This window comes from Ruegeria aquimaris (assembly GCF_025751555.1).
In the GTDB taxonomy this organism is placed as follows: domain Bacteria; phylum Pseudomonadota; class Alphaproteobacteria; order Rhodobacterales; family Rhodobacteraceae; genus Ruegeria_B; species Ruegeria_B aquimaris.
In genome coordinates this window covers 394,218-449,163 of record NZ_JAOWLB010000002.1, presented here as the reverse complement: position 1 = coordinate 449,163, position 54,946 = coordinate 394,218, and the positions used below count along the sequence as shown (strand labels likewise).

General features: G+C 64.2%; 58 protein-coding genes (2 of these 58 only partly in view). 33 read left to right on the top strand and 25 right to left on the bottom strand.

All coding sequences use genetic code 11. The features are described 5' to 3' along the window. Together OE747_RS04980 and OE747_RS04975 are read left to right on the top strand one after the other, a co-directional pair. A protein-coding gene (locus tag OE747_RS04980; RefSeq protein ID WP_263827498.1) for an ABC transporter permease crosses the window boundary here: on the top strand, positions 1 to 698 show its 3' portion. The gene continues 121 nt to the left of window position 1, outside the view; the window shows 698 of its 819 coding nt (coding positions 122-819); its start codon lies beyond the left edge, outside the window; the stop codon is at positions 696 to 698. Continuing rightward, positions 695 to 2,002 (top strand): NAD(P)/FAD-dependent oxidoreductase, encoded by a 1,308-nt coding sequence (locus OE747_RS04975; protein WP_263827497.1) that lies wholly within the window; start codon positions 695 to 697, stop codon positions 2,000 to 2,002. Before OE747_RS04980 ends, OE747_RS04975 begins: the two co-directional genes overlap by 4 nt. 7 nt (positions 2,003 to 2,009) lie before the next feature. Here the strand turns inward: OE747_RS04975 and OE747_RS04970 are convergent, their stop codons facing one another. From OE747_RS04970 to OE747_RS04960, 3 genes are all read right to left on the bottom strand, one after another. Beyond that, positions 2,010 to 2,831 (bottom strand): aminoglycoside phosphotransferase family protein, encoded by an 822-nt coding sequence (locus OE747_RS04970; RefSeq protein ID WP_263827496.1) that lies wholly within the window; start codon positions 2,829 to 2,831, stop codon positions 2,010 to 2,012. A 104-nt stretch (positions 2,832 to 2,935) separates the two neighbouring features. Then, positions 2,936 to 3,601, bottom strand: a complete 666-nt coding sequence (locus OE747_RS04965; protein ID WP_263827495.1) for a flagellar hook assembly protein FlgD — start codon at positions 3,599 to 3,601, stop codon at positions 2,936 to 2,938. Positions 3,602 to 3,603: 2 nt separating this feature from the next. Next, on the bottom strand, positions 3,604 to 5,598 hold the full coding sequence (locus OE747_RS04960; RefSeq protein ID WP_263827494.1) for a flagellar hook-length control protein FliK: 1,995 nt from the start codon (positions 5,596 to 5,598) through the stop codon (positions 3,604 to 3,606). 107 nt (positions 5,599 to 5,705) lie between these two features. Between OE747_RS04960 and OE747_RS04955 the strand changes: the two genes are divergently transcribed. The 6 genes from OE747_RS04955 (at position 5,706) to OE747_RS04930 (ending at position 9,418) form a co-directional block, all read left to right on the top strand. After that, the gene (locus tag OE747_RS04955) at positions 5,706 to 5,990 is read left to right on the top strand and encodes a rod-binding protein (protein ID WP_263827493.1); all 285 of its coding nucleotides are present in this window, start codon (positions 5,706 to 5,708) and stop codon (positions 5,988 to 5,990) included. Further along, a complete protein-coding gene (locus OE747_RS04950) occupies positions 5,980 to 6,339 on the top strand; it encodes a flagellar biosynthesis protein FlgN (protein ID WP_263827492.1) in 360 nt (119 codons plus the stop codon). The genes OE747_RS04955 and OE747_RS04950 overlap by 11 nt, the downstream gene beginning before the upstream one ends. 209 nt (positions 6,340 to 6,548) lie before the next feature. Beyond that, positions 6,549 to 7,775: a flagellin N-terminal helical domain-containing protein gene (locus OE747_RS04945; RefSeq protein WP_263827491.1), complete on the top strand. Its 1,227-nt coding sequence runs from the start codon at positions 6,549 to 6,551 to the stop codon at positions 7,773 to 7,775. A gap of 67 nt (positions 7,776 to 7,842) precedes the next feature. Further along, positions 7,843 to 8,220: a flagellar biosynthesis regulator FlaF gene (gene flaF, locus OE747_RS04940; protein WP_263827490.1), complete on the top strand. Its 378-nt coding sequence runs from the start codon at positions 7,843 to 7,845 to the stop codon at positions 8,218 to 8,220. Next, positions 8,217 to 8,621: a flagellar biosynthesis repressor FlbT gene (flbT, locus tag OE747_RS04935; RefSeq protein ID WP_263386446.1), complete on the top strand. Its 405-nt coding sequence runs from the start codon at positions 8,217 to 8,219 to the stop codon at positions 8,619 to 8,621. Before flaF ends, flbT begins: the two co-directional genes overlap by 4 nt. Beyond that, complete coding sequence (locus OE747_RS04930; protein WP_263827489.1) at positions 8,618 to 9,418, top strand: DUF1217 domain-containing protein; 801 nt, start codon at positions 8,618 to 8,620, stop codon at positions 9,416 to 9,418. The genes flbT and OE747_RS04930 overlap by 4 nt, the downstream gene beginning before the upstream one ends. A 48-nt stretch (positions 9,419 to 9,466) precedes the next feature. Here OE747_RS04930 and OE747_RS04925 read toward each other — a convergent pair whose 3' ends face one another. Further along, positions 9,467 to 11,008: a DUF427 domain-containing protein gene (locus OE747_RS04925; RefSeq protein WP_263827488.1), complete on the bottom strand. Its 1,542-nt coding sequence runs from the start codon at positions 11,006 to 11,008 to the stop codon at positions 9,467 to 9,469. Positions 11,009 to 11,101: 93 nt separating this feature from the next. Here OE747_RS04925 and OE747_RS04920 point away from each other — a divergent pair, with 93 nt between their 5' ends. Beyond that, complete coding sequence (locus tag OE747_RS04920; RefSeq protein ID WP_263827487.1) at positions 11,102 to 11,380, top strand: hypothetical protein; 279 nt, start codon at positions 11,102 to 11,104, stop codon at positions 11,378 to 11,380. Between the two features lie 3 nt (positions 11,381 to 11,383). Here the strand turns inward: OE747_RS04920 and OE747_RS04915 are convergent, their stop codons facing one another. After that, positions 11,384 to 12,085: a winged helix-turn-helix domain-containing protein gene (locus tag OE747_RS04915; protein ID WP_263386450.1), complete on the bottom strand. Its 702-nt coding sequence runs from the start codon at positions 12,083 to 12,085 to the stop codon at positions 11,384 to 11,386. Next, the gene (locus tag OE747_RS04910) at positions 12,057 to 12,344 is read right to left on the bottom strand and encodes a hypothetical protein (RefSeq protein ID WP_263827486.1); all 288 of its coding nucleotides are present in this window, start codon (positions 12,342 to 12,344) and stop codon (positions 12,057 to 12,059) included. The genes OE747_RS04915 and OE747_RS04910 overlap by 29 nt, the downstream gene beginning before the upstream one ends. Positions 12,345 to 12,523: 179 nt before the next feature. Here OE747_RS04910 and OE747_RS04905 point away from each other — a divergent pair, with 179 nt between their 5' ends. From OE747_RS04905 to OE747_RS04890, 4 genes are all read left to right on the top strand, one after another. After that, a complete protein-coding gene (locus tag OE747_RS04905) occupies positions 12,524 to 13,021 on the top strand; it encodes a hypothetical protein (protein WP_263827485.1) in 498 nt (165 codons plus the stop codon). Positions 13,022 to 13,118: 97 nt separating this feature from the next. Then, a complete protein-coding gene (locus OE747_RS04900) occupies positions 13,119 to 13,736 on the top strand; it encodes a ribonuclease HII (RefSeq protein WP_263827484.1) in 618 nt (205 codons plus the stop codon). Positions 13,737 to 13,841: 105 nt separating this feature from the next. Beyond that, positions 13,842 to 14,945, top strand: a complete 1,104-nt coding sequence (locus OE747_RS04895; protein WP_263827483.1) for a site-specific DNA-methyltransferase — start codon at positions 13,842 to 13,844, stop codon at positions 14,943 to 14,945. A gap of 160 nt (positions 14,946 to 15,105) precedes the next feature. Further along, entirely contained in the window at positions 15,106 to 16,488 is a 1,383-nt protein-coding gene (locus OE747_RS04890; RefSeq protein WP_263827482.1) for an adenylate/guanylate cyclase domain-containing protein, read from the top strand. An 88-nt stretch (positions 16,489 to 16,576) separates the two neighbouring features. Here the strand turns inward: OE747_RS04890 and OE747_RS04885 are convergent, their stop codons facing one another. Further along, positions 16,577 to 17,710: an alkane 1-monooxygenase gene (locus OE747_RS04885; RefSeq protein ID WP_263827481.1), complete on the bottom strand. Its 1,134-nt coding sequence runs from the start codon at positions 17,708 to 17,710 to the stop codon at positions 16,577 to 16,579. 60 nt (positions 17,711 to 17,770) lie between these two features. Next, positions 17,771 to 18,826, bottom strand: coding sequence for an A/G-specific adenine glycosylase (gene mutY / locus OE747_RS04880; protein WP_263827480.1), 1,056 nt, complete (start codon positions 18,824 to 18,826; stop codon positions 17,771 to 17,773). Positions 18,827 to 18,908: 82 nt separating this feature from the next. Between mutY and OE747_RS04875 the strand changes: the two genes are divergently transcribed. From OE747_RS04875 to OE747_RS04865, 3 genes are read left to right on the top strand one after another with little or no spacing between them, the layout of a single operon-like run. Beyond that, on the top strand, positions 18,909 to 19,415 hold the full coding sequence (locus OE747_RS04875; RefSeq protein WP_263827479.1) for a DUF721 domain-containing protein: 507 nt from the start codon (positions 18,909 to 18,911) through the stop codon (positions 19,413 to 19,415). A 13-nt stretch (positions 19,416 to 19,428) separates the two neighbouring features. Then, positions 19,429 to 20,100 carry a DsbA family protein gene (locus OE747_RS04870; RefSeq protein WP_263827478.1) on the top strand — a complete coding sequence of 224 codons (672 nt, stop codon included), beginning with the start codon at positions 19,429 to 19,431 and terminating at the stop codon, positions 20,098 to 20,100. Further along, positions 20,100 to 21,218, top strand: a complete 1,119-nt coding sequence (locus tag OE747_RS04865) for a CaiB/BaiF CoA transferase family protein (protein ID WP_263827477.1) — start codon at positions 20,100 to 20,102, stop codon at positions 21,216 to 21,218. Before OE747_RS04870 ends, OE747_RS04865 begins: the two co-directional genes overlap by 1 nt. Positions 21,219 to 21,221: 3 nt before the next feature. Here OE747_RS04865 and lpxK read toward each other — a convergent pair whose 3' ends face one another. The 5 genes from lpxK to OE747_RS04840 all read right to left on the bottom strand — a co-directional run bounded on the left by lpxK (position 21,222) and on the right by OE747_RS04840 (position 27,370). Then, a complete protein-coding gene (gene lpxK, locus OE747_RS04860; RefSeq protein WP_263827476.1) occupies positions 21,222 to 22,220 on the bottom strand; it encodes a tetraacyldisaccharide 4'-kinase in 999 nt (332 codons plus the stop codon). Continuing rightward, positions 22,207 to 23,436 carry a 3-deoxy-D-manno-octulosonic acid transferase gene (locus OE747_RS04855; protein ID WP_263827475.1) on the bottom strand — a complete coding sequence of 410 codons (1,230 nt, stop codon included), beginning with the start codon at positions 23,434 to 23,436 and terminating at the stop codon, positions 22,207 to 22,209. Before OE747_RS04855 ends, lpxK begins: the two co-directional genes overlap by 14 nt. A 158-nt stretch (positions 23,437 to 23,594) precedes the next feature. Continuing rightward, positions 23,595 to 24,398: a 3'(2'),5'-bisphosphate nucleotidase CysQ gene (locus OE747_RS04850; RefSeq protein ID WP_263827474.1), complete on the bottom strand. Its 804-nt coding sequence runs from the start codon at positions 24,396 to 24,398 to the stop codon at positions 23,595 to 23,597. After that, entirely contained in the window at positions 24,385 to 25,731 is a 1,347-nt protein-coding gene (locus OE747_RS04845; protein ID WP_263827473.1) for a TldD/PmbA family protein, read from the bottom strand. The genes OE747_RS04850 and OE747_RS04845 overlap by 14 nt, the downstream gene beginning before the upstream one ends. 112 nt (positions 25,732 to 25,843) lie before the next feature. After that, entirely contained in the window at positions 25,844 to 27,370 is a 1,527-nt protein-coding gene (locus OE747_RS04840) for a DUF2125 domain-containing protein (protein WP_263827472.1), read from the bottom strand. A gap of 126 nt (positions 27,371 to 27,496) precedes the next feature. Between OE747_RS04840 and OE747_RS04835 the strand changes: the two genes are divergently transcribed. From OE747_RS04835 to OE747_RS04825, 3 genes are read left to right on the top strand one after another with little or no spacing between them, the layout of a single operon-like run. Beyond that, positions 27,497 to 28,249: an SDR family oxidoreductase gene (locus OE747_RS04835; protein WP_263827471.1), complete on the top strand. Its 753-nt coding sequence runs from the start codon at positions 27,497 to 27,499 to the stop codon at positions 28,247 to 28,249. After that, positions 28,246 to 28,854: an enoyl-CoA hydratase/isomerase family protein gene (locus tag OE747_RS04830; RefSeq protein ID WP_263827470.1), complete on the top strand. Its 609-nt coding sequence runs from the start codon at positions 28,246 to 28,248 to the stop codon at positions 28,852 to 28,854. Before OE747_RS04835 ends, OE747_RS04830 begins: the two co-directional genes overlap by 4 nt. Continuing rightward, positions 28,851 to 29,588, top strand: coding sequence for a VOC family protein (locus tag OE747_RS04825; RefSeq protein ID WP_263827469.1), 738 nt, complete (start codon positions 28,851 to 28,853; stop codon positions 29,586 to 29,588). Before OE747_RS04830 ends, OE747_RS04825 begins: the two co-directional genes overlap by 4 nt. Here OE747_RS04825 and OE747_RS04820 read toward each other — a convergent pair whose 3' ends face one another. Then, complete coding sequence (locus OE747_RS04820) at positions 29,589 to 29,897, bottom strand: HNH endonuclease (RefSeq protein WP_263827468.1); 309 nt, start codon at positions 29,895 to 29,897, stop codon at positions 29,589 to 29,591. Between the two features lie 58 nt (positions 29,898 to 29,955). Between OE747_RS04820 and OE747_RS04815 the strand changes: the two genes are divergently transcribed. Beyond that, on the top strand, positions 29,956 to 31,188 hold the full coding sequence (locus OE747_RS04815) for a TIGR03862 family flavoprotein (protein ID WP_263827467.1): 1,233 nt from the start codon (positions 29,956 to 29,958) through the stop codon (positions 31,186 to 31,188). Here OE747_RS04815 and OE747_RS04810 read toward each other — a convergent pair. The 5 genes from OE747_RS04810 to OE747_RS04790 all read right to left on the bottom strand — a co-directional run bounded on the left by OE747_RS04810 (position 31,158) and on the right by OE747_RS04790 (position 36,476). Continuing rightward, on the bottom strand, positions 31,158 to 31,751 hold the full coding sequence (locus OE747_RS04810; RefSeq protein ID WP_263827466.1) for a glutathione S-transferase family protein: 594 nt from the start codon (positions 31,749 to 31,751) through the stop codon (positions 31,158 to 31,160). The two genes, OE747_RS04815 and OE747_RS04810, sit on opposite strands and share 31 nt — an antisense overlap. Before the next feature lie 79 nt (positions 31,752 to 31,830). After that, entirely contained in the window at positions 31,831 to 32,859 is a 1,029-nt protein-coding gene (gene holA / locus OE747_RS04805) for a DNA polymerase III subunit delta (protein WP_263827465.1), read from the bottom strand. Further along, positions 32,856 to 33,347: an LPS assembly lipoprotein LptE gene (gene lptE, locus OE747_RS04800; RefSeq protein WP_263827464.1), complete on the bottom strand. Its 492-nt coding sequence runs from the start codon at positions 33,345 to 33,347 to the stop codon at positions 32,856 to 32,858. The genes holA and lptE overlap by 4 nt, the downstream gene beginning before the upstream one ends. Continuing rightward, positions 33,334 to 35,892 (bottom strand): leucine--tRNA ligase, encoded by a 2,559-nt coding sequence (gene leuS, locus OE747_RS04795; protein WP_263827463.1) that lies wholly within the window; start codon positions 35,890 to 35,892, stop codon positions 33,334 to 33,336. The genes lptE and leuS overlap by 14 nt, the downstream gene beginning before the upstream one ends. A gap of 77 nt (positions 35,893 to 35,969) precedes the next feature. Further along, the gene (locus OE747_RS04790) at positions 35,970 to 36,476 is read right to left on the bottom strand and encodes a DUF3576 domain-containing protein (RefSeq protein WP_263827462.1); all 507 of its coding nucleotides are present in this window, start codon (positions 36,474 to 36,476) and stop codon (positions 35,970 to 35,972) included. A 297-nt stretch (positions 36,477 to 36,773) separates the two neighbouring features. On the opposite strand from OE747_RS04790, the gene OE747_RS04785 reads away from it, so the two are divergent. Both OE747_RS04785 and OE747_RS04780 read left to right on the top strand, forming a co-directional pair. Further along, on the top strand, positions 36,774 to 37,766 hold the full coding sequence (locus OE747_RS04785; protein ID WP_263827461.1) for a porin: 993 nt from the start codon (positions 36,774 to 36,776) through the stop codon (positions 37,764 to 37,766). 106 nt (positions 37,767 to 37,872) lie between these two features. Then, positions 37,873 to 38,532 carry a YggS family pyridoxal phosphate-dependent enzyme gene (locus OE747_RS04780; protein ID WP_263827460.1) on the top strand — a complete coding sequence of 220 codons (660 nt, stop codon included), beginning with the start codon at positions 37,873 to 37,875 and terminating at the stop codon, positions 38,530 to 38,532. On the opposite strand, the gene OE747_RS04775 is transcribed toward OE747_RS04780, so the two are convergent. Together OE747_RS04775 and ribA are read right to left on the bottom strand one after the other, a co-directional pair. Continuing rightward, positions 38,516 to 39,016, bottom strand: coding sequence for a L,D-transpeptidase family protein (locus OE747_RS04775; protein ID WP_263827459.1), 501 nt, complete (start codon positions 39,014 to 39,016; stop codon positions 38,516 to 38,518). The two genes, OE747_RS04780 and OE747_RS04775, sit on opposite strands and share 17 nt — an antisense overlap. After that, positions 39,013 to 40,104 (bottom strand): GTP cyclohydrolase II, encoded by a 1,092-nt coding sequence (ribA, locus tag OE747_RS04770; protein WP_263827458.1) that lies wholly within the window; start codon positions 40,102 to 40,104, stop codon positions 39,013 to 39,015. The genes OE747_RS04775 and ribA overlap by 4 nt, the downstream gene beginning before the upstream one ends. A gap of 165 nt (positions 40,105 to 40,269) precedes the next feature. Here ribA and OE747_RS04765 point away from each other — a divergent pair, with 165 nt between their 5' ends. From OE747_RS04765 to OE747_RS04740, 6 genes are all read left to right on the top strand, one after another. After that, positions 40,270 to 40,956 (top strand): response regulator transcription factor, encoded by a 687-nt coding sequence (locus tag OE747_RS04765; RefSeq protein ID WP_263827457.1) that lies wholly within the window; start codon positions 40,270 to 40,272, stop codon positions 40,954 to 40,956. A 198-nt stretch (positions 40,957 to 41,154) separates the two neighbouring features. Next, positions 41,155 to 41,943 (top strand): exodeoxyribonuclease III, encoded by a 789-nt coding sequence (locus OE747_RS04760; RefSeq protein ID WP_263827542.1) that lies wholly within the window; start codon positions 41,155 to 41,157, stop codon positions 41,941 to 41,943. A 96-nt stretch (positions 41,944 to 42,039) separates the two neighbouring features. Next, positions 42,040 to 42,957: a thioredoxin gene (trxA, locus tag OE747_RS04755; protein WP_263827456.1), complete on the top strand. Its 918-nt coding sequence runs from the start codon at positions 42,040 to 42,042 to the stop codon at positions 42,955 to 42,957. Positions 42,958 to 42,984: 27 nt separating this feature from the next. Then, the gene (locus OE747_RS04750; RefSeq protein ID WP_263827455.1) at positions 42,985 to 43,629 is read left to right on the top strand and encodes an LON peptidase substrate-binding domain-containing protein; all 645 of its coding nucleotides are present in this window, start codon (positions 42,985 to 42,987) and stop codon (positions 43,627 to 43,629) included. Between the two features lie 29 nt (positions 43,630 to 43,658). After that, positions 43,659 to 43,814, top strand: coding sequence for a Trm112 family protein (locus OE747_RS04745; RefSeq protein WP_404818295.1), 156 nt, complete (start codon positions 43,659 to 43,661; stop codon positions 43,812 to 43,814). Then, positions 43,807 to 44,565, top strand: coding sequence for a Stf0 sulfotransferase family protein (locus OE747_RS04740; RefSeq protein WP_263827453.1), 759 nt, complete (start codon positions 43,807 to 43,809; stop codon positions 44,563 to 44,565). Before OE747_RS04745 ends, OE747_RS04740 begins: the two co-directional genes overlap by 8 nt. 7 nt (positions 44,566 to 44,572) lie before the next feature. On the opposite strand, the gene OE747_RS04735 is transcribed toward OE747_RS04740, so the two are convergent. Beyond that, the gene (locus tag OE747_RS04735) at positions 44,573 to 45,799 is read right to left on the bottom strand and encodes an FAD-dependent monooxygenase (protein WP_263827452.1); all 1,227 of its coding nucleotides are present in this window, start codon (positions 45,797 to 45,799) and stop codon (positions 44,573 to 44,575) included. Positions 45,800 to 45,883: 84 nt separating this feature from the next. On the opposite strand from OE747_RS04735, the gene OE747_RS04730 reads away from it, so the two are divergent. The 4 genes from OE747_RS04730 (at position 45,884) to OE747_RS04715 (ending at position 52,272) form a co-directional block, all read left to right on the top strand. Then, positions 45,884 to 47,212: an amidase gene (locus tag OE747_RS04730; RefSeq protein ID WP_263827451.1), complete on the top strand. Its 1,329-nt coding sequence runs from the start codon at positions 45,884 to 45,886 to the stop codon at positions 47,210 to 47,212. Positions 47,213 to 47,318: 106 nt separating this feature from the next. After that, positions 47,319 to 48,500 (top strand): aminotransferase class I/II-fold pyridoxal phosphate-dependent enzyme, encoded by a 1,182-nt coding sequence (locus tag OE747_RS04725; protein WP_263827450.1) that lies wholly within the window; start codon positions 47,319 to 47,321, stop codon positions 48,498 to 48,500. A 14-nt stretch (positions 48,501 to 48,514) separates the two neighbouring features. Continuing rightward, positions 48,515 to 51,637 carry a DNA translocase FtsK gene (locus OE747_RS04720; protein ID WP_263827449.1) on the top strand — a complete coding sequence of 1,041 codons (3,123 nt, stop codon included), beginning with the start codon at positions 48,515 to 48,517 and terminating at the stop codon, positions 51,635 to 51,637. A 38-nt stretch (positions 51,638 to 51,675) separates the two neighbouring features. Further along, positions 51,676 to 52,272, top strand: a complete 597-nt coding sequence (locus OE747_RS04715; RefSeq protein ID WP_263827448.1) for a LolA family protein — start codon at positions 51,676 to 51,678, stop codon at positions 52,270 to 52,272. A 9-nt stretch (positions 52,273 to 52,281) separates the two neighbouring features. Here the strand turns inward: OE747_RS04715 and OE747_RS04710 are convergent, their stop codons facing one another. Beyond that, a complete protein-coding gene (locus OE747_RS04710; RefSeq protein WP_263827447.1) occupies positions 52,282 to 52,872 on the bottom strand; it encodes a transglycosylase SLT domain-containing protein in 591 nt (196 codons plus the stop codon). A gap of 61 nt (positions 52,873 to 52,933) precedes the next feature. Then, positions 52,934 to 53,815, bottom strand: coding sequence for an AEC family transporter (locus OE747_RS04705; RefSeq protein WP_263827446.1), 882 nt, complete (start codon positions 53,813 to 53,815; stop codon positions 52,934 to 52,936). 84 nt (positions 53,816 to 53,899) lie between these two features. On the opposite strand from OE747_RS04705, the gene hspQ reads away from it, so the two are divergent. Further along, the gene (gene hspQ / locus OE747_RS04700) at positions 53,900 to 54,226 is read left to right on the top strand and encodes a heat shock protein HspQ (RefSeq protein ID WP_263827445.1); all 327 of its coding nucleotides are present in this window, start codon (positions 53,900 to 53,902) and stop codon (positions 54,224 to 54,226) included. A 28-nt stretch (positions 54,227 to 54,254) separates the two neighbouring features. Here hspQ and OE747_RS04695 read toward each other — a convergent pair whose 3' ends face one another. Next, on the bottom strand, positions 54,255 to 54,946 hold the 3' portion of the coding sequence (locus OE747_RS04695) for a gamma-glutamyltransferase family protein (RefSeq protein ID WP_263827444.1). 886 nt of this gene lie beyond the right edge of the window; 692 of the gene's 1,578 nt are visible here — the last part of the coding sequence; its start codon lies off the right edge, out of view; the stop codon is at positions 54,255 to 54,257.

Genomic DNA, 54,946 nt, shown 5'->3' with positions numbered 1-54,946 from the left:
CGGGGTTCTCGACCAAGTGGTATGGCGAACTGATGCGCAACGACGCGTTCCTGAGTGCGGCCTGGGTGACGGTAAAGGTGGCGGTGCTGTCGTCGACCTTTGCCACCATCCTGGGCACCATGGGCGCCTATGTACTGGTGCGCGGCGGGCGTTTCAGGGGGCGGACCCTGTTTTCCGGCATGATCTATGCGCCGCTCGTCATGCCCGAGGTGATCACCGGTCTGTCACTGTTGCTGCTGTTCATCGGAATCGGGATCGAGCGCGGCGTGATGACCATCGTTCTGGCGCATACGACGTTTGCCATGTGCTATGTCTCGGTGGTGGTGTCGTCGCGACTGGTGACCTTCGACCGTTCGCTGGAAGAGGCGGCGCTGGACCTCGGCTGTTCCCCGGCCGAGGCGTTCCGTCTGGTGACCCTGCCCATCATCGCCCCTGCGGTGATCTCGGGCTGGCTGTTGGCCTTTACCCTGTCGCTTGACGATCTGGTCATCGCTTCGTTCACCTCCGGCCCCTCGGCAACGACCCTGCCGATCAAGATCTTCTCGGCGGTGCGTCTGGGCGTCAGTCCGGAAATCAACGCGCTGAGTACCATCATGATCGGAATCGTCACGGTTGGGGTCATCTCGGCATCGCTTATCTCGAAACAGGCGCTGGTTCGCCAGAAACGGGATGAGCAGGCAGCAGCCCGCGTGCAATGAAACGGATATTTTCCGACTTTGCCTATGGCGCCGGGCCGCGCCAGGGCTGCTGGTGGGACGAGACCATCGACGCGCCGGACTGGCCGGTTGCCTCTGGCGATATCCGGGCGGATGTTGCCATTGTCGGCGGCGGTTTTACCGGCATGTCGGCGGCGCTGCACCTGGCCGAACGCGGGGTGGCGGTGACTCTGCTCGAAGCAGAGGCGCCCGGCTGGGGCGCCTCGGGGCGCAATGGCGGGTTCTGCTGTCTGGGCGGCTCCAAGCTGAGCGATACGCGAAAACGCAGACGTTACGGTGACGACGGTGCGCGGGCGTTTGACCAGGCCGAGGTGGACGCGGTCGATCTGGTCGCGGACCTGATCGCGCGGCACGGGATCAATGCAGATACCCATTCCAAAGGCGAGACACGGCTGGCCCATTCCACGCGCGCCATGGAGGCCCTGCGGCGCGAGGCGGACGCGGGTCATGGCAGGCTGCACGAAAAGCATGATCTGGAGGCCGATGGGCTGAACGGCCAGTTCTTCGGCGGGCTGACCACCGATGTCGGCTTTGCGCTGAATCCGCGCAAGTACCTGTTCGGGTTGGCTAAGGTGGCTGCGGCAAAGGGCACCCGCCTTTTTTGCAACAGCCCCGTGACCCGGATAGCGCCGGGCGGACGGGGCCATATCCTGCATACGCCTGCGGCCCGGATCGAGGCGGAAGCCGTGTTGATCTGCACCAATGGGTATTCCAGCGAGGACATGCCACCCTGGCTGGCGGGCCGCTATATGCCCGCGCAATCCAGCGTGATGGTGACCCGCCCGATGACTGATGCGGAACTGCGGGCGCAGGGCTGGACGTCGGATCAGATGGCCTATGACACGCGCAACCTCTTGCACTACTTCCGACTGATGCCGGACCGACGGTTTCTGTTCGGAATGCGGGGCGGCTTGTTTTCCTCACCCGGGGTTGAGGCGAGGATTCATGCCCGGATGCGTCGTCATTTCGATGCGATGTTCCCGGCCTGGACGGGGATCGAGGCGACAAACATGTGGTCCGGAATGGTCTGTCTTGCGCGGGATCTGATGCCCTATGTCGGGCCAGTGCCGGGCTCGCCCGGCCTGTTCGCTGGGCTTGCCTATCATGGCAACGGGGTTGCGATGGGCACCTATTCAGGCCGTGCCCTGGCGCGGTTGGCGCTGGGCGAACAGGCAGGTTTACCGCTGGCAATGCAAGGTCCATTCAGGCGCTTTCCGCTTGGCCGTCTGCGCCGCGCCGTGATGCCGCCTGCTTATCTGGCCTATGGGCTGGCCGACCACCTGTGAGCCTTGCTTATTCGGTCAGCGCTGCGACCTCCAACCGGTAGGCGGGCGCATAATCAGGCGCGCCATTCTGCGCCCGCCAAAGGCAATAGGCCGCCATGCGCCAGTGGAAAAAGGGTTTCAGCGCCTGATACCGGTCGGTGACCGCAGGATCGGAATATGTGGCAAGAAAGGATCGTTCTTCTGCGCCGGTCAGCGGCTTGCCGCGATAGACATGCTGCATCGCAGGGGACAGGAAGATCGCAATATCCTCGACCGGGTCACCAATCGCGGGGCATTGCCAGTCGATCAACACCACCCCGTTTGCGTCCAGCAGAATGTTACCCGGAACCGGATCGCCATGGATCAGACAGCTGCGCCCTGGTGGAATCACCTCCCCGGCGGGGCGCAAACGTTCGAGTTCGACGCGCGGCTCAGCGCCGCATAATGCCAAGATGCGTTCCGCATGAGCAAGCAGGTCGCGGCTGCCGTTGCAGCCGCGCGGCAAGTCCAGGTCCGTGTTCAGGGCATGCAGCCGGGCCATTGCCTGTGCGGCGCGTTGCGTATCGTTTCGCCAGGGCGTGCCCGGGGCATGGTCATAAAGCGCCCAGGCCTGCTCCGCGAACTCACCGCTTGCGCGCAATCTTGGCGTAAGGCCGGTTTCGGCAAGCCGCTCGAGGCAGGCTCTCTCGGAGACAGGATCGTTCCGGAACAGGGGATTGAGGAAATCCGTCCGGTAGAGTTTCAGGACAAGATCGCCGTCACGGCCATGCAGGCGCCAGACCCGGTTGGTACGGCCACCGTACAGGGTTTCAAAACTGTCGCTGGCACCGGAAAGACCCCGCGCGCGCAAGTCCGCGACAAGGTCCGCTGGCGGGTTTTGGTCTTTCTGGTGCAGGGCGGGCCTCGGTCGTTTGGTCGGGCCGGATTGCCCTGGGCGACGGTACCGCGCCCAGTTTACCCATTGGCACGTACCGCCGTCACCGTCGAGGCCAAGATTGCCTGACCGCCATCAAGGATCAAGATCACTTCGCCATCTTCGATCTGTGCTTCGGTCACAGGATGATAAACGGCGCTTGCTTCCTCCAGCAACAACTCATCACCCTGATAGCTCTGGATCGCAAAGCTGTAGAGGCCTTCGGGCCGGGCTGCGCCGTTGTCGTCCAAGCCGGTCCATTCGACGGGCTCGGCCGAGATCGGAACCTGGAACCGGTCGACAACCTCGCCGTCATCGTCACGCACAACGATGAATGCCTTGTCCGCTGCCGCCAGCGGCGCGGGTGAAATCGTTACCGGCTGACCCGAGAAATGCGCCGGGGCAATGGCGCGCGCCTCTTTGCCGATCCAGCTGGACAGGCGGGCCATGTCCGTTGCGCCCAGTTGCTGAACCAGCGCGGTAAGCGTGTCATTGGTCTTTGTCTGCTGCTCGACCATCGAGAACTGGGCAAGCTGCGATGCGTATTCCGACGAATCCAATGGCTCCAGCGGGTCCTGGTATCGGGCTTGGGTCGTCAGCATGCGGATGAACGTGTCGAAATCCGACACGCCGCTCTTTGCATCGGCTTGCGGCGAACGCTGTGTCGGGGCGGCGCTCTGGTTTGCGGAGTGTACCGGTGCGGTCATTGTCAAAGCCTTATGTCCAAACCGTTTGCGATGATGCGCGGTGGGCTCGTTTCCTGTGCCCCGGGCACGGTTTCAGGTGGTTGGGAATCTACTTGGGGCCGATTCCCGGTTTGTTGCCGGTCGGTGCCAAACCCGTTCTGTGATCCGCCAAAACTGAAGGTCACGTCGCTGTACCCCATTGCGCGAAACTCGGTGGCAAGCTGGTCGATATGGCGCCGCAACAGATCCAGGGTTTCAGGCCGGTCTGCGACAATCGCCATCATCAAACCGCCGTCACGCATCTTGAGCGACATCTGGACCGATCCGAGTTCTTGCGGGTCCAGTCTGATGTCGACCTTCCCGGCCTCGGCCGAGCCTGCAACAGCGCTTGCCATCTGGTTGGCGATATGTCGGGCGGTTTCCGTTGGGGCCGTTGCCATCGCTGGGATTGCCGATATTCCGGTCACATGGGGCGACTGGGCGCTTTCCCTGGCGCCAGTAACGGACGCGATGACATGGTCATGATCCCGCTCCCACCGCCAGCCATCCAGCGCGCGTGTCGCTGCGTTCCCGGCATCGTCTGCCGACAACGGCGGGGCGGCGACGTTTGTACGAGCGGCCGAAACCGGTTCGGAGAGCGGTTGCCGGACCGTGTCCCTAATGGTTGGTGCGGACCCGGGATCGGGCGTAATGGCTTGGCTCGCCCCGGTTTCGAGTCTGCTGATATGGGGCGCGGGCTGTAACGGCAGGCGGGCCGAGCGTTGCTGGCCGGAAATCGGCCAATGAGGGACCTCAGACGCGTCGTCAGCTTCGGCGGAAATCGAGTTCGCCGGGCGAGGTTCTGCCTGATCCGGTCTCGCTGGCGGCGGTTGCCCTGGGCCGGTTTGGCGTGAGTTGCCGGAAACAGACAGGGGTTCGCCCTCCGGAGATATCGCCAAAGTCGTCGAATCGATCGAGCTTTGTTGACTGCCGGTCGGCTGTTGCCCGGCTGCGGGTCCGGGCGCCACGGTGCCGGGCTCGAAGCGTTCCGGCTTGCCCTCGGGCGAGGGCGGGTACACGGCGTGTTGCGGGCGCGGGCGCGCGGGGATCTCGGCGCGGGCGCTTGGGTGACCGCCGTCATCTTCGGCCTCGGCGGAGACCGGGTTCGCCGGGCGAAGCTCTGCCTGATCTCGCCTGGCTGGCGGCAGTTGCGCTGGGTCGGCTTGGCGTGCGCGATCGGGAAATGCGAGGGGGTCACCCTCCGGGGAGATTGCCGACGCGGCGGATTTGATTGGGCTTTGTTGCGCGTCAGCAGGCTGTTGCTCGGGTGCAGGCCCGAGCGCCATGGTGCTGCGCTCGACGCGTTCCGGCCTCCTCTCCGGCAGGGGCTTGTCCAAGGCATGTAGCGCTCGCGCACGCACGGGGATCTCGGTCGGAGCGCGCGGATGGCCCCGTTCATCGGAAACCCTGGCGGCGTCAGGCGTTCCCGACATCAGGGGCCGATCAGTGGATTGACCCGGTGGCAGAGGGACGGCGGATGGTTTTTCAGCCAGTTCCGTGGTGGGGTGGAGTACTTTTCCTTGCCCGGTTTCCGGTGTCGCGCCAGACCAGGTAACGCGTTGGTCTTCGGGGTGGCCCGTGTGGCCCCTGACAACAGGGTCCTGTGCGGACGGCTGGCGCGTCACATCAGCCATTGCCTTTGTCGCGGCCCGGACATGGGTGTGGATTTCTCCGACACCAAGCTCGGAATGATCGCCACCTGCCGATTCGGGAGATGTGGCATGCACCGGTACTGATCCGCTCTCGTTGTCTCCGTCGTGGCTATCCGGTTCGGGGTCATCCCCCAATGGTCGCGGTGCCTGTGCTTCGGTTCCGTTTGCCTTGTCCTGCTTGGTCGGGATCGTGCCCTGCCGTGCAAATACGCTCAGAAAGTCTGCGGACGGAGCGTCGGCGCGGGGCTGACCCAGCCCCGTGCTCGTGCCGGTTGTGCGACCGACACCGGTCGACGAAGAAAGTTGGGGAAAGGTCGAAAATTCCATGCGAAACCCGTTTGCTGACTTGGCGATCATTGCGGCAATCCGGTTACGTTTTTTTTAACCGCTTTTCAGTCTGATCGGGAAAGTTCGAAACAATTTCGAGGTTCTCCATGGAGATTTCCCACATATCCCGGTCGCGGATTCCAGTCGCTCCGGATCCCGCGGCATCCCCCCTGCGCGAGGCCGCGGTCCGGCTGGAGGCGACCTTTCTTGCCGAAATGCTCAAGGCCGCTGGTCTGGGGCAGGCGCGCGGCGAATTCGGTGGCGGCGCGGGCGAGGACCAGTTCGCCACCTTTCTGGTCCAGCGACAGGCAGAACACATAGCCCAGACCGGAGGAATCGGTCTGGCAGAAACCTTTTTCAATGCTCTGAAGGAAACCCAAAATGGCACATGACGCCCTGAACGACCTGCTCACGTCGCTCGATTCGCTGCTTGAGCAGGAGCGATCCGCGCTTGTCAGCGGCGAACTCGATCAGCTTGGCCCGATGACGGACGAGAAGGAAAGGCTGGTCGCGCGGATTAATGCTTCCGTCGATCTCACGCCCGAGCAACTGGCGCCGCTGCACCGAAAGGTGACCCGCAACCAGGCGCTGCTGAACAGCGCTCTGGAGGGAATCCGGTCGGTTGCGCAGCGTATGGCCGAGCTGCGCCGGGTGCGTCAGGGGCTCGAGACCTATGACAGCGCCGGGCAAAAGCACCGGTTCAGCGCCACGCGAAGCGCACAGCTGGAAAAACGGGCCTGAGGTGGAATTGAGTCAAATTCGCCGAATGGGGCAGAGGCGTCTTAGCGATCCATTAGGAGATCGGGGACAATGGTGGCCTCGCACCTCGGAATGAGTGTGGCGCGAGACCGGTTCCCGGACTTTCGCACTCGTCAGAAAGACGTTTCCGAACGCCTGAACGGGCGGATGCAAACCCGGGCCAAAGGCCCACAAGATCAAAGGATGATGCTATGTCCAGCATTCTGACGAACAATGGCGCCATGGTTGCGCTGCAAACCCTCAAATCTGTCAACATGAACCTGGGTCAGACCCAGAACGCCATCTCGACCGGCAAGAACGTGGCCACCGCCAAGGACAACTCGGCCGTCTGGGCCATCTCGAAAGTGATGGAATCCGACGTCAAGGGGTTCAAGGCGATCAAGGACAGCCTGAGCCTGGGTGAATCGACCGTCGCCGTTGCCCGCAACGCGGCTGAAACCGTGACCGATCTGCTGACCCAGATGAAGGGCAAGATCGTTGCCGCACAAGAGGACAACGTTGACCGCACCAAGATCAACGCCGACGTCACCGCGTTGAAGGATCAGATCGCGGCCGTGGTCGGCGCGGCCCAGTTCAACGGGCTTAACCTGGTTGACGGAACCGCGGCTTCGGCTTCGGTTCTGGCCTCGCTCGACCGTGACAACTCGGGGAATGTGACGGCCTCGTCGATCACGGTTACCGGTCAGAACCTGTCCACCGGTGGCTATACCGCCAAGGCCGTGTTCGATGCGACGAACACCGATGGTGTATCAGCGGACGGTCAGGACAGCTTTGGCTTCTCGCTGGATGCCAATGGCGGCACCGACGACAACGGTCAGATCGAGTTCGAACCGCAGGGCACAGCCGCATATGCGGCAGGTGACAGCTTCACCATTCGTCTTGGCGATACCGAGGTGAGCTATACCGTCACCGCCGAAGACATCGCGTCGACTTCCCAAGCGGATGTGATCGCAGTTGGCATGAAGGCGGCGATCGAGGCCTCCGGCGCGAATGTTACGGTGGACTACAACGCCGCGAACTCGGGTCGGCTGGTGATTACCAACGATGGTACCGACAGCCTGCACGTTTCGGGCCAGTTCTCCAACGCCAACTCTGGTGGTCTGGGTGCGCTGGCGGCAATTGACGTGTCGAACTCCGCTGGTGCGGCAGCCGCTCTGGGCTCGATCGAAACCCTGATCGATACCTCGATCGACGCAGCCGCAGCCTTTGGTTCGGTTCAAGGGCGGATCGAGACGCAAAAGACCTTCATCTCGAACCTGACCGACTCGCTCAAATCGGGCATCGGTTCGATGGTGGATGCGGATATGGAAGAGACCTCGGCGCGGTTGCAGGCGCTGCAGGTGCAGCAGCAGCTGGCGGTTCAGTCGCTGTCCATCGCCAACCAGGCGCCGCAGTCGATCCTGTCGCTGTTCCGCTAAGCGGCCCGGCCGGGGCAGTCATGCCCCGGTCCCCCCCTGCCGACATTCCCAAGAGTAAGGACATCACGTGAACGCGCTTCTTCAGGCACGCCAGGCTTATTCGGCCGCTTCCGCCCCGATCCGGACACCGCGGAACATGGAATACGAGGTTCTGTCCAGAATCACCCATCGCATGCACAGCGCGGCCAAGCGAGGCAACGCCGGGTTTGGGGCCCTGGTCGAGGCCCTGCATGAAAACAACCGTCTGTGGGGCGTCCTGGCCGCCGACGTGGCCGACAGCGCCAACAGCCTGCCGACCGATCTGCGGGGGCGGCTGTTCTATCTGGCCGAATTCACCCAGGTCCACACCAGCAGGGTTCTTCGCCGCGAGGCATCCGTTCGGCCGCTTCTGGAAATCAACACGGCCGTATTGCGCGGCCTTCGCAACGGAGGGTCGGCGGCATGAGTGGTCTTGTCCTGAAACTCGCGCCCAAGGAACGGGTGCTGATCAATGGAGCGGTGATCGAAAACGGGGATCGCCGTGGCCGGTTGTCGATCATGACGCCCGACGCAAACATCCTGCGCCTGCGCGATGCGATCCACCCCGAAGAAGCCACGACCCCGGTGCGCCGCGTGTGTTATGCCGCCCAGCTTATCCTGTCGGGCGACAGCGATCCATCCGCCGCCAAACTGTCGCTGTTGCGGCGCATAGAAGAGTTGAGTCAGGTTTTTACAGATCGGGACAGCCGCAAGATCCTGTCTGAGGCGACCGAAGCCCTGGTGGCGGAACACTACTACAAGTGCCTCAAGGCGCTGCGCGGCCTGTTGCCGCGAGAGGAGCGTATCCTGGCGCTGCGCCCGCAATGAGTTTTCAGCCGGTCCTGATTTCAAGCGGGATCGCGGGCTGGCGGTTCTTGCAGCGAACATATGACAGCCAGCTCGAGAGTTTCTCGAAATCCGCCGCGCGCAACCGTGAAGCCGATTATTTCGCGGAAAAGATCGGTAGTGTCAAAAGCGCCGAAGATCTCGTATCGGACAGGCGTCTTCTGCAAGTGGCACTCGGGGCGTTCGGCCTCCAGGATGATATCAACAATACCTATTTCATCCGCAAGATTCTTGAGGATGGAACCACATCATCGGATGCGCTGGCCAACAAATTGTCGGACAAGAGGTACCGTGAATTCTCCAAGGCGTTCGGCCTTGGCCCAGGCGAGATCCGGACCACCGGGTTGGTGACCTTCATGGAGGACATTGTCGCTCGCCACGAAGCGGCCGGTTTCGAAACGGCCATTGGCACCCAGGATGAAAGCATGCGCATCGCGCTTTATGCACAGCATGAACTAAAGACCCTGGCCGAGGATCGCTCGGGCGAGAACGCGAAATGGTTCACCCTGATGGGCGTGCCGCCGCTCAGGCAGATGATGGAAACCGCGCTGGGCCTGCCTTCGGGACTGGGGCGGATCGACATCGACCAGCAGCTGGAGATCTTCAAGGATAAGCTACAGGCACTGACCGGATCGGATTCGGTGTCGCAGTTCACCGATCCGGACGTGGTGGAAAAGGTTACCATCGCCTATCTGGCACGCGCCCAGATCAGCAGCCAGGCAATTGGAACCTCGGCCGCGCAAAACGCGCTGACCCTGCTGGGCGGCGCGTTTGGCTGAGGTTTTCCGGTCGTGTCGGGCAGCAGCCGGTTCCCTGCCTGAACATGTTCAGGCGGCAATCGCGTAACAGCTGACCGGCTGGGTCACATTGTGCAGGGTGACAGCGCCCAGCGAGAGGCAATCGCCGCAAACCGGGCGAATGTCCTCTGACACCACGATCCGGTGCCGTGTCGATTTACCATAGTCGCCCAGACGGGCGGCCAGATTGGCCGCCTGGCCGATCACCGTGAAATCCAGCCGTTCGCGCGATCCGACATTGCCATAGGTCACCTGGCCATAGGCAATCCCGATGGCACAATCGAGCTTTGGTGTGCCCTCGGTGCCCTGGCCCAGGGTTGACACGATGCGGGTCGCCGCATTCAGCGCGTTTCGCTGCGCGGTCTCGGCGGTGTCCGCATTCGGAAACACCGCCAGGACCGCGTCGCCGATGAACTTCAGTACCTCACCGTCATGCGCGTGTACGATATCCGACACGGTTTCGAAGAACCGGTTCAGCAGGGCGATGTATCGGGCGCGGCCCATCTGCTCTTCCAGCCGTGTCGAGCCACGCAAGTCACAGAACATGATGGCGGCGTCGATATCGTCGCCGTCGCCGCGCCGGATGTCACCGCCCAGCACGCGCGCGCCGGTGCGCTTGCCGACATAGGTTTCCAGCAGCGCGCGCGCATTCTCGGCCTGCGTGAACACCTCGTAGTAGCGTCCGATCACCGCCGCGCATTCGAACACCAGACCCAGATTTGCGGTGGTGAACCCGTCGGGGTGATCGCAGGTCAGGGTGAGTACATTTGTCCGACCGTCCGAAAACGGCATCGGCATCGCGACATAGTCGGTCGCCCCGCGCGCTCTCAGGTCTCCGATGATGGGAAAGCTGTCCTGGGTCGTGTCGCCATTCAACCGTTGCCGCACGCCGCCCAAGCCGTTCGAGACATGCCGCAGCGGGCTGTTCTGATAGGCGGGATTGTCGTACACCTCGTAGGTGGGGGCATAGGTCGAAATCTCGGTCTTGCCCTTTTCCCAGATGTAGTGCTTGCCCGCGATCTGCGGATGCAAGGACCAGACCATCACGCCCAGGCGGGACACGGCGATACCGTGTTCCAGCATCTTTTCGGCCAGCGCCAGGGTGAATGCCTCGGGGCTGCGGATTTGCGACGCCCGGCGCATCAGCCAATCGACCAGCGGCCCGCTGATATGGCCGGGATCGTCCTCGCGCAGCTCATTCTCGCCCAGATCCATATGCGTGTAGGCGCCGGGCATGAAACCGACATGACCCCGAATGCCCTCGCTTTCCGGCAGGGGGTTTTCATAGGTCCAGGCCGCGTTTTCCACGCGCTCGTCCTCCAGCAACAGGTCACAATAGCTGGCTGTGCCTTTGAACGGGCAAAAGGTCTGCAACTCGGATCGCTCACCAAGGCGCACCAGGACGTCCTCTCGCGGAACATAGACGGTTGGCGGCAACCGGGTTTCGTACATTACCCTTGCACGGGATGTCACGGCCAGCAGCGTATTGCCCCGGTAAACCTCGACACGGCCCTTGAGTGGTTCGGTCCGGATGCCATAACCTTGACTCAGCGACGTGGCATGGACGTTCATGAGCGGCCTCCTTCTTACCAATCCTGCCAAAGGATGGGCGGTCAGGCTCCGGAATCCAAGAGCACGCGCGGGGATTTTACCGGTGGATAGCGGATGCGACTTCTTCTGATGACAGTTCTTGGCATGACCCTGGCTGGGCCGGTTGCCGCGCAATACAAGAAACCGTGGCAGCCGACACGCGACCAGTGCATCTGCATCGCGGTATGCCAGGCGCGTGAAAACCCGGGCCGGATGATCAGCCAGCCGGGCTATGGCTGTCCGCATATCCGCGACGAGCTGATCATGGACAACATGGCGCGCTGCAAATGCCCGGCCTGGACACCGAAGACCCCGGCCAAGCCCGAGCCGGGGCGACCATCGCCCAATCACTGAGCCTCAGACCATCTGGATGACGGATTTCTCGATTGCCAGCATGTAACCGCGCTTGGCGATGTTCTTGACCAAAAGCGCACTGATCATCTGGTTACCCAGCGTGTCGCGCAATCGCTTGATCCGGGTCGCGCCCGCCGCCTCTTCGCAATCGGCGGCCTCGCGGCCGGAAATCACCGCTTCGATCTGGGCACCTGACAGCACCTCGTCATCCATCCGGGCCTCGGCCAGGACGGCAAGGGTTTCGATGGCGGCCGGGGTCAGCTGGAACTCCATGTTGTTCAGGTACACGGTGTTCTCTTCGCGGCTGATCAGCAGCGAGGTGACCTGAATGCCCGTGCGCTCGATCTGGGCCATACGGCGGTTGATCAGCACCAGCATTGCCAGAAACACCAGCGCCGCGATCATCATCGCGCTGGCAAAGACCAGCAGGACAAAGATTACCATGCGATAGCTTGACAGGGTATCGGCAAAGGCGGTGCCGGACTGGGCGAGAATTTCCAAGAGCCGGATCTCGGCCTGGGTGGTCAGATCGTTTTCGATAAACACCCGCTCGACCCGCGCGTTGAACGCGTTGGCGTCGGGAAGGGTAAGGAACAGGAAGGTGGCGGTCGTGGCCAGGATGACCACGATCGCCGCGATCCCCATCCCGATCAGCCGCGTGCCCGAGCGGCGCGCCTCAGAAACGGAGAAAATAGGGTCCGGCATCGGCCTTCCTCTTGTCCAGGCCTTCGGGACCGAAGACAGAGATCACGTTCAGAAGGGTCCAGCCGGCGGCCTGAAGGCGCGCGGCGACTTCCGGAGCGGCCTGACCGGCGGAACAGGTGGCGACCTGCATGACCCCGTAGTGCAGACGCAGGGGTTGCTCTTGCTTGGCCTTGTAATCGGCATAGCAATCGTCGGCGCGGGCCGGAACCGGAAGTAGGGTAAGGGCCAGAATGGCCAGTATCGGGACGATGTGTTTCATGCCGCTCATCCTGCGCCCGAAGCCGGGGATATTCAATAACAACAGGGCGATGCGGGCTTTGATATCGGATAACACGGGGGCGATATTGCTTGTCGGACGGGGCCGGTCCCAGGTTGGCGGCATCACAAACACGCCCTTTGATGCGGGGCGCCCCAATCACCGCTGCACAGGAGTTCGCCATGCACCGCAAGTTCATCGCCCTCGTCGTATCCACTGCCATTGCCGTTACCGGTGTCTCGGTCAGCCAGGCCCGGGCCGCAGATGCAAAGGACATTCTGGGTGGGCTTGCCGCCGTTGCCATTCTGGGCGCCGCGATCTACCACTATGACAAGAAGAAGGAGCGCCGGAGGCAGCAGCAAGAGCATGTCTCGCGCAATCCAATCCATCCTTATCCGATCCCGCAACCCAAACCCAACACGCATGGCTATCCCAAGCCGCGCCCCTTGCCCCAGGACATCGCCCGCTACAATCTGCCATCGCACTGTTTGCGCGAGGCGGAAGGGTATCGCGGCGCCGGGCCGGTTCTTGGGGCGCGCTGTCTGTCGCGCAACTACAAGTATTCCGAAAGCCTGCCGGAGCAGTGCAAGGTCGCCTATTGGAATGGCGAGCGGACCCGCACGGCCTATGAGCCCAACTGCCTGCGCAAGTATGGCTACAAGGTCGCCTACAACTATTGAATCGAGCAGCATGACGCGAAACGCGTCCACGGGCAGGGGGTACGCCTCCTGCCCATTTTTGCTTGTCTTGTTGGCGGAATTACGGTTTTCCAAAGAGATGATCTATCCGGATTTCGAACTTGAAAAGGCGCTTGCCGCGCGTGGCTTCCTCCGCATCGCGGGGGTTGACGAGGTGGGGCGCGGCCCGCTGGCGGGTCCGGTGGTGGCCGCCGCCGTGGTCCTGAATGCCGAGGCCATTCCCGAAGGGCTGAACGATTCCAAGAAGCTGACAGGCAAGCGGCGGGGCTTGCTGAACGATCTTCTGAGGCAAGCCGCCGAGGTCGCTGTTGGAGAAGCAAGCGTCGAAGAGATCGAAGAGTTCAACATCCTGCGCGCCTCGCACATGGCGATGCGGCGCGCAGTCGAGGCACTGGGCCCGCCGCCCGACTTTCTGCTGATTGATGGAAACATGATCCCACAAGGGGTCGACATTCCGGCGCAGCCGGTGGTCAAGGGCGACACAAGGTCGGTGTCGATTGCGGCGGCCTCAATTGTGGCAAAAACATGGCGCGACAAGCTGATGGTGGATTTGGCGCAACAGCATCCCGGCTACGGTTGGGAGCGGAACGCCGGATATCCGACGCCCGAGCATCGTGCTGCCCTGCAACATCTTGGCCCAACCCCACACCATAGGCGTTCGTTCAAGCCGGTGCACAAGATATTGTATCAAGAGTAAATTGTAACCTGCTGATTCAAAAAAGAATTTGACCGCGAATCCGGTTTGACTCATCCTGTCATCAACCAAATGAGCGCAAAAGCGCCGTGGAACTTGAGGCAGTATATGACGACCATAAAGACTCAGGGCGCAACCGCGCTCCCGTTAAACACGATTCTATCCGGCGATTGCGTCGAGGTGATGAACTCATTGCCTGCGGCCTCTGTCGATCTGATCTTTGCGGACCCGCCGTATAACCTGCAACTCAAAGGCCAGTTGCATCGCCCGGACAACAGCCAGGTCGACGCGGTCGACGACCATTGGGATCAGTTTTCCAGCTTTGCCGCCTATGACCGGTTTACCAAAGACTGGCTGAAAGCCGCGCGACGGCTGCTGAAACCGAATGGCGCGATCTGGGTGATCGGATCTTATCACAACATCTTCCGTGTCGGCTCGGCGCTTCAGGATGCGGGCTATTGGATCCTGAACGATGTGGTCTGGCGCAAGTCGAACCCGATGCCGAATTTCCGCGGCAAGCGGTTTACCAACGCGCATGAGACGATGATCTGGGCCTCGAAATCCGAAGGTGGCAAGTACACGTTCAACTACGAGGCGCTGAAGGCGCTGAACGAAGGGGTGCAGATGCGCAGCGATTGGGTCATGCCGATCTGCACCGGCCATGAACGGCTGAAGGATGAAAACGGCGACAAGGCGCACCCGACGCAAAAGCCCGAGGCCCTGCTGCACCGGATTCTGGTCGGCTCGACCAATCCCGGTGACGTGGTGCTTGACCCGTTCTTTGGTACCGGCACCACCGGGGCGGTCGCCAAGATGCTGGGACGCGAGTTCATCGGCATCGAGCGTGAGGAAGCCTATCGCAAGGTTGCCGAAAAACGCATCGCCAAGGTGCGCAAGTTCGATCGCGAAGCCTTGCAGGTCTCGGCAAGCAAGCGCGCCGAGCCGCGCATTCCCTTTGGCCAGCTGGTCGAACGCGGCATGCTGCGCCCGGGCGAAGAGCTCTACAGCATGAACCAGCGGCATAAGGCCAAGGTCCGCGCTGACGGCACCCTGATCGGCCAGAACATCAAGGGCTCGATCCATCAGGTCGGCGCGTTTCTGGAAAACGCGCCCTCGTGCAACGGCTGGACCTATTGGTGTTTCAAGCGCGACGGCAAGGTGGTGCCGATCGACGTGCTGCGCCAGCAGATCCGTTCGGAACTGGCAAACTAACCTCGCAAGATCCCAAGCATACCGCCGGTGCCTGTGGCCTGACACATGGCACTACACCTTGCCCCGCCGTATCCCGGCGGGGTTTTTTTCAGTGTCGCACCCGGTTTGCGGTTGCGGTTATCATGCCTATCTCGACCGCAGGAACGAGGAGCCGACCGAAATGGCCGATATCACTGCCCCGGCGCGCCGACGCGAGCGTTTTTTCTTTACCCAGCCGGACGAGTTCGATCTGGACAACCGCTTCACCGAGGCCGCGCTGGAACGGCACAAGCGCGAGGGGCTGGAACTGGCCGTGCGCGCCCGCTGGGTGGCGATGCTGGTTATCGCGGTGCTGCTGATCTTCGTCAATCCGCAGTGGGAGGTTCTGTATTATCACGGCATTCTCGGGCTGATCGCGCTGAACGGCTGGTTCATCCGCCGCGCCGGACGGGTGGGCCAGTCGCGTACCGAGCTGTTCCTGATCTTTGTCGACCTGTTGATCATGACCCTTGGCATGGTCCTGCCCAATCCGTTTTCCCAGGACATCAGGCCGTTGGCCGGGCAGTACTGGTTCGACAATTTCCAGTATTTCTTTGTGATCCTGGCAGCGGGCACGCTGGCCTATTCCTGGCGCACGGTGATTGCGATCGGGACATGGACCACGGTGATGTGGACGACCGGCTGGCTCCTTGCCTGGTGGCTGTCCACGCCCATCCCCGAGTTGTCCGAGCGCGCCGCAGCGGCCTTTGCCAATTTCCCGGACGTCGCCGAGCACATGGACCCCAACAGCTTCATGCCGGAACTTCGGGTGCAGGAAGTGGTGGTCTTTCTTATCGTTGCGGTCACGTTGGGTATCTCGGCCCGGCGCTTTAACCGGCTATTGATGAACAACGCGGGGCTGGAACGCGAACGCGCCAACCTGTCGCGCTATTTCTCGCCCAATGTGGTCGATGCGCTCAGCCAGAATGACGAGCCGCTGAAACAGGTGCGGCAAGAGGATATCGCGGTCCTGTTCATCGACATCGTGGGCTTCACCCGCTTTGCCGCCGGTCGCGATCCCTACGAAGTGATCGAGGTGCTGCGCGGGTTTCATGCCCGGATGGAAACGCAGGTGTTCCGTCACCACGGCACGCTCGACAAATACCTGGGCGACGGGCTGATGGCGACCTTTGGCACGCCGGTGGCAGGCGAGCGCGATGCCACCAATGCGCTGGCCTGCGCCCGTGAGATGGTGGTCGAGATCGAAAAGTGGAATCGTGACCGGCGACGGGCGGGTGAGCCAGAAATTCATGCCGGGATCGGATTGCACTTCGGACCCGCGGTTCTGGGCGATATCGGTGCCAACCGGCTGGAGTTTGCGGTGATCGGCAACACGGTCAACGTCGCCGCCAAGCTGGAGGCGCAGACCCGCCTGTGCGGCGCGGGCATCGTGATCAGCGACGAGCTGCGCGATCGGATACTGCAGGAGAACCAGGGCGGCGACAAGTTGCTCGACGGTTTCGGCAAACACGAGAATGAATGCCTGCCCGGCATCGGCGATCCGATGACGGTCTGGACGCTCTGAAAGGGCGGGCCGCTCCCGCCCGTCGGCCGGCGCATCGCAGATGCGCCACCTCCCGTTGGGCCGGGCGGCGCGCGCTGCGCGCCGCGGTTCAGCGCGGGGCCGGGTTCAGCGCCTTGTTGTAGGGTTTCCAGTCGGAAATCTCGGGGTAGTATTGCCGCCGCCAGGCGCGCACGCGCGGGTTCATCACCCGCCGCCACAGCGGCGGGATCATCGCCGCAACGGTCATGACCGGATAACCATAGGGCAGTTGCGGCGCGTCCGCCTCGGTATGGTTCTGCAACAGCGGAAACCGGCGGTCGGGCTTGTAGTGATGGTCGGAATGGCGTTGCAGGTTGATCAGCAGCCAGTTCGACGCCCGTTTTGCCGAGTTCCAGGAATGGCGCGGTTTGACATGTTCGTACTTGCCCTCGCCCAGGTGTTTCCGGGTCAGCCCGTAATGTTCCACGTAGTTGACCACCTCAAGCTGCCAGATCGCGGTACCGGCCTGCACCAGGAACAGGCCCAGACCAGCCCAACCGCCGATCAGCCCCGCAAACGCCAGCATCCCCCCCTGCAAGGCCCAATAGCGCCAGAACGGGTTGGCCGGATCGGTCCAGTTCCTGTCCTTGCGCGCCAGCATCTCGCGCTCGGCACGGAAGGCCGAGCGCAGGCATTGCACCAGCACCCGGGGATAGAACCGGTGAAACCCTTCGTTATAACGCGCGGTCACCGGGTCACGCGGGGTGCCGACATAGCGGTGATGCACCAGCAGGTGTTCGGACCGGAAATGTGAGTAGAGCACCATGGCCAGCAGGATATCGCCCAGCCAGCGCTCGAACCGGTCCTTCTGGTGCATCAGCTCGTGGGAATAGTTGATCCCGATGGTCCCGGTGATCACCCCGACGCCGAAGAACAGCGCGATCCGTTCGCCGGTGGAAAGGTGGTCGGCGCGGGTGGCGTACCAGATCAGGCCGTAGAGCGTGACGAACTGCACCGGCACCCAAAGCTTGGTCAGCAGGATGTACCAGCCCAGCGCCTCTTCACCAGTCTCCGGATCAGCGTTTTCCAGGTTCTCGCCCGCCGCCTGGTCAAGGGCCGCAAAGGCCCACCAGGTCGACAACGGCACCGCCAGCAGCCACCAACCGCCCTCGGTTGCCGCAAACCAGACCAACGGCGCCAGCAGGTAGGATATCCAGAAGGGCAGGGCGCTTTGCCAGCGCGAGAGTTTCTCCGGGGCGATCATCGGACACTCCACAACAAACTGCCTGAATCCTAGACGTTTTTCCGGTCTCTGCCCATCGGTCTATTGGCCGCGCCACAGATCGTATGCCTTGCGCATCACAGTGGGCAGGTCCGAGGGGCGGAAGGCGTGCTTGTCGACGATATGCAACCCCTCGGGCGGCGGTCCCTTGGGCAGTTCGGCGCAGTGGATGCGCAGGATCAGGTGGAAATGGGTAAAGGTATGGCGTACCTCGCCCGCCAGTTCGCGCCACTCTGCCTTGAAAGGGGGGGCGGGGTCAGGGGCTTCGGACCAGTCCGAGCCGGGCCAGCCCAGCATCCCGCCCAAGAGACCGCGATCGGGCCGCCGCTGCATCAGCCAGCCGCCATCGGAGCGCTGCGCCAGATAGACATGGCCAAGGCGCACCGGTTTCTCCTTTTTCGACGCCTTGCGCGGCAGGTCGGGCGCGGTCCCACGCGCGCGCGCCAGGCAGGGGTCGCGCAGCGGGCAGATGCCGCAGGCGGGCGACTTCGGGGTGCAGATCGTGGCACCCAGATCCATCACCGCCTGGGCATGATCGCCGGGTCTCTCGATGGGGGTCAGGTCGGCGGCCCGCGCCTTCAATTCGGGTTTTACGCCCGGTAGCGGTTCGTGAATGTCATAGAGCCGCGCCATCACCCGTTCGACATTGCCGTCGAGCACGGTCTCCGCGCGGTCGAAGGCAATGGCGGCAATCGCAGCGGCGGTATAGGGGCCGATACCGGGCAGTGCGATCAGGCCATCATATGTATCGGGGAACCGGCCAGCATGCTCCTGCACCACCACGCGGGCGCATTTCAGCAGGTTGCGGGCGCGGGCGTAATATCCCAGCCCTGCCCATTCGCCCATTACCGCCTCGTCCGGGGCGGCGGCAAGCGCCTGAACCGTGGGCCACCGCGCCGTAAACCGATGGAAGTAGTCGCGCACCGCAGCAACCGTGGTCTGTTGCAGCATGACTTCGGACAGCCAAACCCGATAGGGATCGGGGCGTATGCCATCGGCACGCGCCGCCGGGCCGACGCGCCAGGGCATCTCGCGGGCATGGGTATCGTACCACGCCAGCAAGTCCGCGCTCACGCCATTGTGTTGCTGATCGCGCACGGAAAATTCTCCCTGACTGTCCGGTTTCGCTGGCGCCGCCGCGCCCGGGACTTAGAATAGCGCCATGAGAGTCGGAGACCAGATGGCACAGAGACGTTCCTCGACCCGCGGCTTCAAGCGTACGGCAATCCTGCTGGGCGACCAGATCCGCCGTGCCGGCGAAAGCCGGGGTTTTGCGGTCAGCCGGGTAGTGACCCACTGGCCCGAGATCGTGGGCCAGGACCTCGCCGCCATCGCCCGCCCGGTCAATATCAGTTATGGCAAGGGTGGCTTTGGCGCCACGCTGACGGTCCTGACCACCGGCGCGCAGGCGCCGATGCTGGAAATGCAGAAGGAACAGCTGCGCGAACGGGTCAACGCCGCCTATGGCTATAACGCGATCAGCCGTGTCCGGATCACTCAGACCGCGCCGACCGGTTTTGCCGAAGGGCAGGCCACATTCGAACACCGCCCCAAAGCCACCTCGTCCGGCCCCGCGCCGGAAGTCGCCGCCGAAGCTTCTCGCGTCGCACAAGGGGCGAAAGATGAAGATTTGCGCGCTGCCCTTGAAAGACTGGCCCAGAGCGTTTTATCGAAGCAGAAATCATAAGAAAGGGCCTGAAATGAGCCGTATGGGAACCGTGATCTGTGCTGCCGTGGCGATTGCCGCTGGCGCTTACTGGCTGAGCCTGCCGTCATCGACCGGCAGCCTGCCCGCCTCGCCGCTGATCGGCAGCGCCGACGCGCAGCAGGCCGAGGTCGATACCTCCACCATTGTAGAGATGGTGCAAGGGGCCGAGGACGCGCCGGTCGAGGTCATCGAATATGCCTCTTACACCTGTCCGCATTGCGCGCGGTTCCACGAGGAGGGGTACAAGCAGCTCAAGGCCGATTTCATCGACACCGGCAAGGTGCGGTTCATCTATCGCGAGGTCTATTTCGACCGCTACGGCCTCTGGGCCTCGATGGTGGCGCGTTGCGCCGGACCCGAGAAATTCTTTGGCATCACCGACCTGATGTTCAAGAGCCAGTCGGAATGGGCCCGTGCCGGTGGTCCGGCCGAGATTGCCGACGAGTTGCGCAAAATTGGTCGCGTGGCAGGCATCGACAATGACAAGCTCGACGCCTGTCTGGGGGATGCGACGATGGCGCAGACTCTGGTCGCCTGGTACCAGGAACACGCCACCCGTGACGAGATCAACTCGACGCCGAGTTTCATGATCAACGGCAAGAAGGTTGAAAACCAGCCCTATGCCGATTTCAAGGCACTGATCGAGGCTGAACTGGCGAACTGATGACACGGGCCGCGCCGCTCTCGGGTCTGAAGGTCGTCGAACTGGCGCGCGTGCTGGCCGGCCCCTGGGCGGGCCAGACCCTGTCGGACCTGGGCGCCGAAGTGATCAAGGTCGAAAGCCCCGCAGGTGACGATACCCGCGCCTGGGGGCCACCCTTCGTGACGCGCGATGATGATGTGTCGGCGGCCTATTTCCACTCGACGAACAGGGGAAAGGCCTCGGTCGTCGCGGATTTCTCAACCCTTGAGGGGCAGGACAAGGTACGCGCATTGGTGCGCGACGCCGATATCCTGATCGAGAATTTCAAGGTTGGCGGGCTGGCCAAATACGGGCTGGATTACGCCTCGCTTTCAGAGATCAATCCTCGGCTGATCTATTGCTCGATCACCGGATTTGGGCAGGACGGCCCCTATGCCCATCGTGCGGGATACGATTTCATCATCCAGGGCATGTCAGGTCTGATGTCGATCACGGGCGAGCCCGAGGGCCAGCCACAGAAATCGGGTGTGGCGATCACCGATATCTTTACCGGCATATATGCGGTCACCGGCATTCTGGCCGCGCTGCACCAGCGCGACCGGACCGGTCACGGGCAGCATGTGGATATGGCACTGCTCGACGTGGCGGTTGCCGTCACCGCCAACCAGGCGTTGAACTATCTCACTACAGGCGAGGTGCCCCCCCGCATGGGCAATGCCCATGTCAACCTTGCGCCCTACCAGGTGTTTGATTGCGCCGACGGCCATATCATCATCGCCACCGGCAATGACCGGCAGTACCAAAGGCTCTGCCGGGTGCTTGGGCTTGATGACATGGCCGAGGCGCCCGAGTTCCAGAAGAATCGCGACCGTCTCGCCAACCGCCGGGTGATGATCGCGCGGCTGAACGGCGCCACCGCGACCCGCGCCAAGGCCGAGTTGCTGGCCGCCTGCGAGGAACAGGGCATCCCTGCCGGCCCGATCAACGACATGGCCGAGGTCATGGCCGATCCTCAGGTGATCGCACGCGGCATGCGGATCGCACTTCAGGGCGTGCCGGGCATCCGCGCACCGTTCCGGTTCTCGGACGCCGATCTGGCGCTGCACCGGCCCGCGCCGAAACTGGGCGAGGACGGCTGAGACTCAGGGCGCGGGCGCAACCGCCAGCAGCATGTCGCGCACCCGGTCGGAGTCCGCAACGTCGAGCCGCACGGGCAGGGTGATGACCTTGGACCGGAATGCAGGCGGCAGCCGAACGGCGTCCTTTTCGGTGGTCACCATCTGCGCGCCAAGCGCCCGCGCCTCGGTTTCCAGGCGGGACATCAGCGCGGGCGTCAGCGGCTGATGATCGTCCAGCGCCTCGGCCCGCAACAGATCGGCCCCCTCCTTGCGCAACGTGCGAAAGAACTTGGCCGGGTTGCCGATACCGGCAAAGGCCAGAACCGGGGTGGCGGCCCAGTCCATCCCGGTCTTCAGAGGTTTGAGTTCCGCCGTTGCATGCGGCAGGCTGATCGCGGCCCCCCAGCGGGCGGCGAAATCCGCCTGCGCGGCGGCATCGCCCAGCGACAGCACCAGATCGGCGCGCCGCAGTCCCACATCGACCGGTTCGCGCAGCGGTCCGGCCGGAATGCACAGCCCGTTGCCGAACCCCTGTGCGGCATCGACCACGATGACCGAGAAATCCTTCTCCACCGCCGGGTTCTGGAATCCATCGTCCAGCACGATCACGGTGGCGCCCGCCGCCTCCGCCGCCCGCACGCCAGCGGCGCGGTCCTTGGCGACCCAGACCTCGGCAAAGGCCGCCAGCAGCAAGGGTTCGTCGCCCACTTGTTCCGACTTGTGGCGACCGGGATCCACCTGCACCGGTCCCTGCAACGCGCCGCCGTAGCCGCGGGTGACGACATGCGGTTCGTGCCCCGCGTCGCGCAGCCGCTCGACCACCCAGATCGCGGTCGGGGTCTTGCCGGTTCCGCCCGCGTTCAGGTTGCCGATACAGATCACCGGCACGGCGGCGCGGATCGGTTGCCCCTGGCGTATCCGCCGCGCGGTCGCCGCCGCATAGAGCGTGCCCAGCGGGCGCAGCGCGTTCGCACGCAAGCCGGGTCGCACCGGGTCGGTGTGCCAGAACTCAGGTGTCCGCATGCTCTGCCCTCCGCCGGTCCAACCGGTCCTGTACCAGCTCGAGCAGTTCATCGGTGAGATGGGCGGATTCGGTCACGACCTCCCATCCGGCCAGCGCCATCGTGGCGGCGGCATCGGGCGCCAGCAGGTGCACGACCTCTGAGCCCAGCGCCTCGGCATCGCGAACCGATCGCGCGGCTCCGGCCGAGGCAAGGCGGACATATGTGTCGATATGGTTGCGCACGTTCGGACCATAGAGCAGCGCCGAGCCGAGAGCCACCGCCGTCAGCGGATCCCGCCCGCCAGCGCCGGGCTCCAGTGAGCTGCCGACGAAGGTCAGCGGTGACACCCGGTACCACAGCCCGAGGTTTTCGGGCTCCGCGCTGATCACCACCTGAGTATGGTCGTCGATCATGTCGCCGGCATCCCAATTGATACACCGCAGATCCATGTGTTCCAGCCGCTCGCGTAGAGGCCCGGCTTCGTCCGGGTCGGCCACATGCACGACCAACAGCGCCCGGTGCAGCAATCGCAGCGCGTAGCGATGCGCGGTCAGGACCGAGATGAACTCCTTGGCCTGGGTCCAGGCCGACAGCCAGACCGGTCGCCCACCCAGGGCCGCATTGACGACCGCCAGCTCGTCTTCCGGCCAGGGGGCCGGATTCGCGCTGACCTGCAAAGGAGGCGAGGCGCGCACCTTGGCAGGAGCGACGCCCGCGCGGCGTACCTGACGTGCGGCAGCCTCTCCATTGGTCAGGATCATGTCGAAGCAATCCAGAACCGTGCGTGTGAGGTCGGGCAGCCACCGATGCTTGCGCGCGGTCAGATCGCGTTCGGCGACGTCGATAAGTATCATCGGCAGACCAGTCTGGGCCGCTTCGTCGATCAGGTTGGGTTTCAGCCCGCCACCGGACCACAGGCACATATCTGGTGTCCAATGGCTCAGAAAACGCCGCGCCGCGGTCGGGTGATCGTCGGGCAGGACCGAGACCAGCCCCGTGGGCGCCTGCCAATCGTCGGTCCGGGTGTCGCCGGGAATGGTGAACAAGGTCGACAGGTCAGGCCGCAAGGTGACAAGGCGCTGGGCGAGGTCACACAGGGCCGCGAAACGGCTCCGGTCGGCCACGTGAATCCACAGCAGCTCACCCTCGGGGCGTGATGGCATGTCGTCGCCGGGGGGATGCGCGCCGCGCCAGCTGAGCACGCGATAGGCCGCTAGACTGAGGGAGCGCGCCATGGTCTAACGTCCAACCGGCCCGGGGCAGGCCGTGAAACGGGAAACCGGGAAGAGGGCACAGGCCATTTTGTCGCTCCGGCGGGTTCTGGGCAAAATCGGCGGCAACCTATGGCATTTGTGATGCAGGTCAAGCTTGCGCCGATCTTGGCAAGGCGCGGTCAATGGCTTGCAATCCCCAGGCTGGCCGGGTCAAGTGCCGCCGCCAGCCCGCCATGCACGGTGTTGCCGCCCGCGATCACACCGGCCAGGCGAGGCCGGGCATTGTTGAACCTGAGCGGGGCGCCAAACCGGTCGGTGCAAAGACCGCCCGCCTCGCGCAGGATCAGGTCACCGGCGGCGATGTCCCATTCCCAACTGGGCCGCAGCGTGAGCATGCCGTCGAACCGGCCTTGCGCCACCAGCGCCAGCCGGTAGGCCAGCGATGGCCGATAATCGCGTTGGAACACAGGCGGAGTTCGCCCGATCCAGTGTTCCGGCAGCAGATTGGGCCGTGCGGCAAGAATATGCGCCTGCGCCAGATCGGCTGGGGCCGAGACCTGGATCGGGTCACCATTCAGAAACGCGCCACCGCCCGCCGCGGCCGAGAACAGCAGGCCGCGCATCGGCAGATAGATCACCGCCGCTGTCACCACGCCGCGTTCAGCCACCGCCAGGGCATGTGCCCAGGTGCGCGAGCCGTCGGCAAAGCTGCGGGTGCCGTCGATCGGGTCGACAATGAACACCCGGTCACGATCCAGCCGGGCGCCACTGTCCTCGGTTTCCTCGCTCAGCCAGCCGTATCCGGGCCGGGCGCTGGGCAGCATCTGCTCCAGCATCGCGTTCACCGCCAGATCCGCCTCGGTCACCGGGCCCGCGCCATCGGGCTTGTCCCAACGCTGCGCCTCGCGACCCGAGTAACGGGTGGCGATGCGTCCGGCCTCATGTGCGGCACGGATCAGCAGGTCGAGGTCAGTTTCCGGCAAGCGTCATCCCCTCGATCAGGATCGAAGGCACCACCCGCGACAGCCAATCCCGGGCGTCGTTCGCGGGTACCATCCGCAGCAGCATGTCGCGCAGATTGCCCGCGATGGTGCATTCGTTCACCGGATAGGCGACCTCGCCATTCTCCACCCAGAACCCCGAGGCTCCGCGCGAATAGTCGCCGGTATTGGGGTTGATGGTCGAACCGATCATGGATGTCACCAACAGACCGGTTCCCATGTCGCGCAACAGGTCGGCCCGGCTGGCCGTTCCCTGTGTCATCGCGATGTTCCAGTTGCTGGGCGAAGGCGGGCCGGAAACACCGCGCGCCGCGTTTGAGGTCGATCCCATCCCCAGCTTGCGCGCACTGGCCAGATCCAGCGTCCAGCCGGTCAGCACCCCGTTTTCCACGATGGCGCGACGCCGGGTCGCCAGCCCCTCGGCATCGAAGGGTCGCGAGCCCGAGACACGCGGGCGATGTGGGTCTTCGATCACCGACAGATGCGCAGGCAGCACCTGTTCGCCCAGCGCATCCTTGAGCCAGGATGACCCGCGCGCAATCGCCGCGCCATTGGCCGCGCCCAGCAGATGACCGATCAGCGAGGACGAAATGCGTTCGTCGAACAGCACCGGATAGCTTCCGGTCACGGGCTTGCGTGCGCCTTGTGCCGCGACCGCCCGCTCACCTGCGATGCGACCGATCTCGGCGGGGTCGCGCAGGTCCGACTGCCAGCTTCGGCTGTCGCCGTCATATTCGCGCTCCATGCCCGTTCCGGACCCGGAAATCGCCACGCAGGAGATCGAGCGGGATGTACGGCGGTAGCCGCCGGAAAACCCGTTTGTCGCTGCGATATGGATGGCATTTGCCCCGTATCCGCCGCCCGCGTCAGAAACCTGCGTCACGCCTTCGACCGCCAGCGCTGCGGCCTCGGCCGCCAGCGCATCCTGCATCAGGGCCTCGGCGGTGGGTTCGGGGGTCGGATCACACAGATCCAGAGCGTCTGCATCAAGGTTTCGGCAAATCTCCGACGGGTCAGCCAGCCCGGCATAGGGGTCCTCGGGCGCCTCGCGCGCCATGGCCACCGCCCGTTCGGCCATCGCGGCCAGGGTCTCTGGCCGACTGTCGGAACTCGACACGATGGCCTGCCGCTTGCCGATGAACACCCGCAACCCCAGATCGGTGCCCTCAGAGCGTTCGGCGTGCTCCAGCGCGCCGCCACGCACCTCGACCGAGACCGATGTGCCTTGGGTGACCATCGCGTCGGCGGCCTCGGCCCCCGCCCTGCGGGCCGCATCCAGAAGTGCGTGGCTGATATCCTCTACGGTGCGCGGCATGGCCCCTCCTGTCATCCTGTCACCGAGGTAGCCGCCGACCGGGCCCGCTGCAAGCCCCGCGCCGCGAATTGGCGAACCGGGCGCGCGGCGCCCGGTCGACATGTCGTTCAGATCACTTGATCCGCTGGCCGTTGGCCAGGATATGGCCCTGCTTGTTGATCTCGATGGTCGAGTTCAGCGTGTCGGGCGCGTCGCCCGGTACCGCCAGCATGCCCATCATCATCCGCGCGCCCATCGCGTCCTGATCCGCAACGAAGCCCATCGCGACCAGCTTGTCGATCAGCGCGTTTGCCCCGACCAGCGTCAGATTGGCGACACCCGAGGGGGCGGGCATCCCGTCAAAGCTTTCCAGATCGCTGTTGTCGAACTCGAAATCACCGGTGCCGGTCAGCTTGGCGCCGACCATCGACACCAGCAGCTGGTTGATTTTCAACGTGTTCAGCTCGCCCGGCGCGGCGCCGGTTGCTTCCAGCGTCTCGGCAACGGCGGGATCCAGGAAGTCCACCAGTACCTTGGCAGTTCCCGTCAGGTCGATCGCAATGGTTGCCGGATCACGCGGCAGCGCCCCGGCGGGGTCGAACATGCCCCAGATCATGTCGGACATGGTGAAATCGGTCAGGTTCATCCCCAGGCCAAAGGGTTGCGGCGCATCGCTTGCCTGCACTGGGATATCCAGCTTGAACCCCGACTTCGCCATCGCCAGATCGACCGGGAACGGTAGCTCTTGTGTCGTGACCGAAATTTCGGCGCCATTGCCGGTCAGGTCATAGACCACATGCGAGGAATCCATCGCGATCCGGAAATCGCCGCCCTGCGATTTCGAACTGAAAGCAAAGGTCTCGCCGTCGCCGGTGCCGTTCATCGTCCCGTTGCCGGCCGAATAACTGAGCGTGCCGTCAAAGGCGAAACCCGACTTCAGCATGTTCGAGAAATCAGCCGCATCGAAATCGGTCGGGATGGTTCCGGTCCCGGCATAGGTAATGCCGCTCATGGCGCCGTTGAACGTGCCGGCGTCGTCGGATTCGGGGTCGTTGAAGGACAGCGCATAGCTCAGCCCGTCGGCGGTGAAGCTTTGCACCATGTCGCGCATCGCGCCGATCTTCATTTGCGAGGTTCCGGCGACACCGGTCATGTCCATCGACGCGGCAATCGCGCCTTCGGGCATCGCCTCGCCATCAGCTTCCAGCCCTGCCAGGCTGACCGTCACCTGGTCCGCTGAATAGGTATAGGTCATGTCCTCGGGGGCACCAGAAACCACCATCGACATGTTGCGGTTCAGATAGTTCACCGTGCCTTTGACTTGCTCCTCACCCTCGGGGGTTACCACGAAGTTGATCGGGAACTCCTCTGGCAGGACGATACGTACGGTGCCGTCGCCCTGATCCGTCAGGCTCATTTCGGGCAGAGTCACGGAAAGCGCGCCTTCGGCGTCGGGGATCTGCATGTTCATTGACATGCCCGAGATTGTCAGCGTGTTGCCCGACCGGCTTTCGGTCCCGGAAACCTCGTACCCCATGCCGCCCAGATAGGTCTTCCAGTCGGCCCAGACCTGATCAGCGCTCAGATCGGCCCAGGCGCTCTGGCTGGCTATGGCAAAAGCGATCACGGCGCCTGACGTGCGGCGAAGGAAAACGGACATTCCAAGAACCTCTCTGGATAAATTTCGCGGCTATCGTCGGGTGTGGCGCGGCGGGCGTCAAGGGGCAACCGCTGGACCCTTTCCCCGCGTCAGATTAGAACTCGACTGGAATTGAGGGAGATTTGAATGACCGACATGCAGGGAAAAACCGTTCTGATCACCGGTGCCAGCCGTGGAATCGGGGCCGAGGCCGGGCGAATCTTTGCCAATGCTGGCGCCAATGTGGTGCTACTGGCACGCAGCGCCGACGCCGTGGCCACGCTGGCTGCCGAACTGGGCGACAGGGCGATGCCGCTGGCCTGCGACGTGGCCGATGCCGGACAGGTGGCCGGGGCTGTGAATGCCACGGTGGCACGTTTCGGTGGTCTGGATGTCCTGATCAACAACGCCGGTGTCGTCGAACCGATCTCGCATCTGGCCAGTTCCGACCCGGCCGGGTGGAGCCATGCGATCGATATCAACCTCAAGGGCGTCTACTATGGCATGCGCGCGGCATTGCCGGTGATGCGCAAGGCCGGCGGCGGAACCATCCTGACGGTCAGTTCGGGCGCGGCCCACAACCCGGTCGAGGCCTGGAGCCATTATTGCGCCTCCAAGGCCGGGGCGGCGATGCTGACCTCTTGCCTGCACCTTGAAGAAAAGCATCACGGCATCCGCGCCATGGGCCTTTCCCCGGGCACCGTTGCCACCCAGATGCAGCGCGAGATCAAAAGCTCGGGCATCAACCCGGTCAGCCAGCTGGACTGGTCGGCGCATGTCCCTGCCGACTGGCCCGCGCGCACGCTGCTGTGGATGTGCGGCGCGGACGCGGATGAATTCCTGGGCACCGAGATCTCCCTGCGCGACGAGACGATCCGTCGCCGGGTCGGCCTGATATGATCGAGCTGGAACAGGAAGACGGCCTGTGGACCGTCACGCTGAACCGCCCCGACAAGGCCAACTCGCTGACCGTGGCCATGCTGGAACGGCTGGTCGAGATCGCCGAGGCGGCGGGCGAGGCGCGGGCGCTGATCCTGACCGGTCGCGGCAAGGTGTTCAGCGCCGGTGCCGATCTGGAGGCCGCGCGCGCCGGTCTCGCCACTTCGGACCTGTGGGAGAGGCTGTCGGGCGCCATAGCCGCTCTGCCCTGCCTGACCGTCGCGGCCCTGAACGGGACCCTGGCGGGTGGCGCCAACGGCATGGCGCTCGCCTGCGACCTGCGCATCGCGGTGCCCGAGGCCAAGTTCTTCTACCCGGTGATGAAGCTCGGTTTTCTGCCGCAGCCGTCGGACCCGGCGCGAATGGCCGCTCTGATCGGCCCGGCCCGAACCCGGCTGATCCTGATGGCAGGGCAAAAGATCACCGCGCAGGAGGCCTATGATTTTGGTCTCGTGGACCGGATCGTACCCACCGACCAGTTGATGGAAACCGCCCGCGCGCTGGTGGCCGATTCGGTTGCCGCCGATCCGGTGATCGCGGCTGGAATCGCCAAGCTCTGTCCATGAGACTGGCGGCGCTCCATCTGCGCGCCGCTGATCCGGTGGCGTTGTCGGGATTCTACCGCGACGCTCTCGGCATGACCGCCCGGAAACAGGGCGAGGCATGGCGCGTCGGCTACGACGGGCCCGATGCCGATCTGATCCTGATGGCCGGTGGCGGCGGCTACCGGCATGATCACGGCCAGCGCTATTGGAAGATCGGCATAACCCTGCCGGATGTGGATCTTGCCGTACAGGCGCTGCGGGCGCAGGGCGTCGCCGTCAGCGATCCGCGCCAGTTCGGCGATATCGGATACATGTGCCACCTGACCGACCCCGAAGGCTTCGTCATCGAACTGCTGCAACAGGATTTCGAGGGCAACCGGCCGACCGGGGCCGCCAATCCTTCGGCACCGTTTGCAGGGGCGACACTGGCCCATATCACCTTGCGCAGCGGCGATATCGACCGCGACGAGGCGATCTGCCGAGGGTTGGGGATGACCCTTCTGTCGGTGCAGGAGGTGGCAGATCATGGGTTCGATCTGTTCTTTTACGGGTTCAGCACCGAAACCCCGCCGGACCCCGACCTCTGGTCGGTGGCGAATCGCGAATGGCTGTGGAAACGCCCCTATACGCTGATCGAGTTTCAGCATGTCGCAGGGGCGGAATTCACGCCGGTCCCGTCGCTGGCGGGTATCGGCGTCGAGGGGTTGACAGCCACCGACCTTGAGCTGCGCGGCACGCCGCTGTTGCCATGGTGATCAGCGCCCCCTGCGCTTGCCCGGAACCTTTGACCGGAATCCTGGCGGGCGCTTGCTGACCCACTCCAGGAACCGTTCCAGCCGGGGATGCGCGCGCAACGCCTCGACCGTGTGAAACCTGCGCGCCAGTTCCGCCTCGGTCAGGGTCGCATGCACTTCCTTGTGGCAGATCTGGTGCAACAGCACCGTCGGCCCCCCCTTGCCGCCCTTGAGTCGGGGGATCAGGTGATGCAGGCTGCCACCTCCATCCGGGATCGGGCGATCACATAGCGGGCAGAGCGGCGCGCTCTTGTCTTCGGTGTCCGTCATGGGCAAGAGGATGCACCAGCACGCGACCGGTGCAAATAGGGACGGCAGGAAAGGCGACATGGCAGTATCGGCCGAAACGGAACGACAGGTCGTGAAACCGGCTCTGGTCATCGGCGCGGGCCCTGCCGGGCTGATGGCGGCGGGCGAACTGGCCCGTGCCGGTCTGCCGGTGATCGTGGCCGAGGCGAAACCCTCGGTCGCGCGCAAGTTCCTGATGGCGGGAAAATCCGGGCTGAACCTGACGAAGAACGAGCCGTTCGAACAGCTTCTTTCCGCTTATGGCGATGCTGCCGGTTGGCTATGCCCGATGCTGACCGCGTTTGACGCCCAGGCAGTGCAGGACTGGGCGCAGGGTCTGGGGCAGGAGCTGTTCACCGGCTCCACCGGGCGGGTGTTTCCCAAGGTGATGAAAGCCTCGCCGCTGTTGCGTGCCTGGCTGGCCGAGCTGACCGGCCAGGGGGTCGAGATTCGGACCCGCTGGCGCTGGGCAGGCTGGGACGGGGACGCGTTTCTGTTCGAAACGCCCATCGGCGCGCAGAGGATCAAACCGGTTGTCACCGTTCTGGCGCTGGGTGGGGCAAGCTGGGCGCGGCTTGGCTCGGACGGGCAATGGGCCGGGTTGTTGGCAGCGCGAGGGGTGGAGCTCTCCCCGTTTGCGCCTGCCAATGCCGGATTGCTGGTCCATTGGTCCGATCACATGACCCAGCATGTCGGCCAACCGGTCAAGAATATCGCCTGGCAGGCCGGTGCACTGTCCAGCCGGGGCGAGGCGGTGATCTCCGCGCGCGGACTCGAGGGCGGCGGCATCTACGCGGTGTCCTCAGCCGTGCGCGAGGGCGCGGCGCTGACCGTGGACCTGTTTCCGGATCTGTCCGAAACCGACCTGTCGCGCAGGCTGGCGAAACCACGCGGCAAGGCCAGCCTGTCGGCCCATCTGCGCAAGTCGCTGAACCTGTCGGGAGCGCGCGCGGCGCTGCTGATGGAATTTGGCCGCCCCTTGCCCCAAGACCCTCCGGCGCTGGCGACGATGCTCAAGGCGCTGCCAGTCCGCCATGCCGGGCCGCGCCCGATGGACGAGGCGATCTCGACCGCAGGCGGCGTGGTCAGAACCGCCCTGGACGAAACGCTCATGATCCAAGCGCTGCCCGGCGTCTTTTGCGCCGGTGAAATGCTGGATTGGGAGGCGCCCACCGGCGGCTACCTGCTGACGGGCTGTTTCGCGACCGGCCGCTGGGCCGGCCGCGCGGCGGCAAGATGGGCTCAGGCCGGGGTCAGCGCGCCCATGCGCTGAAACGCGGGGCGTGCGCGCATCTCCTTGGCGTAATCCTTGATCTTGCGCGAGGTGACGGGGAAGCCCGCGCCATGCGCCCAGTTCAGGCAATGGGTCAGCAGGATATCGGCGATGGTCATCTTTTCCCCTTGCAGGAAGGGGCCTTCCAGCCGTGCCTCCAGATGGGAGAGGTTGCGCTCGAACTCCCATTTGGTGCTGTCCATGATGGCCGGAACCCGCTTGTCCTCGGGCAGGATGAACCCATGCCGGGCCGCGACCCAGAGCACCGCGTCGATCTCGTCCAGCACGGTGTGGAACAGCGCATCCTGTTTGGCGCGCTCGATGGTACCGGCGGGATAGGTGAAATCGCCGTGCTTGTCGGCGAGATAGGTCATGATTGCCGAACTGTCGGTGATCATGTGATCGCCATCGACCAGAACCGGCACCTTGCCGCTGCCGTTCAGCGCCAAGACCTGCGGGTCATGCGGGCCGACGTCGATATGCTCGTAGGGCACGCCCAGCTCTTCGAGCAACCACAACACCCGTGCCGCGCGGCTGCGGACCCGGCCATAGACCTTGTACATTCGGTACCTCCGTTTTCAATTGTGCAGCAGAATGGCCTTCAGGCTGCGCGCGTCAAGGGCAGCGCGCTCCGATCTCACATCAGCGCGAGCGGGACAGCATCGCCAGCCGGATCATGGCCCGCTCCACCAGCGGCATCTGTGGCGCCGATTGCCCGGCCGAACGCAGGGCAAGGTCGGTGTCGGTCAGTACCGTCAGGGCCGTCTCCAGCCGCCGCGCGCCCCAGGTCTGTGCCTGCCCCAGAATGCGGTCGCGACGCGGGCCATAGACCGGAGGGCGCAACCGGTTGATCCCCTGTCCCGGCCCGCCCGGGTCCGAGGCACAGGCGTAAAGCGTGCGAAAATGGCGGGTGGCGGCGATGCACAGGCCGGTCGGGTTGGTGCCTTGCGCCTGCAATCGGCGCATCAGCGGCCCCACGGCCTCCATCTTGCCCTCGGCCACGACGTTCAGCAAATCGTCCAGCCCGGCCTCGGTCGAGCGCGGCGCGCAATCGGCAATATCCTCATGGCTGAGTGGTGCCGCGTCATTCAGCTTGTAAAGCGCCAGCTTTTCCAGCGTCTGCGCAAAATCGCCCGGACCCAGTTCGCGGGCAAGGTTGGCCAGCACCGACATCGGCTCGGGTGGCACGTCGCGAATCCCCGCCTGCGCCAGCATCCGTTCGATCTCTGCCCGCGACGGTGGTTCGTCATAGATGCCCACGGCATAGGCGTTGGGATGGCTCTCGAACCCCTTGCGCAGCTTGGACGTGGCCTTGAGCTGTCCGGCGGTCACCACGATCTGCGCGTCGCCCGGCTCCCAGTCCTCCAGCGCGGCCAGAACAGCAGGCGCCGACAGCTCGGGGCAATCCTCGACAAAGGCCACGCGCGGGCCGGGAAAGAACCCCACCGCCTTGATCGCATCGACCAGTTGCGCCGGGTCCTTGCGCAAATCGCCGCCCGCCATCCGGGTCAGGCGCATCTCTTCCTCGCCATTGGGGCCCAGCAGCGCCGCGATCACTTGCTGGCGTTTCAGCGCCACCCGCATCGCGTCGCCACCATAGATCAGCAATCCGGTCCGGCCTGCGTCGGGTTTGGCGAAATAGCCTTCGGCCTCGCGCGGGCTCAGCTTCATGCCGGCAGATCCAGGGTGGAATAAAGCTTGGTCGTCAGCATATCGGACAGAATCGTCATCAGCCGCTGTCGCGCGTCACGTTCACCCGCCAGCGTGTCCACCGTCGACCCGGTCGCGGAATAGCCGGTAAAGCTCTCGACCTCGCCCGAGGCCAGAACCGCACCGCTGTCCTTGTCGCTCAGCTTGTAGGTCGCGGTGCCCACGATCGCATAGCGCGTGGTCTCGTTCGACGCGGTGATCGCCTGACCCTGCGAGGTGGTCGTCACCTTGACGTCTAGCTTGTAATCGGTCCCGGCCGCCGCGCTGCGCCCCAGCGTCTGTTCCAGGTTCTGCACCAGCCAATAGCTTTCGACATCGTCGGGGGCGGACACCTCGACCTTGCCATAGAGCGCACTGCCCGCGCCGCCGGGCCCATAGACCGGCTGAAAGCCGCAGGCGGCCAGCGCCAGCGGCAGCATCAACAGCGCTCTACGGTTAAACGACCACATTTATGATCCGGCCCGGCACGACGATCACCTTCTTCGGCGCGGCGCCATTCAGCGCCTTTTGCACAGCATCGGTCGCCAGCGCCAGTTTTTCAACCTCGGCCTTGTCCATATCGACCGGAACGCTGATTTCCGCACGCCGCTTGCCGTTGATCTGGATCGGCAGCGTCACGGCGGTATCGACCAGCATCGCCGGATCGGCTTTTGGCCAGGGTGCTGTCGCAATCAGCCCTTCGCCGCCCTGATGCGCCCAGATATCCTCGGCCAGGTGCGGCGTCATCGGCGACATCAGCTGCGCCAGCGTCATGATCGCCTGTTTCTGTGCCGCCGCCCCGGCATTGGATTTCGCCAGCGTATTGGTAAAGGCATAGAGTTTCGCAATCGCCGCGTTGAAGCCAAAGCTTTCAACGCCATTGGTCACGTCGCGGATGCATTTGTGCATTTCGCGCAGCAGGTCCTCATCACCTTCGCCCGGCGCGCCCGGGTCCATCGCGCCGATCCGGTCGCACAGGTTCCACACCCGGTTCAGGTGCTTGTGCGCGGCCTCGGCGCCGGCATCGGTCCATTCCACGTCGCGTTCCGGCGGGCTGTCGGACAGCACAAACCAACGCGCGGTATCGGCGCCGTACCGGTCGATGATGGCGACCGGATCGACCACGTTGTTCTTGGATTTGGACATCTTGGCGGACGGGATGATCTCGACCTCGGTGCCGTCCTCCAGATAGCCCTTGCCGCCGTCGAGGCGCACCGCGTCGGGGTAGTGATAGACCGGGCGGCCATCTGCGCCGGTGGTCTTGTAAATCGCGTGAGTCACCATGCCCTGGGTAAACAGCGCGTTGAACGGCTCTTTCGATTTCTCGGGCAAGTGGCCACAGATATGCATCGCGCGGGCGAAGAACCGTGAATAGAGCAGGTGCAGGATCGCATGCTCGATACCGCCGATATACTGGTCGACATTCATCCAGTACTCGGCCTCGGCCATGACGGTGGGCGTTTCGGCGCGCGGCGCGGTGAAGCGGGCGAAATACCACGAGCTGTCAACAAACGTGTCCATCGTGTCGGTCTCGCGCCGGGCGGGTTTGCCACAGGACGGGCAGGTGCAGTTGCGCCAGGTCGGGTGCCGGTCCAGCGGGTTGCCGGGCACGTCAAAGGTCACGTCGTCGGGCAGCCGGATGGGCAGGTTTTCCTTTTTCTCGGGCACCACGCCGCAAGCATCGCAGTGGACCACGGGAATCGGGCAGCCCCAATAGCGCTGGCGCGACAGGCCCCAGTCGCGCAGGCGGAACTTGGTGACGCCAGTGCCCAGCCCCTTGGCCTCCATCCAGTCGATGGTGGCGTCGATCGCCTCTTGTCCGGTGGCCTCGTCCAGCCCGGCGAAATGGTCGATCCATTTCACCTTTTCGGTTTTCAGCGGCACAAAGGCCTCGGTCTCGACCGGCTTTGGATCATCAAGCGCCACAAAGGTGTCGATCACCGGCAGGTCATACTTGCGGCAGAAATCGAGATCGCGCTGGTCATGCGCCGGGCAGGCAAAGATCGCGCCGGTGCCGTAATCCATCAGGATGAAGTTGGCGACCCAGACCGGCAGTTCCCAGTCGGGGTTCAGCGGATGGCGCACGCGCAACCCGGTATCGGCCCCCAGCTTCTCGGCCTTTTCAATGGCTTCTTCCGTGGTGCCGCCCTTGCGCATCTCGGCCACCTTGGCGGCGAGGTCGGGGTTTTCGGTCTCCAACGCCTTGGTCAACGGATGATCGGGCGAGATGCCGAGGAAGGAGGCCCCCATCAGCGTGTCGGGCCGCGTGGTATAGACCTCGAGCGCGTCGATGCCATGCGCAGGCTCGGTCAGCGCCCAGGAGAATTGCAGCCCGCGCGACTTGCCGATCCAGTTTTCCTGCATCAGTCGCACCTTGGCGGGCCAGTCATCCAGCGTGTCGAGCGCATCCAGAAGCTCGCCCGAGAAATCGGAGATCTTGAAGAACCACTGCGTCAGTTCGCGCCGTTCCACCAACGCGCCCGAGCGCCAACCGCGCCCGTCCTCGACCTGTTCATTGGCCAGAACGGTCATGTCGACCGGGTCCCAGTTCACCACCGCGTTCTTGCGGTAAACCAGCCCCTTTTCAAGGAAATCGAGGAACAGCGCCTGTTGCTGACCGTAATATTCCGGGTCGCAGGTGGCGAACATGCGCGACCAGTCGAGGCCAAAGCCCAGCGGCTTCATCTGCGCGACCATGGTCTCGATGTTCTTGTAGGTCCAGTCCTTGGGGTGGCCGCCGCTGGCCATGGCCGCGTTTTCGGCCGGCATGCCAAAGGCATCGAACCCCATCGGGTGCAGCACGTTGAACCCGTTCGACAGTTTATAGCGCGCGATCACGTCGCCCATGGTGTAGTTGCGCACATGGCCGATATGGATGCGCCCCGACGGATAGGGGAACATCTCGAGCACGTAGTACTTCGGCTTGTCCGCCGTACGCGCGGCCCTGAAGATACCGGCCTTGTCCCAGGCCTCTTGCCATCTGGCTTCGATTTCGGTGGCGGAATAGCGCGACATGGCGGGTCTGGTCCTTGAATGAATGCAAACGCCGGGCGTGAACCCGGCGTGGTGATAGATCGAATTGCGGCGAGGTTCTAGAGTTTGTTGTCGGCGATCCGCAGTTGCCGCGCCCGCGACAGAATCGCATCTTCGACCGCACGCGCGGTCGAGGCGCTGACCGCGCCGCCGCCGCTGGTCTGCAACGACACCTTCAGCGACCGCGCCTCCAGCGCCGGATCCTTGATATGGACGGTGGCCCGGTAGGACCGGCCGCCGCCCGGCGGCGTGCCGTATCCGGTCACGATGATGCCGGTGAACGGGTCCACCGACTGCACCGGCAGAAAACTCAGCACATCCAGCGAGGCGGCCCAGAGATAGCGGTTCACCTGCACCGTCTGTTCGGCCTTGGACGGACCGAACACATCCCAGATCGACGACTTGTCGTAATTCGTGGGGGCACTTTCACGGTTGTTGGAGATATAGGAATCATCCGCCGGCGCCGCATCGGCGATGCGAATGCCTCCCCTGCGGCTGCCGCAGGCGGCCACACCCAGGCACAAGGATAGTACAAGGGCGGCTTTGAGCGCATTTTGCAACGTCATCGGACAATCCCACAGCTTTCTCGTGCTGAATGTCCTACCCAAGCCGCCTCTTAGGGGCAAGCCTCTATAAACATGAGCACACGCGCATGTGCGGAAATCAGGCTGAAACCCTCAAAGCGAGGGTGAAATCGGTGCGCCGTGGCAAGGGACTGTGGCAAAGCTGCACCATCCGTGACGACTTTGTCTCTCATCGTCCGGCAAGGCTTGCCAAAATGGGGGTGAAAGAGCGAAACCCCTGTCCATACCCACGCCGGATTCACTGGTTTGGGCGTATGAATGAAAACCGAGGGAAACACGATGAAAAAAGTTCTCTTCGCAACGACTGCGCTGATCGCTACCGCAAGCGTCGCAGCAGCAGACGTTCGTATCAGCGGCTACGGCCGTTTCGGTCTGGACTACAACGACGCCAACGACCGCGCCGTGAACGGTGTCTCGAAGACCACCATCACCAGCCGTCTGCGTCTGCAGTTCGACATGTCGGCAGAAACCGACGCCGGTGTTGCGTTCGACGCTCGCTTCCGTGCACAGGCTGAAAGCCGTGACAACACCCCGGGTGGCGCAGCCTTCAACGGCGCTCGCTTTGGTGTGTCGTACCAGGGCTTCCGCGTGAACGTCGGCAACATCATCGGCGCAGTTGAAAACATGCCCGGCACCTACCTCGAAACCCGTACCGCAGGTATCGGTATCGACGGCGCCAGCTTCTACTCGCACGTTGGTAACGTGAACAACGAGTTCTTCAACTGGGATGCATACTCGTCGGCAGGTACCGGTGTGAACGGCGTCGAATTCATCTATTCGACCGGCGGCTTCACCGGCCACGTTTCGTACTCGACCCGTAACGGCGCCGTTGCTTCGGACCGTATCGGCGTGATGGGTGCCTACACCTTCGGTGACTGGACCATCGCAGCTGCTCACCAGTCGTCGGACGCCATGTGGGAAGACAAGACCCTGGTGTCGGTCGCCGGTGACCTGGGCCAGTTCGGCGTCCGCGTCGCATATGCCGACAACGACGGCATCTCGAAGTGGGGCATCTACGGCAACATGGACATCGGTTCGGCGTCGAACCTGCTGGTGTTCTACACCGACGAAGACGCAGTTGACGCAGCCGACGTTCTCGCCGGCCGTGGCGACAACCGCGACAACGTTGCCGGTTCGAACAACAACGAAGGTGGTTCCTACGGTATCCACTACTCGTACGACCTGGGCGGCGGCGCTTCGCTGGAAGCAGGCTACCGTCGTGCGTCGAACGACAACGACACCTTCCAGGCCGGTGTGTACTTCAGCTTCTAAGCTGTACACCGCTTGACGGTATCGAATGGGGGCAGGTCTTCGGACCTGCCCTTTTCTTTTGCGCCGACATGGTGTTTTCCTTCCGCAAACCAGATCGGGGGATGCCATGTCGCTGCAAGAGATCAAGAACCGCATCGCGCGGGCCGAACAGGCCGCTGGCCGACCAGAGGGCGCGGTCACGCTGATCGCCGTGTCCAAGGTACAGCCAAACGACCGGATCAAGGCGGTGCTGGAACAGGGCCACCGCGTCTTTGGTGAAAACCGGGTGCAGGAAGCGGCCGGGAAATGGCCCGCGTTCAAGGAACGGTTCAGCGGCGTCGAGCTTCACCTGATCGGCCCCTTGCAGACCAACAAGGCACGTCAGGCCATGGAACTGGTCGATGCCATCCATTCCGTCGACCGCCCGAAACTCGCCAATTCCCTGGCCCGGCTGGCACAGGAACTGGGCCATTGCCCGGATCTGTTCATTCAGGTCAACACCGGGGAAGAAGAACAAAAGGCGGGTATCATGCCAGCCGAGGCGGATGGTTTTATCGCCGAATGCCGTGCACTGGATCTGCCGGTGCGCGGGCTGATGTGCATTCCCCCGGTCGAGGAAGAACCCGCCCTGCATTTTGCCCTTCTGGCCAAGATCGCTGCACGCAACGGCCTTGACGGTCTCAGCATGGGGATGAGCGGCGATTTCGAAACCGCCATTGCGCTGGGCGCGACCCATGTCCGGGTCGGCTCCGCCATCTTTGGTGAAAGAACTACCGCGGCGGGATGATCAACCGGCTGCCGGGGCCGATCCTGGCCGCAATCCAATGCAGGTTGCGGTGGGAAAAGGCGACGCAACCCTCGGTCGGATAACCCGGCCGTCGCCACTGGTGGACAAAAATCGCCGAGCCACGCCCCGGTTCCGCATCGGGCCAGTTCCAGTCGGTCACCAGCACCAGATCGTAAAGCGGATCGGCCCGGCACAGCCGTTCGTGGCTGTGCCCATAGGGCGCCCGGACCAGATGGTTATAGGCGGCATCGCCCATGTCGTCTGACCACAGATCGCCCGGCCCGATGGGTTGCGCCCAAGGCGCAGGCGATGTCATCCGGTCGGCGCGGTAGAGCATTCCGACGATCAGATGCACGCCCACCGGTGTCGCTCCGTCGCCCTCGCGCTTGTCGGTCCGGACGCCGCCCTTGCCGATCGAGCAGGGGAAATACCGGCCCAGAAACCGCACCCCGCGTGGCGTCAGCACCAGATCGCGCGGGTTCACAGCATATGACCCGATTTGGCCGCCTTGGTCGCCAGATAGCCGCGGTTATGCGCGGTCTCGCCCACCTTCAGCGGCACCCGCTCGGTGACCGCGATGCCTGTCCGCTCCATCATCGCGATCTTGGCGGGGTTGTTGGTGAGCAGGCGCACCGCCTTGAACCCCAGCGATTTCAGAATGTCCGAGCCCAGTCGAAAGTCGCGCTCGTCATCCTCGAACCCCAGCCGGTGATTGGCCTCGACCGTGTCAAACCCCTGATCTTGCAGGAAATAGGCGCGCATCTTGTTGGCCAGCCCAATGCCGCGCCCCTCTTGGTTGAGGTAGAGCAGCACGCCCGCGCCTTCCTCGCCCATCTGCGCCAGCGCCCCGCGCAGCTGCGGGCCGCAATCGCATTTCAGGCTGCCCATCAGGTCACCGGTAAAACAGGCCGAATGCAGCCGGGCCAGCACCGGCTTGTCCCGATCGGGGCGGCCGATTTCCACCGCGTAATGCTCTTCGCCCCCATCCTCGGGGCGGAACACATGCAGCCGCCCGGCCTCGGACACCTCCATCGGCAGGCGCGCGGCGGCCACCTCGTGCAGCGGGCTGCGCTCGCCCAGATGCGGCGCAGCGCGGGCGTGATCGAGGCAGGTCAGCCCATGCGCGGCGGCAAAGCCCCGTCCGTCCGCGACCGCAACAACCACCGCCGCGGGCAACAGCCGGGCCGATTTCGTCAGCCCGATCGCCAGCCGGTGCAGCGCCGCGCTGCCCTGCCGCTCGGTCGTCAGCGGCCCTTTCATCGGCTGCGCCAGATCGTCAGACGGATCTGCCACTGCCTGGACCCAGGCCAGATCGGCGAAACCGGGGATCAGAACCCGCGCCAGGTCACCGTCATAGGCCCGCGCCTTCAGCGTCTCGGCCCGCCGTCCGGTGACCGCGATCACCGGCGCGCCCAGATCGCGCAGATCGGCCAGCCGCGCGGGTGACAGGGTTTCCGCCGCGACCGCCAGAACGCTCTCTCCACCTTCGCCGGTCAGAACGACGGGCACCCCCATCCGCAGGTCGGCGCGCGCCCGCGCCAGCAATTCGGTAATGTCGGGGATCAGGCTCATGGGTCTTGTCCGGTAGCATCTACAGAACGTACCTAGTGTGTGATGGCAGAAATGTGAAACATAATGCTGACCAAAAACACGAGGGCGTGAAAGAATTGCAGCAATTCTTGCCGTTTGCGTGTGGCGTGCTCAACTGGTTGGAAACGAGATTAGGAGGAAGCCGCGATGGCGCAGCTCAAGAAGATCCTGCTGGTGGATGATGACGACGACCTGCGCGAGGCGCTGAGCGAGCAGCTGGTGATGACCGAGGACTTTGACGTGTTCGAAGCCGAAACCGGTCATTCCGCGACTGAACGCGTAAAAGAGGCGATCTATGACCTCATCATCCTGGATGTAGGCCTACCCGACACCGACGGGCGCGAGCTGTGCCGCCGGATGCGCAAGCAAGGCGTCAAAAGCCCGATCCTCATGCTCACCGGTCATGATGGCGACGCCGACACCATCCTTGGCCTGGATGCCGGGGCCAATGACTACGTCACCAAGCCGTTCAAGTTCCCGGTCTTGCTCGCCCGTATCCGTGCCCAGCTGCGCCAGCACGAGCAATCCGAGGACGCGGTGTTCCAGCTTGGGCCGTATACGTTCAAACCGGCGATGAAGATGCTGATCACCGAGGACGAGCGCAAGATCCGCCTGACCGAGAAGGAAACCAATATCCTCAAGTTCCTCTATCGCTCCAACGACGGCGTGGTGCCCCGCGACGTGCTGCTGCACGAGGTCTGGGGCTATAACGCCGGTGTTACAACCCACACGCTTGAAACCCACATCTACAGGTTGCGGCAGAAAATCGAGCCCGATCCGTCGAATGCGCGCCTATTAGTGACGGAATCAGGCGGTTACAGGCTGGTCGCCTGAGATATTTATTGATTCAGGTCAAAGAAACACCTGGATGTTATCTTTAGCCTGATACTTAACCCGTTCATGTCCGGGCAAAGACATGTACCTCCCTGTTGGACTGGCCGGGCCTCGTGCCCGGCCTTTTTTTGCGCGGGCCATGGACATCGGCGGGTCAGGCGATAGGTTCTGCCAGACCCGATGAAAGCGAGACGCGCCATGCCCTTTACCCTTGCCACCTGGAACATCAACTCGGTCCGCCTGCGCGAGCCCATCGTGTGCAAGCTCCTGGCCGAGGAAGGGCCCGACATCCTCTGCCTGCAAGAGATCAAGTCGCCCGTCGACAAGATGCCGGTCGAAAGCTTTGCCGAACTTGGATACCGGCACATCGTGGCGCATGGGCAAAAGGGCTATAACGGCGTTGCCATCCTGTCGCGCCTGCCGATCGAGGAAGTGGGGCGCGAGGACTTCGCGACGCTGGGCCATGCCCGCCACGTGGCAGCAAGGCTGGAAAACGGGGTGACCATCCACAATTTCTATGTCCCCGCCGGTGGCGATGTGCCCGACCGCGAGGTGAACGAGAAATTCGGCCAGAAGCTCGACTATCTGACCGAGATGCGCGACTGGTTCCACGCAAACAGCCCCGAGAAGTCCATTCTGGTCGGTGACCTCAACATCGCCCCGCGCGAGGATGACGTCTGGAGCCACAAGCAACTGCTCAAGATCGTGTCGCACACGCCCATCGAGGTCGATCATCTGGGCCAGGTGATGGAGGCGGGCAAATGGGTCGACATCACCCGCCAGGACATCCCCGAGGGGCTCTTGTATTCCTGGTGGTCCTACCGCGCCAAGGATTGGAGCGCCGCCGACAAGGGCCGCAGGCTCGACCACGTCTGGGCCACGCCCGATATCTCGAACGCGGGCCATTCCAGCCGCATCCTGCGCGACGCCCGCAGCTGGGAGCAACCCAGCGACCACGCCCCGGTCTTCGCCAGTTTCGACCTGTAGCAGGGTCAAATCTGACCCTGTGAAAGAACTGAGGTCTTGGTTTCCCCGCGCGTCAGGCGCATATAGGGGCCAAATCCGAACCGGAGAAGATATACGATGGAACTGCTGAATGGAGCGGGCGCCGCCCCCGCCGCCGATCTGATCAAGGACACGAACGAAGCCAGCTTCATGGCCGATGTGGTCGAGGCCAGCCAGACGGTTCCGGTGATCGTCGATTTCTGGGCGCCGTGGTGCGGCCCGTGCAAGACACTGGGCCCCGCGCTCGAGGCCGCCGTGACCGCCGCCAAGGGCGCGGTGAAGATGGTCAAGATCAACGTCGATGAAAACCAGATGATCGCGGGCCAGATGCGGATCCAGTCGATCCCGACGGTCTATGCCTTCCACAAGGGGCAGCCGGTCGACGGGTTCCAGGGCGCGCTGCCTGCCTCCGAGATCAAGGGCTTTATCGACCGGGTGGTCGCTGCCGCTGGTGGCGAGGCGCCCGGCGCCGCGCTGGACGAGGCGGTCACCGCCGCCGAGGAGATGCTGGAACAGGGCGCCGCTGCTGACGCGGCCGAGACCTTTGCCGCGATCCTGGGCGAGGAACCCGACCATGCCGGCGCCTATGGCGGTCTCGTGCGTGCCCATATCGCGATGGGCGATCTCGATCAGGCCGAGGCGATCCTGAACGGGGCGCCTGCCGAGATTTCGACCAAGCCCGAGCTTGAGGCCGCCCATGCCCAGCTGGAACTGGCCCGTCAGGCCGCCAATGCCGGACCGGTCGCAGAGCTTGCCGCCGCGGTCGAGGCCGACCCGGCCAACCATCAGGCCCGGTTCGATCTGGCCAAGGCGCTGCATGCCGCCGGTCAGACCGAACAGGCGGTGGCCGAGCTGCTGGACCTGTTCCGCCGTGATCGCGAATGGAATGACGGCGCGGCCAAGACCCAGCTGTTCACCATCTTCGACGCGCTCAAGCCCAATGACCCGATCGTGCTGAACGGGCGGCGGAAACTCAGCTCTATGATATTTGCCTAATCGCTGAACCGGACTACACTCGGATGCATGATGCAATCCGCTGACCTGCCCGAAACATTGGCCGTCTTTCCGCTGCCCGGGGCGCTGTTGCTGCCCCGGTCCCGGCTGCCGTTGCATGTTTTCGAACCGCGCTATCTCCAGATGCTCAGCGATGCGCTGAAGACACCGCAGCGCCTGATTGGGATGGTTCAGCCGAACCCCTGCCGCAGCGACGGCGGCAAGCTGCACCAGATCGGCTGTGCCGGACGGGTGACCCAGTTCTCGGAAACCGAGGACGGGCGCTATATGATCACGCTCACCGGCATCTCCCGGTTCCGGGTCAAGTCCGAGGTCGAGGGTTTTACGCCCTACCGCCGCTGCAACGTCTGCTGGAAAGGGTTCGACCGCGATCTGGAACGCGAATGCGAGGCCGACGCGCGCTTTGCCCGCGATCCATTCCTGCGCCTGCTCAAGCGCTATTTCTCGGCCCGCGATCTGGCGACCGACTGGGAAACCCTGTGTCAGGCCGATGACGAGCTTTTGGTAAACTCGCTGTCGATGCTGCTTGACTTCACGCCCGAGGACAAACAGGCCCTGCTTGAGGCGCCCTGCCTCAAGACCCGGCGCGAAACGCTGGTGACCCTGATCGAATTCGCCCTGCGTGGCGGCCCGGACGAGGATAAATTGCAGTGACCGACCCAAATACTGCCTTTGACCGCCGCATGCTCGAAGCGCTGGTCTGCCCGGTGACCCATGGCACGCTGGAATACGACGCCGGGGCGCAGGAACTGCTGTCAAGGTCCGCCCATCTCGCCTTTCCGATCCGCAACGGTATCCCGGTGATGCTGGTGGACGAGGCCCGCCGCCTGGATGACTGAAACGGCCGCGGCTTACATCCTCTGCGGCACGCCGCGCAGCGGCAGCACCCTTTTGTGCGGCTATCTCACCGACACAGGCGTGGCGGGTCAGCCCGATTCCTTCTTTCGCACCCAATCCATCGACTGGTGGGCGGAACATTGGGGCCTGCCGTCAGAATTGCGCCCGGGGACCGATGCGTTCCTCAGCGCCTATCTGGCCGCCACGATTGCCGAGGGGCGTGGCGATACCTCCGTTTTCGGCCTGCGCCTGATGCGCGAGAACCTGGGCGATATGTCCGCCGCGCTCGACCGCCTGTTTCCGGGTCTGCCGACCGACGCCGCCCGCATCGACGCCGCCTTCGGACCGACGCGCTATCTGCACCTGCGCCGCCGGGACAAGCTGGCGCAGGCGATTTCGCGCGTCCGGGCCGAGCAATCGGGGCTCTGGCACGTTGCCCCCGACGGGACCGAGGTCGAACGCCTCGCGCCCCATCGCGATCCGGTCTACGATTTCGACGCGATAGACCGCGAGGTAAAGGCGCTGGAGACCTATGAACAGGGCTGGGCCGACTGGTTCTCCGCGCAAGGCATCGTGCCGCTTCGCCTCGATTACGAGGATCTGGCGGAGGCACCTGAACGGGTCCTGCCCGCCATTCTGGTCCATATCGGACAGGAACCGGCCAAGGCACGCGGTCTGAAACCCACGGTTGCGCGCCTCTCGGACGCGCTCAGCGCCGAATGGGCCGCGCGCTATCGCGCGCAGGCCCGCTGACCGGGTTTCAGATCGGGCGGCCCTGCATCAGCTTGGGCAAGTCGCCGGTCAGCCCCGCCGCCTCGCGCACGAACCCGCGCCGCAGGCCAGGCAGTTTGCCCATCAGCCCCATGCCGAGGTCGCGACCCGCCCTCAGAATCGGATTGTCGTTGGAAAACAGCCGGTTGAACACATCGGTCGCCAGCGCCAGCGTGGCGGTATCGAACCGCCGCCACTGCTGATACCGCTCCAGCACCAGGAGCGAGCCGATATCCTCGCCCCGCCGCCGCGCCAGTGTCAGCACCTCGGCCAGTGCGCCCACATCCCGCAGGCCCGCGTTCAGCCCTTGACCGGCAATCGGGTGCATCCCGTGCGCCGCATCGCCCACCAGCGCCAGCCGTTCGGCGACAAAGGCATTGGCGACAGTCAGGTTCAGCGGATAGGTGAACCGCGCCCCTTCCAGCCGGATCTCGCCCAGAAAATCACCAAAGCGCGGGCGCAGGATCTCCAGATATTCCGACTCGGGCAGCGCGTTGATACGCGCCGCCGCCTCGCTCCGTTCGCTCCAGACGATGGAACTGCGATTGCCCGGCAGCGGCAGGATCGCCAGCGGTCCCGGCGGCATAAAGAACTGATGCGCGATGCCGTGATGCGGCAGCTCATGAGCAATGGCGCAGACCAGCGCCGTCTGGCCATAATCCCAGCCGGTGCGTTTGATGCCCGCGCGCGCGGCGGTGCCGCTCTTGCGCCCGTCGCAGCCCACCAGCAGCGCCGCCCGCCGGGTCGACCCGTCGCTCAGCGTCACCAAGACGCCGGTGGCGTCGACCTCTTGCGCCACCACCGACACGCCGTTCAACTGGGTGATGCTCGGTGCGGCGTCCATCGCCTCCAAGAGCGCGCGCCGCAGATACCGGTCCTCGACCATGTACCCCATCGGGCCTTCCTCGATCTCGGCATGGTCGAAATGCAGGAAGAACGGCGACGGTCCTTCGCCCGCATGACCGTCGGTCACCTTGATCTCCAGCATCGGCTGGGCATTGTCCGCGACACGCGCCCACACGCCGATGGCGGCCAGCAGCCGTTGCGAGGCCAGCGCCAGCGCATAGCCGCGCCCGTCGAACCCCGCATCGGCACGCACCGGCTCGGGCAGGGCATCGACGATGGTTACCGAATGGCCGTTTCCGGCCAGCGCCAGCGCCAACGCCGGGCCGTTCAGCCCGCCGCCCACGATCAGAATATCGGTTCTCTGTTCCATGCCGCGCAATATGCGCCTCGCTACGGGATTGTCCATGTGCAGTCCTGTCGCTACCGTCGCCACGACTCGCAGCGGGAGGATGACATGGGCGACTGGCTGAAGATGACGGCAAGCGGTCTGGGGCGCGGCATTGGCGCGGGGCGGATCGACCCGGTTGAACTGACCGAGTGTTATCTCGATGCCATCGACGCGCATCCGCAGCGTGACGCGATCTATGCCCGCGTCACACATACCCGCGCCCAGGCCGAAGCGCAGGCCGCCGCCAAACGCGCCAAACAGGGCCAGCGCCGGTCGCTGCTGGACGGCGTGCCGATCAGCTGGAAAGACCTGTTCGACACCGCCGGAACCGGAACCGAGGCAGGCTCGGCCCTGCTCAAGGGCCGGGTGCCCGACACCGACGCGCTGGTTCTGCGCAACGCCACCGCCGCAGGTTCGGTCTGCCTGGGTAAGACGCATATGAGCGAGCTGGCCTTCTCGGGGCTCGGTCTCAACCCGATTACCGCGACCCCGCCCAATGTGCATGATCCGAAATGGGTGCCGGGCGGCTCCTCCTCGGGTGCTGCCGCCTCGGTCGCCTTCGACCTGGCTGCGTCCAGCATCGGCTCGGACACCGGCGGTTCGGTGCGCATCCCGTCGGCCTGGAACGACCTTGTTGGTCTCAAGACCACATCGGGCCGGATCAGCCTCGAAGGTGTGGTGCCGCTCTGCCTCAAGTTCGACACCATCGGCCCGCTGGCCCGATCGGTCGAGGATGCGGCCGAGGTTCTGGCCCTGCTCGAAGGCGGCAAACCCGCCGATCTGCGCGGCGCCTCGCTGTCGGGCAAGCGGCTGGCGGTGCTTCAGACCGTGGCGCTTGACAATCTGCGCGACCCGCCCGGAACGGCTTTTGACACTGCCGTGCGCAAACTGTCCGAGGCCGGGGCCGAGATCGTGCCGCTGCATATCCCCGAACTGGCCGACGCGATGACCCTGTCGCCCGTGCTCTATACCGGCGAGGCTTATGGCCTCTGGCGCGACGTGATCGAGGCCAATCCCGGCGCCATGTATGCCGAGATCCTCGAACGCTTCCGCGCCGGGCGCAATTTCTCTGCCCCGGATTATGTCGCCGCCTGGGCCCGGCTCGACGCCGCCCGCGCGGCGTGGGACGTGGCCACCGCCGGGTTCGACGCGGTTCTGGCGCCCACCGCGCCGATCATGCCGCCGGACCGTGACCGGTTGATGCAGGATCATGACTATTACGTGAGCGAGAACCTGCTGGCTCTGCGCAACACCCGCATAGGTAACCTCATGGGGCTCTGCGCGCTCAGCCTGCCCACCGGAACACCGGGTTGCGGCCTGATGATGATGGGGCGCCCGGACTGTGAAGAGGCGCTGCTGCGCACCGGGGCCGCCGCCGAGCGCGCCTTGGCCTGAATGTCACAATTCCCTGCCATGGCAACGCTTTGTCTGGACGCAAGCGGGGTTCGTCTGTAATTTGGTCTCAAACGGGGCGCGATGATCCCGAGACGAGGCAGACCAGATGAATTTCCCCGAGCGGTTTTCGAACCTACCGGCCTATGCATTCCCGCGCCTGCGCGCGTTGCTCGACCATCATGCGCCGGGCGGCGAGGTCGTGCATATGACCATCGGCGAGCCCAAGCACGATTTCCCGGCCTGGGTGACGGACGTCATCGTCGAAAACGCCCATCTGTTCCAAAGCTACCCGCCCAACGAAGGCTCGCCCGCCCTGCGCGTGGCAATCTGCGACTGGATCGCGCGCCGCTATGGCGTGACGCTCGACCCCGAACAGAACGTGATGGCCCTGAATGGCACCCGCGAGGGGCTCTATAACGCCGCCATGGCGCTCTGCCCCGAGCAGAAGAACGGCCAGCGGCCCATCGTGCTGTGTCCGAACCCGTTCTATCAGGTCTATATGGTCGCCGCGATTTCGGTGGGCGCCGAGCCGCATTTCGTGCCCGCAACCGCCGCCACCGGCCATCTGCCCGATTACGCCAGCCTGCCCGCCGAGGTGCTGAACCGCACCGCCGTCGCCTATATCTGCTCGCCCGCCAATCCGCAGGGCGCGGTGGCCAGCCGCGATTACTGGGCCGAGCTGATCGGTCTGGCCGAACAATACGATTTCCGCATCTTCGCCGATGAATGCTATTCCGAGATCTACCGCGATGCCGCGCCGGTCGGAGCGCTGAGTGTGGCGCGCGACATGGGCGCGCATCCCGAACGCGTGGTGCTGTTCAACTCGCTGTCGAAACGCTCGAACCTTGCCGGTCTGCGCTCGGGCGTGATCGCGGGCGGGCCGGAAACGCTGAAACATGTCAAGCAGTTGCGCAACTATTCCGGCGCCCCGCTGCCTGGCCCGCTCCAGGCCGCCGCCGCGCGAGTCTGGGCCGACGAGGCGCATGTCGAGGAGAACCGCGCGCTCTACCAGGCCAAATACACAGTCGCAGATCAGGTCTTTGCCGGGGTGCAGGGCTACATGCCGCCCGAGGCGGGGTTCTTCCTCTGGCTGCCGGTCGACGATGGCGAGGCGGCGGCGCTCAAGGTCTGGCGCGAAACCGGCGTCCGGGTTCTGCCCGGCGCCTATCTGGCACAGGGTAAACCGGGGCAGAACCCGGGCGAGAATTACATAAGGGTCGCAATGGTGGCCCCAAAAGAAGAATTGCAGCGCGGGCTGATCAAGCTGCGCGACTGCATCTATGGCTGAGGTTCGAGGGTAGCATGGCATCATACAACGCACGCAGTCGGGATCCGCTTCTGGACAGCAACCTGCAAGCCGCGATCGAGCGGCGCGGGAAAGAGTTGCTGGGCATCGCGCTGATCGTTCTGGGTCTGGCCGCGGCCGCGATGGTCGGCTCCTACACGCCGGATGATCCGAACTGGATGGTCTCAACCGAGGCGCCGGTGCAAAACTGGACCGGCCGTTTCGGCGCGTCGATTGCCGCGCCTCTCTTCATGATCGTCGGCTGGGGTAGCTGGGGCCTGCCGCTGGTGCTGATCGCGTGGGGCATGCGCTTTGCCGTGCACCGGGGCGAGGATCGCGCCGTTGCCCGCCTGATCTTCATGCCGATCTGGATCGCTGTCGTGTCGATTTATGCTGCCACCCTGGTTCCTGGCCCGGAATGGCGCGCCACCCACAGCTTTGGCTTGGGCGGCCTGTTCGGTGACACGGTGATGGGCGCGATGCTTACGCTGGTACCGGTCGGATCACATCTCATGGTCAAGCTGACCTCGCTGGCCATGGCGGCGGTAATGCTGACGCTTGGCGTCTTCGTGCTGGGCTTCACCTGGCCCGAGGTCAAGCAGGGCGCCCGTCGCGTCCTGGTGGGGCTTATCCTGATGTATGGCGGGCTGATGACCCTGCTGGGCCGCAGCGCGACCGCCTCGCTCAGCGCCGCGCGAAGCTACAAGGAAACCCGCTCGGAGCGCCGCGCAACCGCGCGGCTGGCCGCTCAGGAAGCCGCCGCGCTCGCCGTACAGGACTACCCCGAGGAGGAAGAGCTGGTCGAAGACCTGCCGCCACCCCCGGCCGCGGTTCAGAAACCCTCGCTGCTGGCCCGCATGCCGACGCTGATCCGTCGGCCGGAACCGATGCCGCAACCCGAGCTGGTCGAACCCGTGCCGGTCAAGGGATACGACACCATGCCCGGCGCCGACCGTATCCAGTCCAAGATTGCCGCCGCCGTGCGCAGCCGCAAGGAGGCGACCGGCGTCGTTGCGCCCGCGCCCGATCCGGCCCGCCCGCTGACCAAGGGGCGGGGGCGCGGCCCGGACCCGCTCGTCCTCAACACCAACCGCCACGGCAGCCTTCCAGCCGAACCGCCGATCACCGCGCGCGCGCCGCAACCCGAGCCGCAACCCGCGACACAGGCGGCGGCGCGGTCCCCGTCGCTTGGACCGGCGGTGCCGCAGCCGCGCGCCGCGCCCGTCGAACCACAGGTTCGCGCCGCACCAGTTGCACCGCAGGTTCGCACTGAACCTGTCGCACCGCAGGCGCGCACTGCACCAGCTGCACCGCAGGCGCACGTCGCGCCCACGCCGATCCATCCCCCCCGACATGTCGAACCGGTCCTGATGCCCGAATGGGTCGAGGACGAGGTGACCGACCCCTTCGACGCCTTCGAACCGGCCGATCACGTCCCCTCGGAACCCTTGCCACAGGCACAGCCCCAGCCGCGCCAACCCGCGCCGCAGCCGATGGCCAATATCCCCGCCGCGCAGCCGCGCAAGGCGGTGGTGGAACAGCCGCTGCGCCGCAATTTCGCGCCCTCGCGCCGCGCCCAGGCCGAGGCGCAACCTGCGCTGGCCTTTGACGACCGTGCCACGGCCTTTGAACTGCCGCCGCTCAGCCTGCTGACCAGCCCGACCAGCATCCAGCGCCACCACCTCAGCGACGAGGCGCTCGAAGAAAACGCGCGCATGCTGGAAAACGTGCTGGACGATTATGGGGTTAAGGGCGAGATCGTCTCGGTCCGTCCCGGCCCCGTTGTCACCATGTACGAGCTGGAACCGGCGCCGGGCCTCAAGGCCAGCCGGGTGATCGGTCTGGCCGACGATATCGCGCGGTCGATGTCGGCACTTTCGGCACGGGTCTCGACCGTGCCGGGCCGCTCGGTCATCGGTATCGAACTGCCCAACGAGCACCGCGAAAAGGTGGTGCTGCGCGAAATCCTCGCCTCCCGCGATTTCGGCGACAGCAACATGAGCCTGCCCTTGGCGCTGGGCAAGGATATCGGTGGCGACTCGGTCGTGGCGAACCTTGCCAAGATGCCCCACCTGCTGATCGCCGGCACCACAGGTTCGGGTAAGTCGGTGGCGATCAACACCATGATCCTGTCACTGCTTTACAAGCTGACGCCCGCCGAATGCCGGCTGATCATGATCGACCCCAAGATGCTGGAACTTTCTGTCTATGACGGTATCCCTCATCTCCTCTCCCCCGTGGTGACCGACCCGAAAAAGGCCGTCGTCGCCCTGAAATGGGTGGTGGGCGAGATGGAGGACCGCTATCGCAAGATGTCCAAGATGGGCGTCCGCAACATCGAGGGCTTCAACGGCCGCGTCCGCGAGGCACTGGCCAAGGGCGAGATGTTCAGCCGCACGGTGCAGACCGGCTTTGACGACGAGACCGGCGAACCCGTGTTCGAGACCGAGGAATTCCAGCCCATCCCGCTGCCCTATATCGTCGTCATCGTCGACGAGATGGCCGACCTGATGATGGTCGCGGGCAAGGAGATCGAGGCTTGTATCCAGCGTCTGGCCCAGATGGCGCGCGCCTCGGGCATTCACCTGATCATGGCCACCCAGCGCCCCTCGGTCGACGTGATCACCGGCACGATCAAGGCCAACTTCCCCACCCGGATCTCCTTCCAGGTGACGTCAAAGATCGACAGCCGCACCATCCTGGGCGAGATGGGCGCCGAACAGCTGCTGGGGCAGGGCGACATGCTCTACATGGCGGGCGGGGCCAAGATCACCCGCTGCCACGGCCCCTTTGTCAGCGACGAAGAGGTCGAGGAAATCGTCAACCACCTGAAACAGTTCGGCCCGCCCGACTATATCGGCGGCGTGGTCGAAGGCCCGGACGAGGACAAGGCCGACAATATCGACGCCGTGCTGGGGCTGAACACCGGCGGCAACACCGATGGCGAGGACGCGCTTTATGACGCCGCCGTGGCCATCGTGATCAAGGACCGCAAATGCTCGACCTCCTACATTCAGCGGAAACTTGCCATCGGCTATAACAAGGCCGCTCGGCTGGTCGAACAGATGGAGGACGAAGGCGTTGTTTCACAGGCCAATCATGTGGGCAAACGCGAAATCCTGGTACCGGAACAGGGATGATCTTTCGCCGCGCCCGGCGAATGCTTATCTGGGGTGACATGAAACGGATTGCAATCGCACTTGCGCTGACCCTGGTCGCGCCGGCGGCCTGGGCGGCGGACAAGCTGCCCCTGGCCGAGATATCGGATTACCTGAACGGCCTGAAAACCGTTCAGACCACCTTTACCCAGATCAACGACGACGGCTCGCTCAGCACCGGCAAGCTGTGGCTGCAACGGCCCGGCCGGATGCGGTTCGAATACGACCCGCCCGACCAGTCGGTGGTGCTGGCCAAGGGCGGCACCGTGATCATCCACGACCCCAAGTCGAATCAGCCGCCCGAGCAATACCCGTTGAACCGTACGCCGCTGTCCATCGTGCTGGCGCGGACGGTGGATCTGGACCGCGCCAATATGGTGGTGGGCCATGCCTTTGACGGTACCGCCACCGTGGTCACCGCACAGGACCCCGAGAACCCCGATTACGGGCGTATCGACCTCAGCTTTACTGGTGATCCGGTGGAACTGCGCAAATGGGTGATCCATGATGGCGCCGGATCGCGCACCACGGTGATCCTCGGCCTGCTGACCAAGGGCAACAGCCTGAACCAGAACCTGTTCATCGACGGCCAGCCCGGCGTCTCCGCCAGCCGCTGACCGCCGCGCTCAGTTCCGGAACCGGCGACAACTCGCCAGCTGAGAGCCATACATGTCGGCGCGCGCGGCCACCTGATCCGAGACCCGCAGCAGCCACGACTTCGCCTTGTGCGAGCCGCGTGCATACCCGGCATGGCCCTCGTGATAGGCCAGGTACTGGTTGCGCGCGTCGGTGAGCGCGATGCCATTTTTCTCGCGCGTCTTGTTCATGTACCAGCCGATGAAATCCGAGGCATCCTTGATCCGGTCGCGCTTGGCGCTGCGCCGCCCGGTTTCCTTGCGGTACTGATCCCAGGTGCCGTCCAGCGCCTGGCTGTAACCGAACGCACTGCTCTGCCGCCCGACCGGAATCACCCCCAGCACGAACTGATGCGGCGTGCGGGCATCGCCGCGATAGCGGCTTTCGTAATAGATAGTGGACATCTGAACATGCACCGGAACGCCCCATTTGCGCTCGGTCTGCTTGAATGCCTTGATATATTCCGGCCGCTGCGCCGCAATGCTGCACGCATCGTCCAGATTGCTCGGCGGCGCTTTGGCCCCGCCGCCACACGAGCCAAGCACCAGCACTGCCGCCAGTGTAAACAGAGATCTGCTCATCTGCCTCTTGCCTTTTTTCTTGCATTCTAACGCATCCCGAGGCGCGATGGAATCACATTCGCTAGAGCACCAGGGCCAGAACCAGCGGCAAGGCGGCAACCGAGATCAGGGTCGAGACCATGACCATGCCAGCCACCGTATCGGCATCGGCCTCGAACCGTTCGGCCAACACATAGGAGGTGACGGCGACCGGGGCGCAGATCTGCACCACCAGTACGCCAAAGGCTATGCCCTCGAGGCCCATGCCCACCGCCACCGCCCAACCGAGCGCGAAACACAGCGCCAGCTTGACCAGCGACAGGATAACCGCCCGCGAGACGTTTTGTGTGGTCATGCGCGCGATCGCCACGCCCAGCGTGATCAGCATCAGCGGCACCGCCATCTGGCCGATCAGCTCCATCGCATTGGTCAGGAATCGCGGCGTCTGCCAGCCCTGCCACAGGAACAGCGCCCCCAGCAGCGTTGACCAGACCATCGGCTCGCGCACCACCTTGGCCAGCGATCCGCGCCCGGCGACCACGTGAATGCCGTAGGAAAACGACCAGAGCGCCGAGACCGAGAAGAACACGATGGCATAGCCCAGCCCGGTCTCGCCAAAGGCAAAGATGCACAGCGGCAGGCCGAGGTTGCCGGTATTGCCGAACACCAGCGGCGGCAGGTAGGTGCGGCGGTCCAGGCGAAATGCGCGCAGGCCCAGCTCGACCGTCACCGACAACAACAGAACGGCCCCGATCACCGCCACCGTAAACCGCACAAGATCGCCGCCGGGAATCTCGGTCTTCATCAGGGCGGTAAAGATCAGACAGGGTACGGCAAGCGTGGTGGCCAGCCGGGTGACGAACTGGGTGCGATACTCGAACCCCATCCGGACCCAGCCGAACCCGACGGCGGCCAGCAGAAACACGGGCGCCACGATCTCAAGCACTGTCAAGGCAAGGTTCACAGACTGTTTCCCTTAATTTTCGATCAATTGTTGGACATGGACCGGTGATTGGCGGTAAAAGCAATGCTCAGGGGCTGAAAGACAATGTTGAAAACACACGCCAAATATCATTTGGGGCAAGTGGTGCGCCATCGCAAACACCCGTTCCGCGGTGTGATCTTCGATGTCGACCCGGAATTCTCCAACACCGAGGAATGGTATCAGGCCATTCCCGAGGAAAGTCGACCGCTGAAGAATCAGCCGTTCTATCATCTTCTGGCCGAGAACGATCAAAGCTATTACGTGGCTTATGTTTCCGAACAGAACCTCGTTGTGGACTATTCCGGCGAGCCGGTGGACCACCCTGACATTCCCGACATGTTCGGCCCGTTCCAGGATGGATCCTATCCCTTGCATTTCCAGCTGAACTGATCCTGCCCCTCTGCCGGGCAGGACCTTATCAGTACCCCAGTGCGCACCCGTCCTTGCGCGGATCGCTGCCCGCTGTCAGCACGCCATCTGCCCCGATTCGAATCGCCTGCGCGCCGCCCAGCGGTTCGTCGGGGATGATCACCTTGTGGCCCATCTCGGCCAGCGCCTGCCGCACCGCATTGGAGTAGCCGCGTTCAACCTTCAACACATCCGCATCGGCAAAGGCGCGCGGCATGTCGATGGCGGCCTGCGGATCCATCCCGAAATCCACCAGGTTCGAGGTGAAGCGCGCGTGCCCGGTCGGCTGATAAGCACCGCCCATCACGCCAAAGGGCATCTCGACACGACCGTCGCGGCACAGCATCCCCGGAATGATCGTGTGCATCGGCCGCTTGCCGCCCGCTATCTCGTTCGGGTGCCCCTCTTTCAGCGTGAACCCCGCGCCCCGGTTCTGCATCAGGATACCGAATTTCTCCGACGCGATACCCGAGCCGAAGCCGTGGTAGATCGAATAGATCAGCGACACCGCCATCCGGTCGCGATCGACCACGGTGATATAGATCGTGTCCTTGTGCACCGCCTCGGTCAGCGGCGGCGCCGCCGCCATGGCGCGTTTCGGGTCGATCAGCGCCGCCAGCCGCGCCGCCGTTTCCGGCGCCAGCATATGGTCCAGCCGCGTGGTGTGATCGGCATCGGCAATGAACCGGTTACGGGCGTCAT

Bases quoted from the DNA above. Each gene is read 5' to 3' on its own strand.
- OE747_RS04975 (WP_263827497.1), top strand. From the start codon at position 695: ATGAAACGGATATTTTCCGACTTTGCCTATGGCGCCGGGCCGCGCCAG.
- OE747_RS04965 (WP_263827495.1), bottom strand. From the start codon at position 3,601: ATGACCGCACCGGTACACTCCGCAAACCAGAGCGCCGCCCCGACACAG.
- OE747_RS04960 (WP_263827494.1), bottom strand. From the start codon at position 5,598: ATGGAATTTTCGACCTTTCCCCAACTTTCTTCGTCGACCGGTGTCGGT.
- OE747_RS04955 (WP_263827493.1), top strand. From the start codon at position 5,706: ATGGAGATTTCCCACATATCCCGGTCGCGGATTCCAGTCGCTCCGGAT.
- OE747_RS04950 (WP_263827492.1), top strand. From the start codon at position 5,980: ATGGCACATGACGCCCTGAACGACCTGCTCACGTCGCTCGATTCGCTG.
- OE747_RS04945 (WP_263827491.1), top strand. From the start codon at position 6,549: ATGTCCAGCATTCTGACGAACAATGGCGCCATGGTTGCGCTGCAAACC.
- flbT (WP_263386446.1), top strand. From the start codon at position 8,217: ATGAGTGGTCTTGTCCTGAAACTCGCGCCCAAGGAACGGGTGCTGATC.
- OE747_RS04930 (WP_263827489.1), top strand. From the start codon at position 8,618: ATGAGTTTTCAGCCGGTCCTGATTTCAAGCGGGATCGCGGGCTGGCGG.
- OE747_RS04925 (WP_263827488.1), bottom strand. From the start codon at position 11,008: ATGAACGTCCATGCCACGTCGCTGAGTCAAGGTTATGGCATCCGGACC.
- OE747_RS04920 (WP_263827487.1), top strand. From the start codon at position 11,102: ATGCGACTTCTTCTGATGACAGTTCTTGGCATGACCCTGGCTGGGCCG.
- OE747_RS04915 (WP_263386450.1), bottom strand. From the start codon at position 12,085: ATGCCGGACCCTATTTTCTCCGTTTCTGAGGCGCGCCGCTCGGGCACG.
- OE747_RS04910 (WP_263827486.1), bottom strand. From the start codon at position 12,344: ATGAAACACATCGTCCCGATACTGGCCATTCTGGCCCTTACCCTACTT.
- OE747_RS04905 (WP_263827485.1), top strand. From the start codon at position 12,524: ATGCACCGCAAGTTCATCGCCCTCGTCGTATCCACTGCCATTGCCGTT.
- OE747_RS04900 (WP_263827484.1), top strand. From the start codon at position 13,119: ATGATCTATCCGGATTTCGAACTTGAAAAGGCGCTTGCCGCGCGTGGC.
- OE747_RS04895 (WP_263827483.1), top strand. From the start codon at position 13,842: ATGACGACCATAAAGACTCAGGGCGCAACCGCGCTCCCGTTAAACACG.
- OE747_RS04890 (WP_263827482.1), top strand. From the start codon at position 15,106: ATGGCCGATATCACTGCCCCGGCGCGCCGACGCGAGCGTTTTTTCTTT.
- OE747_RS04885 (WP_263827481.1), bottom strand. From the start codon at position 17,710: ATGATCGCCCCGGAGAAACTCTCGCGCTGGCAAAGCGCCCTGCCCTTC.
- OE747_RS04875 (WP_263827479.1), top strand. From the start codon at position 18,909: ATGGCACAGAGACGTTCCTCGACCCGCGGCTTCAAGCGTACGGCAATC.
- OE747_RS04870 (WP_263827478.1), top strand. From the start codon at position 19,429: ATGAGCCGTATGGGAACCGTGATCTGTGCTGCCGTGGCGATTGCCGCT.
- OE747_RS04865 (WP_263827477.1), top strand. From the start codon at position 20,100: ATGACACGGGCCGCGCCGCTCTCGGGTCTGAAGGTCGTCGAACTGGCG.
- lpxK (WP_263827476.1), bottom strand. From the start codon at position 22,220: ATGCGGACACCTGAGTTCTGGCACACCGACCCGGTGCGACCCGGCTTG.
- OE747_RS04855 (WP_263827475.1), bottom strand. From the start codon at position 23,436: ATGGCGCGCTCCCTCAGTCTAGCGGCCTATCGCGTGCTCAGCTGGCGC.
- OE747_RS04845 (WP_263827473.1), bottom strand. From the start codon at position 25,731: ATGCCGCGCACCGTAGAGGATATCAGCCACGCACTTCTGGATGCGGCC.
- OE747_RS04840 (WP_263827472.1), bottom strand. From the start codon at position 27,370: ATGTCCGTTTTCCTTCGCCGCACGTCAGGCGCCGTGATCGCTTTTGCC.
- OE747_RS04835 (WP_263827471.1), top strand. From the start codon at position 27,497: ATGACCGACATGCAGGGAAAAACCGTTCTGATCACCGGTGCCAGCCGT.
- OE747_RS04830 (WP_263827470.1), top strand. From the start codon at position 28,246: ATGATCGAGCTGGAACAGGAAGACGGCCTGTGGACCGTCACGCTGAAC.
- OE747_RS04825 (WP_263827469.1), top strand. From the start codon at position 28,851: ATGAGACTGGCGGCGCTCCATCTGCGCGCCGCTGATCCGGTGGCGTTG.
- OE747_RS04820 (WP_263827468.1), bottom strand. From the start codon at position 29,897: ATGACGGACACCGAAGACAAGAGCGCGCCGCTCTGCCCGCTATGTGAT.
- OE747_RS04815 (WP_263827467.1), top strand. From the start codon at position 29,956: ATGGCAGTATCGGCCGAAACGGAACGACAGGTCGTGAAACCGGCTCTG.
- OE747_RS04810 (WP_263827466.1), bottom strand. From the start codon at position 31,751: ATGTACAAGGTCTATGGCCGGGTCCGCAGCCGCGCGGCACGGGTGTTG.
- holA (WP_263827465.1), bottom strand. From the start codon at position 32,859: ATGAAGCTGAGCCCGCGCGAGGCCGAAGGCTATTTCGCCAAACCCGAC.
- lptE (WP_263827464.1), bottom strand. From the start codon at position 33,347: ATGTGGTCGTTTAACCGTAGAGCGCTGTTGATGCTGCCGCTGGCGCTG.
- leuS (WP_263827463.1), bottom strand. From the start codon at position 35,892: ATGTCGCGCTATTCCGCCACCGAAATCGAAGCCAGATGGCAAGAGGCC.
- OE747_RS04790 (WP_263827462.1), bottom strand. From the start codon at position 36,476: ATGACGTTGCAAAATGCGCTCAAAGCCGCCCTTGTACTATCCTTGTGC.
- OE747_RS04785 (WP_263827461.1), top strand. From the start codon at position 36,774: ATGAAAAAAGTTCTCTTCGCAACGACTGCGCTGATCGCTACCGCAAGC.
- OE747_RS04780 (WP_263827460.1), top strand. From the start codon at position 37,873: ATGTCGCTGCAAGAGATCAAGAACCGCATCGCGCGGGCCGAACAGGCC.
- ribA (WP_263827458.1), bottom strand. From the start codon at position 40,104: ATGAGCCTGATCCCCGACATTACCGAATTGCTGGCGCGGGCGCGCGCC.
- OE747_RS04765 (WP_263827457.1), top strand. From the start codon at position 40,270: ATGGCGCAGCTCAAGAAGATCCTGCTGGTGGATGATGACGACGACCTG.
- OE747_RS04760 (WP_263827542.1), top strand. From the start codon at position 41,155: ATGCCCTTTACCCTTGCCACCTGGAACATCAACTCGGTCCGCCTGCGC.
- trxA (WP_263827456.1), top strand. From the start codon at position 42,040: ATGGAACTGCTGAATGGAGCGGGCGCCGCCCCCGCCGCCGATCTGATC.
- OE747_RS04750 (WP_263827455.1), top strand. From the start codon at position 42,985: ATGATGCAATCCGCTGACCTGCCCGAAACATTGGCCGTCTTTCCGCTG.
- OE747_RS04745 (WP_404818295.1), top strand. From the start codon at position 43,659: ATGCTCGAAGCGCTGGTCTGCCCGGTGACCCATGGCACGCTGGAATAC.
- OE747_RS04740 (WP_263827453.1), top strand. From the start codon at position 43,807: ATGACTGAAACGGCCGCGGCTTACATCCTCTGCGGCACGCCGCGCAGC.
- OE747_RS04735 (WP_263827452.1), bottom strand. From the start codon at position 45,799: ATGGAACAGAGAACCGATATTCTGATCGTGGGCGGCGGGCTGAACGGC.
- OE747_RS04730 (WP_263827451.1), top strand. From the start codon at position 45,884: ATGGGCGACTGGCTGAAGATGACGGCAAGCGGTCTGGGGCGCGGCATT.
- OE747_RS04725 (WP_263827450.1), top strand. From the start codon at position 47,319: ATGAATTTCCCCGAGCGGTTTTCGAACCTACCGGCCTATGCATTCCCG.
- OE747_RS04720 (WP_263827449.1), top strand. From the start codon at position 48,515: ATGGCATCATACAACGCACGCAGTCGGGATCCGCTTCTGGACAGCAAC.
- OE747_RS04715 (WP_263827448.1), top strand. From the start codon at position 51,676: ATGAAACGGATTGCAATCGCACTTGCGCTGACCCTGGTCGCGCCGGCG.
- OE747_RS04710 (WP_263827447.1), bottom strand. From the start codon at position 52,872: ATGAGCAGATCTCTGTTTACACTGGCGGCAGTGCTGGTGCTTGGCTCG.
- hspQ (WP_263827445.1), top strand. From the start codon at position 53,900: ATGTTGAAAACACACGCCAAATATCATTTGGGGCAAGTGGTGCGCCAT.